The sequence below is a fragment of the Pseudoalteromonas sp. MMG024 genome (assembly GCF_021654175.1).
In the GTDB taxonomy this organism is placed as follows: Bacteria; Pseudomonadota; Gammaproteobacteria; order Enterobacterales; family Alteromonadaceae; genus Pseudoalteromonas.
In genome coordinates this window covers 1-57,671 of record NZ_JAKFZO010000014.1, presented here as the reverse complement: position 1 = coordinate 57,671, position 57,671 = coordinate 1, and the positions used below count along the sequence as shown (strand labels likewise).

At 41.2% G+C, this 57,671-nt stretch carries 46 protein-coding genes (1 of these 46 running past the window's edge); 35 read left to right on the top strand and 11 right to left on the bottom strand.

Annotated features, from left to right (window positions below; genetic code table 11):
* The 10 genes from L1068_RS14335 to L1068_RS14290 all read left to right on the top strand — a co-directional run.
* Positions 1-4,598, top strand: partial view of an NAD-glutamate dehydrogenase gene (locus tag L1068_RS14335; RefSeq protein WP_237130811.1) — the 3' portion only. The gene continues 241 nt to the left of window position 1, outside the view; only the last 4,598 of its 4,839 coding nucleotides appear in the window; its start codon lies beyond the left edge, outside the window; its stop codon occupies positions 4,596-4,598.
* Between the two features lie 66 nt (positions 4,599-4,664).
* Positions 4,665-5,675: a quinone-dependent dihydroorotate dehydrogenase gene (gene pyrD, locus L1068_RS14330; RefSeq protein WP_237130810.1), complete on the top strand. Its 1,011-nt coding sequence runs from the start codon at positions 4,665-4,667 to the stop codon at positions 5,673-5,675.
* Between the two features lie 114 nt (positions 5,676-5,789).
* Entirely contained in the window at positions 5,790-6,323 is a 534-nt protein-coding gene (locus L1068_RS14325; RefSeq protein WP_040641629.1) for a cell division protein ZapC domain-containing protein, read from the top strand.
* 66 nt (positions 6,324-6,389) lie between these two features.
* Entirely contained in the window at positions 6,390-8,522 is a 2,133-nt protein-coding gene (gene rlmKL / locus L1068_RS14320) for a bifunctional 23S rRNA (guanine(2069)-N(7))-methyltransferase RlmK/23S rRNA (guanine(2445)-N(2))-methyltransferase RlmL (RefSeq protein ID WP_237130809.1), read from the top strand.
* Positions 8,515-8,739, top strand: coding sequence for a glutaredoxin family protein (locus L1068_RS14315; protein ID WP_237130808.1), 225 nt, complete (start codon positions 8,515-8,517; stop codon positions 8,737-8,739). The genes rlmKL and L1068_RS14315 overlap by 8 nt, the downstream gene beginning before the upstream one ends.
* 2 nt (positions 8,740-8,741) lie before the next feature.
* Positions 8,742-10,652 carry an ABC transporter ATP-binding protein gene (locus L1068_RS14310; RefSeq protein WP_237130807.1) on the top strand — a complete coding sequence of 637 codons (1,911 nt, stop codon included), beginning with the start codon at positions 8,742-8,744 and terminating at the stop codon, positions 10,650-10,652.
* An 11-nt stretch (positions 10,653-10,663) separates the two neighbouring features.
* Entirely contained in the window at positions 10,664-12,433 is a 1,770-nt protein-coding gene (locus tag L1068_RS14305) for a DUF3466 family protein (RefSeq protein WP_237130806.1), read from the top strand.
* A 176-nt stretch (positions 12,434-12,609) separates the two neighbouring features.
* A complete protein-coding gene (imuA, locus tag L1068_RS14300) occupies positions 12,610-13,296 on the top strand; it encodes a translesion DNA synthesis-associated protein ImuA (protein WP_237130805.1) in 687 nt (228 codons plus the stop codon).
* Positions 13,296-14,690 carry a DNA polymerase Y family protein gene (locus L1068_RS14295; RefSeq protein WP_237130804.1) on the top strand — a complete coding sequence of 465 codons (1,395 nt, stop codon included), beginning with the start codon at positions 13,296-13,298 and terminating at the stop codon, positions 14,688-14,690. The genes imuA and L1068_RS14295 overlap by 1 nt, the downstream gene beginning before the upstream one ends.
* Positions 14,690-17,773: an error-prone DNA polymerase gene (locus L1068_RS14290; RefSeq protein ID WP_237130803.1), complete on the top strand. Its 3,084-nt coding sequence runs from the start codon at positions 14,690-14,692 to the stop codon at positions 17,771-17,773. The genes L1068_RS14295 and L1068_RS14290 overlap by 1 nt, the downstream gene beginning before the upstream one ends.
* A gap of 53 nt (positions 17,774-17,826) precedes the next feature.
* Here the strand turns inward: L1068_RS14290 and L1068_RS14285 are convergent, their stop codons facing one another.
* A complete protein-coding gene (locus tag L1068_RS14285) occupies positions 17,827-18,339 on the bottom strand; it encodes a DUF2062 domain-containing protein (RefSeq protein WP_237130802.1) in 513 nt (170 codons plus the stop codon).
* On the opposite strand from L1068_RS14285, the gene L1068_RS14280 reads away from it, so the two are divergent.
* The 7 genes from L1068_RS14280 (at position 18,319) to tcdA (ending at position 25,757) form a co-directional block, all read left to right on the top strand.
* A complete protein-coding gene (locus L1068_RS14280; protein ID WP_275419492.1) occupies positions 18,319-20,562 on the top strand; it encodes a DNA internalization-related competence protein ComEC/Rec2 in 2,244 nt (747 codons plus the stop codon). The genes L1068_RS14285 and L1068_RS14280 overlap by 21 nt on opposite strands.
* A 69-nt stretch (positions 20,563-20,631) precedes the next feature.
* Positions 20,632-22,365 carry a lipid A export permease/ATP-binding protein MsbA gene (msbA, locus tag L1068_RS14275; protein WP_237130801.1) on the top strand — a complete coding sequence of 578 codons (1,734 nt, stop codon included), beginning with the start codon at positions 20,632-20,634 and terminating at the stop codon, positions 22,363-22,365.
* Entirely contained in the window at positions 22,365-23,336 is a 972-nt protein-coding gene (gene lpxK, locus L1068_RS14270) for a tetraacyldisaccharide 4'-kinase (RefSeq protein WP_237130800.1), read from the top strand. The genes msbA and lpxK overlap by 1 nt, the downstream gene beginning before the upstream one ends.
* Positions 23,326-23,523 carry a Trm112 family protein gene (locus tag L1068_RS14265; protein ID WP_237130799.1) on the top strand — a complete coding sequence of 66 codons (198 nt, stop codon included), beginning with the start codon at positions 23,326-23,328 and terminating at the stop codon, positions 23,521-23,523. The genes lpxK and L1068_RS14265 overlap by 11 nt, the downstream gene beginning before the upstream one ends.
* Positions 23,511-24,266, top strand: a complete 756-nt coding sequence (kdsB, locus tag L1068_RS14260) for a 3-deoxy-manno-octulosonate cytidylyltransferase (protein ID WP_237130798.1) — start codon at positions 23,511-23,513, stop codon at positions 24,264-24,266. Before L1068_RS14265 ends, kdsB begins: the two co-directional genes overlap by 13 nt.
* 4 nt (positions 24,267-24,270) lie before the next feature.
* Positions 24,271-24,939 carry a pseudouridine synthase gene (locus L1068_RS14255; protein ID WP_237130797.1) on the top strand — a complete coding sequence of 223 codons (669 nt, stop codon included), beginning with the start codon at positions 24,271-24,273 and terminating at the stop codon, positions 24,937-24,939.
* 14 nt (positions 24,940-24,953) lie between these two features.
* A complete protein-coding gene (tcdA, locus tag L1068_RS14250; protein WP_237130796.1) occupies positions 24,954-25,757 on the top strand; it encodes a tRNA cyclic N6-threonylcarbamoyladenosine(37) synthase TcdA in 804 nt (267 codons plus the stop codon).
* A 328-nt stretch (positions 25,758-26,085) separates the two neighbouring features.
* Here the strand turns inward: tcdA and L1068_RS14245 are convergent, their stop codons facing one another.
* The 3 genes from L1068_RS14245 to L1068_RS14235 form a co-directional block, all read right to left on the bottom strand.
* Positions 26,086-26,502 (bottom strand): SufE family protein, encoded by a 417-nt coding sequence (locus tag L1068_RS14245; RefSeq protein WP_237130795.1) that lies wholly within the window; start codon positions 26,500-26,502, stop codon positions 26,086-26,088.
* A gap of 2 nt (positions 26,503-26,504) precedes the next feature.
* Complete coding sequence (locus tag L1068_RS14240) at positions 26,505-27,707, bottom strand: cysteine desulfurase (RefSeq protein ID WP_237130794.1); 1,203 nt, start codon at positions 27,705-27,707, stop codon at positions 26,505-26,507.
* Positions 27,708-27,825: 118 nt separating this feature from the next.
* Positions 27,826-29,112 carry a citrate synthase gene (locus tag L1068_RS14235; protein ID WP_010560040.1) on the bottom strand — a complete coding sequence of 429 codons (1,287 nt, stop codon included), beginning with the start codon at positions 29,110-29,112 and terminating at the stop codon, positions 27,826-27,828.
* A gap of 389 nt (positions 29,113-29,501) precedes the next feature.
* Between L1068_RS14235 and sdhC the strand changes: the two genes are divergently transcribed.
* The 8 genes from sdhC (at position 29,502) to sucD (ending at position 39,317) form a co-directional block, all read left to right on the top strand.
* Complete coding sequence (gene sdhC, locus L1068_RS14230) at positions 29,502-29,876, top strand: succinate dehydrogenase, cytochrome b556 subunit (protein WP_152960794.1); 375 nt, start codon at positions 29,502-29,504, stop codon at positions 29,874-29,876.
* Entirely contained in the window at positions 29,870-30,217 is a 348-nt protein-coding gene (gene sdhD / locus L1068_RS14225; protein WP_010560042.1) for a succinate dehydrogenase, hydrophobic membrane anchor protein, read from the top strand. The genes sdhC and sdhD overlap by 7 nt, the downstream gene beginning before the upstream one ends.
* Positions 30,218-31,990 (top strand): succinate dehydrogenase flavoprotein subunit, encoded by a 1,773-nt coding sequence (gene sdhA / locus L1068_RS14220; RefSeq protein ID WP_054980798.1) that lies wholly within the window; start codon positions 30,218-30,220, stop codon positions 31,988-31,990.
* An 11-nt stretch (positions 31,991-32,001) separates the two neighbouring features.
* Positions 32,002-32,712 (top strand): succinate dehydrogenase iron-sulfur subunit, encoded by a 711-nt coding sequence (locus tag L1068_RS14215; protein WP_010560044.1) that lies wholly within the window; start codon positions 32,002-32,004, stop codon positions 32,710-32,712.
* 91 nt (positions 32,713-32,803) lie between these two features.
* Positions 32,804-35,617: a 2-oxoglutarate dehydrogenase E1 component gene (locus L1068_RS14210; RefSeq protein ID WP_237130793.1), complete on the top strand. Its 2,814-nt coding sequence runs from the start codon at positions 32,804-32,806 to the stop codon at positions 35,615-35,617.
* Between the two features lie 10 nt (positions 35,618-35,627).
* Positions 35,628-37,112 (top strand): 2-oxoglutarate dehydrogenase complex dihydrolipoyllysine-residue succinyltransferase, encoded by a 1,485-nt coding sequence (gene odhB, locus L1068_RS14205; RefSeq protein WP_237130792.1) that lies wholly within the window; start codon positions 35,628-35,630, stop codon positions 37,110-37,112.
* Positions 37,113-37,278: 166 nt separating this feature from the next.
* Positions 37,279-38,445, top strand: a complete 1,167-nt coding sequence (gene sucC / locus L1068_RS14200) for an ADP-forming succinate--CoA ligase subunit beta (protein ID WP_010560047.1) — start codon at positions 37,279-37,281, stop codon at positions 38,443-38,445.
* On the top strand, positions 38,445-39,317 hold the full coding sequence (gene sucD / locus L1068_RS14195; RefSeq protein ID WP_237130791.1) for a succinate--CoA ligase subunit alpha: 873 nt from the start codon (positions 38,445-38,447) through the stop codon (positions 39,315-39,317). The genes sucC and sucD overlap by 1 nt, the downstream gene beginning before the upstream one ends.
* Before the next feature lie 64 nt (positions 39,318-39,381).
* Here sucD and L1068_RS14190 read toward each other — a convergent pair whose 3' ends face one another.
* Positions 39,382-40,104, bottom strand: coding sequence for a transporter substrate-binding domain-containing protein (locus L1068_RS14190; RefSeq protein WP_237130790.1), 723 nt, complete (start codon positions 40,102-40,104; stop codon positions 39,382-39,384).
* Positions 40,105-40,247: 143 nt separating this feature from the next.
* Here L1068_RS14190 and glnS point away from each other — a divergent pair, with 143 nt between their 5' ends.
* Positions 40,248-41,915 (top strand): glutamine--tRNA ligase, encoded by a 1,668-nt coding sequence (glnS, locus tag L1068_RS14185; protein ID WP_237130789.1) that lies wholly within the window; start codon positions 40,248-40,250, stop codon positions 41,913-41,915.
* 90 nt (positions 41,916-42,005) lie between these two features.
* Here the strand turns inward: glnS and L1068_RS14180 are convergent, their stop codons facing one another.
* From L1068_RS14180 to L1068_RS14165, 4 genes are all read right to left on the bottom strand, one after another.
* Positions 42,006-43,730 carry a proline--tRNA ligase gene (locus tag L1068_RS14180; protein ID WP_237130788.1) on the bottom strand — a complete coding sequence of 575 codons (1,725 nt, stop codon included), beginning with the start codon at positions 43,728-43,730 and terminating at the stop codon, positions 42,006-42,008.
* 80 nt (positions 43,731-43,810) lie between these two features.
* Positions 43,811-44,533, bottom strand: coding sequence for a tRNA (N6-threonylcarbamoyladenosine(37)-N6)-methyltransferase TrmO (tsaA, locus tag L1068_RS14175; RefSeq protein WP_237130787.1), 723 nt, complete (start codon positions 44,531-44,533; stop codon positions 43,811-43,813).
* Positions 44,534-44,599: 66 nt separating this feature from the next.
* Entirely contained in the window at positions 44,600-45,076 is a 477-nt protein-coding gene (locus L1068_RS14170) for an acyl-CoA thioesterase (RefSeq protein WP_010560053.1), read from the bottom strand.
* A 118-nt stretch (positions 45,077-45,194) separates the two neighbouring features.
* Complete coding sequence (locus L1068_RS14165; protein ID WP_237130786.1) at positions 45,195-46,841, bottom strand: electron transfer flavoprotein-ubiquinone oxidoreductase; 1,647 nt, start codon at positions 46,839-46,841, stop codon at positions 45,195-45,197.
* 169 nt (positions 46,842-47,010) lie between these two features.
* Between L1068_RS14165 and L1068_RS14160 the strand changes: the two genes are divergently transcribed.
* Together L1068_RS14160 and L1068_RS14155 are read left to right on the top strand one after the other, a co-directional pair.
* On the top strand, positions 47,011-47,760 hold the full coding sequence (locus tag L1068_RS14160) for an electron transfer flavoprotein subunit beta/FixA family protein (protein WP_237130785.1): 750 nt from the start codon (positions 47,011-47,013) through the stop codon (positions 47,758-47,760).
* Positions 47,760-48,686, top strand: coding sequence for an FAD-binding protein (locus L1068_RS14155; RefSeq protein WP_237130784.1), 927 nt, complete (start codon positions 47,760-47,762; stop codon positions 48,684-48,686). Before L1068_RS14160 ends, L1068_RS14155 begins: the two co-directional genes overlap by 1 nt.
* 514 nt (positions 48,687-49,200) lie before the next feature.
* On the opposite strand, the gene asnS is transcribed toward L1068_RS14155, so the two are convergent.
* Positions 49,201-50,598: an asparagine--tRNA ligase gene (asnS, locus tag L1068_RS14150; protein ID WP_237130783.1), complete on the bottom strand. Its 1,398-nt coding sequence runs from the start codon at positions 50,596-50,598 to the stop codon at positions 49,201-49,203.
* A gap of 199 nt (positions 50,599-50,797) precedes the next feature.
* Here asnS and L1068_RS14145 point away from each other — a divergent pair, with 199 nt between their 5' ends.
* Positions 50,798-51,115, top strand: a complete 318-nt coding sequence (locus tag L1068_RS14145; protein ID WP_054980701.1) for a hypothetical protein — start codon at positions 50,798-50,800, stop codon at positions 51,113-51,115.
* Positions 51,112-51,543 (top strand): ATP-binding protein, encoded by a 432-nt coding sequence (locus L1068_RS14140; protein WP_054980702.1) that lies wholly within the window; start codon positions 51,112-51,114, stop codon positions 51,541-51,543. The genes L1068_RS14145 and L1068_RS14140 overlap by 4 nt, the downstream gene beginning before the upstream one ends.
* A gap of 18 nt (positions 51,544-51,561) precedes the next feature.
* Here L1068_RS14140 and bioA read toward each other — a convergent pair whose 3' ends face one another.
* Positions 51,562-52,839 carry an adenosylmethionine--8-amino-7-oxononanoate transaminase gene (bioA, locus tag L1068_RS14135; protein WP_237130782.1) on the bottom strand — a complete coding sequence of 426 codons (1,278 nt, stop codon included), beginning with the start codon at positions 52,837-52,839 and terminating at the stop codon, positions 51,562-51,564.
* 96 nt (positions 52,840-52,935) lie between these two features.
* On the opposite strand from bioA, the gene bioB reads away from it, so the two are divergent.
* From bioB to htpX, 5 genes are all read left to right on the top strand, one after another.
* Positions 52,936-53,976 carry a biotin synthase BioB gene (gene bioB, locus L1068_RS14130; RefSeq protein WP_105171355.1) on the top strand — a complete coding sequence of 347 codons (1,041 nt, stop codon included), beginning with the start codon at positions 52,936-52,938 and terminating at the stop codon, positions 53,974-53,976.
* On the top strand, positions 53,977-55,107 hold the full coding sequence (locus tag L1068_RS14125; protein WP_237130781.1) for an 8-amino-7-oxononanoate synthase: 1,131 nt from the start codon (positions 53,977-53,979) through the stop codon (positions 55,105-55,107).
* Positions 55,104-55,862 (top strand): malonyl-ACP O-methyltransferase BioC, encoded by a 759-nt coding sequence (gene bioC / locus L1068_RS14120; protein ID WP_237130780.1) that lies wholly within the window; start codon positions 55,104-55,106, stop codon positions 55,860-55,862. Before L1068_RS14125 ends, bioC begins: the two co-directional genes overlap by 4 nt.
* The gene (bioD, locus tag L1068_RS14115; RefSeq protein ID WP_237130779.1) at positions 55,859-56,545 is read left to right on the top strand and encodes a dethiobiotin synthase; all 687 of its coding nucleotides are present in this window, start codon (positions 55,859-55,861) and stop codon (positions 56,543-56,545) included. The genes bioC and bioD overlap by 4 nt, the downstream gene beginning before the upstream one ends.
* A 229-nt stretch (positions 56,546-56,774) precedes the next feature.
* Positions 56,775-57,635: a protease HtpX gene (gene htpX / locus L1068_RS14110; protein ID WP_237130778.1), complete on the top strand. Its 861-nt coding sequence runs from the start codon at positions 56,775-56,777 to the stop codon at positions 57,633-57,635.
* Positions 57,636-57,671 lie beyond the last annotated feature (36 nt).

Sequence of the window (57,671 nt, the reverse complement as noted above, 5' to 3'; positions counted from 1 at the left end):
CAGAACTCGCTAATAATGGTTGGCAATCCTCTCACACAATCGTAGAAATAATCGCAAAAGACATGCCGTTTTTAGTGGACTCTGTTCGCATGGCTTTGGCACGTGAAAACATTGTTTCACACTTATTACTTCACTCTCCGTTAAAAATTAAGCGCGACAAAGATGGTTTAATCTCTGCATTGTCTGGTATGAAGACAGAGCAAGAGTCTGACTCAAACAAAACCGTGTTCTTTATTGAAATCGACCGTCAGTCTGATAAGTCGGTTATTGCATCTATTAAAAAAGAGTTAGAGTCAGTGTTGGCAGATGTGTCGGTAGCCGTTGAAGACTGGTTAGCGATTAAAGACAAACTTGTGTCTATCAGCAAAGCGCTGCCAAAACGTAAAGGCATTAAAAATAAAACTGAAGTTAAAGAAACAGTTGAGTTCTTAGATTGGTTAGCAAAAGATAACTTCACCCTAATGGGTTATCGCCAATACGACTTATCACCGATCAAAGGTGACTATCAGTTAACAGGTGTGGCTGATACAAGCTTAGGTATGATGAAGTTATCAGATGAGACTAAATCTCGTCGCCTTTCTGATTTACCAGAAGTTGCACGTAAAGAAGCACACAGTGATAACTTGCTTATCCTTACCAAAACAAACTCACTTTCACGCGTTCATCGTCCAGCTTATATTGATTACATCGGCATTAAACGTTTCGATGACGAAGGCAATGTAATTGGTGAAGATCGCTTTATTGGTTTGTTCTCTTCAAGCTTCTATAACAACAGTGCAGCAGACGTACCGGTACTAAAAAGTAAGATCAAGCGCGTACTTGATATGACAGACTTTGCGCCGGGCACGCATGCATACAAAGCGGTACTTAATATTTTAGAAACGTACCCACGTGATGAGTTATTACAAGCACGCGAAAAAGAATTATTAGAAGTTGCTCTTGGCGTTCACCATATGCAAGAACGTGATATGTCACGTGTATTTGTGCGCCAAGATACTTATGGTCGTTTCTTCTCGTGCATGGTTTATGTACCAAGAGAGCGCTATAACACGGCATTACGTCGTGAAACGCAAAACATTCTTGCGAATGCGTTTGGCTCAAACGAAAAAGTTGAGTTTACCACCTTCTTCTCAGAATCAATGCTAGCACGTACGCATTATACGGTACGTGGTTGCGACCAAAATGTTGAATATACAGTGAAACAAATCGAAAGAAATCTAATTGAAGCGGCCCGTACATGGGAAGATAAACTTCACAGTGCATTATTAGAGCGTGCAGGCGAATCGCGCGGCAATGAACTTGCACGTAAGTATTCTAAAGCCTTTGCTAGTGCATACCGTGAACAAGTACTGCCAAGTGCTGCTGTTGTTGATATTGAAAAGCTAGAAAGCTTGTCAGACGAAAACAAGCTTGCAATGCTGTTTTACCGTCCACAAGAAAGTGCCAATACAAATCAGGTACGTTTAAGTCTATATCACAAAAACGAACCAATTCACTTATCAGATGTAATGCCAATTATTGAGAACTTTGGTCTTCGTGTTATTGGTGAAACACCGTATTCAGTGAAGACCGAAGATGGTCAAGTAAACTGGATTATGGATTTCAGCATGCTAATGAGCAACGATGACCTTGATGATTTCTCGAAGGTGTCGGAGCGCTTCCAACTTGCATTGCTTAATGTATGGAACAACAAGCTTGAAGATGATGGTTTCAATAAACTCGTTCTTGCGGCAAGTTTAAAAGGACGCGAAGCGTCGATCATTCGTGCCTACGCAAAATACATGCGTCAAATTGGTGTGACGTTCTCACAAAGCTACATCGAAAGCACGTTTGAGAACTACCCACATATTGCACAGTTACTTGTAAAACTATTTGATAAGAAGTTCTCACCTAAGTCTAAGTTTACTGAAAAAGGCTATGAGAAAATCGTTAACGATATTATTGCTGAGCTTGATAACGTTGCGAACTTAGACGATGACCGAATTATTCGACTTTACGTTGATATGATTGGTGCAACACTGCGTACTAACTTCTATCAAAAAGATAAAGACGGTATCAACAAGTCTTACATTTCTTTTAAGGTTCAACCAAGCCTAATTCCTGAAATGCCATTACCACTTCCTGCGTTTGAAATTTTTGTTTACTCGCCGCGTGTTGAAGGTGTTCACTTACGTGGTGGCAAGGTTGCTCGTGGTGGTTTACGTTGGTCAGACCGCCGTGAAGATTTCCGTACAGAAGTACTAGGTCTTGTTAAAGCGCAGCAAGTGAAAAACACCGTAATTGTACCTGTAGGTTCAAAAGGTGGCTTTGTTTGTAAACAGCTGCCAACTGATCGCGAAGCTTTCTTTAAAGAAGGTCAAGAGTGTTACAAACTATTCATCCGTGGTCTATTAGATATCACAGATAACATTCACCACGGTGAAATTGTACCGCCAGTGGATGTTGTACGTCATGACGAAGACGACCCATACCTAGTAGTTGCAGCCGATAAAGGCACCGCGACTTTCTCAGATATTGCAAATGGCATTTCTGAAGAATACGGTTTCTGGTTAGGTGATGCATTCGCATCAGGTGGTTCAATTGGTTACGACCACAAAGCCATGGGTATTACTGCTAAAGGTGCGTGGGAATCAGTTAAACGTCACTTCCGTGAAATCGGCATTGATTGTCAGACGACTGACTTTACCTGTGTTGCCATCGGTGACATGGCAGGTGACGTATTCGGTAACGGTATGCTGTTATCTAAGCATATTCGTCTGCAAGCTGCATTTAATCACATGCATATCTTCATCGACCCTAATCCAGATGCAGCGTCTTCATACCTAGAACGCCAGCGTATGTTTGAACTACCACGTTCATCGTGGGAAGACTACAACAAAGACTTAATTTCTCAAGGCGGTGGTATTTTCTCACGTAGTGCGAAATCAATTACACTGACTCCTGAAATTAAGAAAATGCTAGGTACTAAGAAAGCAACAATGACACCAAATGAGTTGTTACGTGCAATCTTAATGATGCAGGTAGACCTAATTTGGAACGGTGGTATTGGTACTTACATTAAGGCGAAATCTGAAACGCATGCTGATGTTGGCGACCGTGCAAACGACGCGCTACGTGTTAATGGTGAAGAGCTTAACGCGAAGATCTTCGGTGAAGGCGGTAACTTAGGTGCAACGCAATTAGGTCGTATCGAATTCACTGCTAACGGTGGTCGCATGAACACAGACTTCATCGATAACGTGGGTGGTGTTGCGTGTTCAGATAACGAAGTAAATATTAAGATTTTACTAAATGGTCTGGTTTCTGAAGGTGATTTAACTAAGAAACAGCGTGACGAGTTACTTTATTCAATGACGGATGAAGTATCAGAGATGGTATTAAAAGATTGTTACCGTCAAACGCACACAATTTCTGTAACACAGTTAAAAGGCCCACAAACGCTAAAAGAGCAAATTCGCTTTATTCATGCGCTTGAAAAAGATGGCAAGCTTAACCGTGATATCGAATTCTTACCATCAGATGAAGAGTTAGCAGAACGTCAAGCTGCAGGTAAAGGTTTAACTCGTCCAGAACTTTCTGTACTTGTTTCATACGCTAAAATGGTGCTTAAAGAGCAGCTTGTAATCGAAGAAATCACTGATAATCCGTATTACAGAAGCTTGTTAGTTGATGCATTCCCAGCACCGCTGCGCGAACGTTTCAACAATGCGATGGATAACCACCCACTGCGTGGTGAAATCATTGCAACTAAACTAGCGAACCAAATCGTTAATGATATGGGTCTGAACTTTATCGTTCGTATGAGTGAAGAGACAGGTGCGCCAGTAAGTGAAATTGTACTTTGTTACTCAATGGCTAAAGCAGTATTTGAACTGGGTAATGCATGGCAAGATATCTCTGCACTTGATAACCAGATCCCGTCAATTGTACAAACAGAAATGTTGTATCAATTACGCCGTACTGTTCGTCGTGCGACACGTTGGTTCTTACGTCACCGCAACAAAGCACTCAACATTGAACAAACAATCGAGTTCTTTGCACCAGCGTTTAATGACTTAAGTGAAAACATCACGTCGTATATGGTTAATGAAGAAGCTGAAAAACTGAATACAGAAATTAACTTATTGGCTAAAGAAGGTGTACCAAGTGCACTTGCTAAGCGCATTGCACAACTTTCAAGCTTGTTCTCAGTGATGGACTTAGCGCAAGTAGCAGATGCATCAAGTAAACCAATCTCACAAGTTTCTGAAACTTACTTCAAGCTTGGTGCGGGCATGGGTCTACACTGGTTCTTAGATCAAATTACCAAGCAACCGGTTGCCAACCACTGGCAAGCACTTGCACGTGCATCGTACCGTGAAGAGCTTGATTGGCAGCAGCGTTCTCTTTCACAAGTTGTGCTTAATAACTGTGAAACAGCAGGTTGTGATGTTGATACCATCATTGAAAGCTGGATGAACGAGCACCAAGTACTGCTTGAGCGTTGGCAGCATATGTTGGCTGAGTTTAAAACGTCGCAAACGCACGACTTTGCAAAATTCTCGGTGGCATTACGCGAATTAATGCTACTAAGCCACAATTGCGATACTGCGCAATAACAAAAATTTAGATACAATACCCCGGAATTTTCCGGGGTATTTTTTTATTAAGAGGTCAACACAATTATGTTTTATGATTTAGCGCGTCGTTTTATGTTTAGTAAAGATGCTGAATGGTCGCATGACTTTGCTTTATCAAACCTAAAGCGATTTGCCAATACACCGTTATCGATGTGCTGGTCTCAATCGGTTGCCAGTAAACCAACCACGTTTTTAGGTTTAGAATTGCCAAACCCTGTTGGTCTTGCTGCGGGTCTTGATAAAAATGCCGAATGTATCGATGCCTTTTCACAAATGGGCTTTGGCTTTATTGAAGTAGGTACGGTGACACCGCGCCCACAGGCAGGTAATGACAAACCGCGTATTTTCCGTTTACCTCAGGCTAATGCGGTGATTAACCGTATGGGCTTTAATAATAAAGGTGTTGATTACTTACTAGCGAATGTAAAAAATGCGCAATACAAAGGCATTTTAGGCATTAACATTGGTAAGAACAAAGACACTCCTAATGAGCAAGGTAAAGACGACTACATTCACTGTATGCGTAAAGTATTTACCAGTGCATCTTATATTACGGTGAATATTTCATCACCCAACACCCCAGGACTACGTGACTTACAATATGGTGAGGCGCTAGATGATTTACTTGGTTCACTTAAGAATGAGCAGCTTGATTTAGCAGCAAAACACGGTAAACAAGTACCTATGCTGGTTAAAATTGCGCCGGATCTTGATCAAATTCAAGTTCAGCAAGTATCCGAATCATTTATCAATAATAAAATTGACGGCGTGATTGCAACTAACACGACGCTTGATCGCAGCGCAGTAGAAGGCATGCAACATGCGAATGAAGCAGGGGGCTTATCGGGTCATCCAGTTCGTCATAAATCTACGGAATTAGTTAAAGAAATTAAACGCTTAACTAACGGTGAGTTGCCAATTATCGGTGTCGGTGGTATTGATTCAGCCGAATCAGCGAAAGAAAAATTCGCCGCTGGCGCTGATTTAGTGCAAGTCTACACCGGTTTTATTTACCAAGGACCACCTATGATCAAAAAGATCATAAACTCCTTATAAGGATCGGTTATTTAACATTATGATCCTATTGAAAATATTCTAAAAAATAGTTTATTTTTAGTACCATAGCTCTATAATCCTCAAGATGTCATGTTTTGGGGATTTTTTGATATTATGTTGCAAGCAGGGAAAGATTGGCGTTGGCTAACGTGTAAAGAGCGAAACCGTTTAGTGTTGTATGTAGAATCAACACGCGAAGAGCTTGTTATGCCATATAAAACGCGTCAACTTACGCAAGCAGCAATCGAGGGCAGTTGCTTTAGCCTCGAAGATGCCGCCCTGTATGAGCAGATCTGTCATTATCTCTCAGCTTTTAGCATTTGGAGCGAAGGCGAAATAGCTGTCATTGCACTCCATGCGACTGCAGCCAAATTACACCTTAAGCCAGTACTGGCTAAAAGTTGGTTTTTCAAACCTTATCAAGGTCACACCCCAAGTACCGAAGCGATTATTACCTTGAATTCGCAAAAGCAAAGCGGTCAGTTTTTGATCATTGAATGCGGTAATGATGCCAGTGTGTGCATGTGTTTAGAGCACCAAATGCAACTAGACGATAATTTTGCATTAAGTCGTTTTGAAACCATTAAAGTGCTTAACGATCGCGTAAATCCTATCTTAATCAACCAATCACAGCTAAAACGCGCCTAGGCTTTATCGCTACTCGAATTTAAAACTGTTATACTTCAGCCAGATTTTTTAACTGGGTTTTTTGCTTTGAGCAATTCGCTTTCTTTTATTGCACTAACGTCGATTGGTGTTGAAAATTTACTCGCTACTGAAATTCAAGCGACTGGTGCTGAAATTACTAAACAGAGTATTGGTTCTATTCGTTTTAACGCATCCAATAAGCAAGCACAAACACTGTGTTTAGCGAGTCGCTATGCGACACGGGTGATGATGTTGTTGACCGAATCGGATACCGTTAATACCAAAGATGATTTATACGCGCTTGCCAAAGGGTTTGATTGGCAAGAGTACTTTGGACCAACACAAACGTTTGCAATTGATTTTAGCGGTACTAATCGTGAACTGAAGAATACTCAGTTTTCAACACTGGTAGTAAAAGATGCAATTGTCGATTCTTTCTTTGCAAGTCATCAACAACGTCCTAGTATCTCTAAAACGTCACCTAATGTGCGTATTGTTGGTCGTTTAAACAAAGAAAAGTGTGCTTTATATATCGACTTTTCAGGCCCAGGCCTTTCGAAGCGTGGTTATCGTCCTCATCAAGGTGATGCACCGATAAAAGAACACTTAGCGGCGGCGTTAGTGAGTCGTTCAGGTTGGCTAAATGATACCTCACGCCCGTTGTTTGATCCGTGTTGTGGTTCAGCAACGCTATTAATTGAAGCGGCGATGATGGCGTGGAATATTGCACCGGGTTTATATCGTAAACATTTTGCGTTCGAATCACTTCCGGGGTTTCGCGCGGCAAAATTCAAAGAACTAAAGCAAGAACTTAAAGACCAACAAACTGATCAAAAGCTGTATTTAATCGGTAATGATATTGATGAACGCGTATTACAAAAAGCGCAAAATAATATTGAAAATTTACCTTTTGCAAAGTTTATTCAGTTAAAAAAAGCAGATGCCAATAAACTCACTGCCGTAGCAAAACAGCCTGGAGTGGTGCTATCTAACTTACCGTATGGTGAGCGTTTGGGTGAAAAAGCAGAGCTAGTTAATTTATATCGTCATTTAGGTGATGCGTTTAAAAAGCATTTTAAATTTTGGCATTTGGCGCTATTTGCAACCGATGTTAGTTTATTAGCCCTCTTAAAACTTGCCAAGAAAAAGCAGTACAAACTGAAAAATGGCCCGTTAGATTGTGTGCTTAACCTTTATGATTTAGACGAAAAAAACACTGAGCAATCAAGCCAAACTAAACTTAACTACGATGGCTCAATGGCGTTTGCTAATCGCCTTAAGAAAAACCGTCAAGGCCTAAAATCATGGCTTAAAAAAGAACGCGTTAGTTGTTACCGTTTATACGATGCGGATATTCCAGAGTACAACGTTGCCGTTGATGTTTATAACGAGTACTTGGTGATTTATGAATATGCGCCACCAAAAACCATTGATGAAGCCACCGCAGAAAAGCGCTTACAAGATATTATTTATTTATCTGCGCAAACCCTTGATATTGCACCAAGCAACATTGTTGTAAAACAGCGTAAGCAGCAAAAGGGCACATCTCAGTATCAAAAAGCACAGCGAACCGACAAGTCAAAAAATAACATGACTGTAGAAGAGTACGGTGTGAAATTTAAAGTTAATCTACACGACTATTTAGACACAGGACTATTTTTAGATCACCGTTTAGCACGTCGTTATATGCAGCAAAACTGCAAAGATTTACGTGTACTTAATTTGTTTGCGTATACCTGTAGCGCATCAACGCACGCAGCGGTAGGTGGTGCAAAATCGGTCACCAGTGTTGATATGAGTAATACCTACTTAAAATGGGGCCGTGAAAACTTTGCGTTAAATAACCTTAACAGCCCACGTTATCATTTTGAACAAGCGGATTGCCTTGCATGGTTAGAACAAGCAAAAGGTCAGTTTGATTTTATCTTTTTAGACCCGCCGACATTTTCAAACTCAAAGCGCATGAAAAAAGAGTTTGATGTTCAGCGTGATCACATTAAGTTGTTTACCTGGGTAAAACGTATTTTGGCACCAAACGGTACCTTGTTGTTTTCAAATAACAAGCGCGGTTTTACGATGAACGAAGAAGGCTTACTTGACCTTGGCTTGATAGCAGAAAATATCAGCGATAAAACACTTTCGCCTGATTTTAAACGCAACAAGCAAATTCACAACGCGTGGCTTATCCGCAATGCCTAAGATAACGCTGTATCACACAGAGGGTTGTCACTTATGTGAGCAAGCGCATGCATTATTTGTGCAAGCCGGCTTAGCTACACAGCTTGATTTAGTCGACATTGTTGACGATGAAACGTTAATGGCCGAGTACCAGACGACGATTCCGGTAGCTGAGTTTAGCACTGGCACAAAATTATTTTGGCCATTTGATCTTGAAGACATTTTAAAAAATAAATAATCATGGATTTAATTAGAATTACAGGAGCGCAGTTAGCGTTCGGCACACACCCATTGCTTGATAATGCAGAAATGCTGATTGAAAATGGCGAGCGGGTGTGTATTGTTGGTCGTAACGGCGCTGGTAAATCAAGCTTGCTTAAAGTGCTTGATAGTCAAATTCAACTGGATGATGGTGAAATTAACCGTCTGAGTGGATTAAAAGTCGCGCGCCTTGAGCAAGACCCACCAAAAGGGGCAAATGGCACTGTATTTGACTATGTTGCCAATGGCTTACCGCACATTGCGACACTGTTGATCGAATATCACGAAGTGAGCGCGAGATTAAGTCAAGATAACAGTGAAAAAACACTTAAACAGTTCGAGCGCTTATCGTCTCAGTTAGAGGCAAACGACGGTTGGCGTTTCGAAACGCAAATAAACCAAGTGTTAAGTCAGTTAGAACTCGATCCAAACAGTGATTTAACCTCACTTTCGGGCGGTTGGCTTAGAAAAGTAGCGCTTGCGAAAGCATTGGTAGGTGAGCCAGATCTGTTATTACTGGATGAACCAACTAACCACTTGGACGTTGCCAGCATTGAGTGGTTGGAAAAATTCTTAAAAGAATTTAATGGTGCGATCGTATTTATTTCTCACGACCGTGCATTTATTCGTTCAATGGCAACACGTATTCTTGATTTAGACCGAGGTAAGCTGGTCTCTTACCCTGGTAATTATGAGAAATATCTAGAGCAAAAAGAGCACGCATTAAAAGTTGAAGAAAGCCAAAATGCCTTGTTTGATAAAAAACTCGCGGAAGAAGAAGCATGGATCCGTCAGGGTATTAAAGCGCGCCGTACGCGCAACGAGGGTCGTGTTCGCGCACTTAAACAACTGCGTGTAGAACGAAAAGCCCGTGTTGAAAAACAAGGCAAGGCCGATTTCAACATAGAAAGTGCCCAGCGTTCTGGCAAGTTAGTATTTGAAGCAGAGGCTATTTCACAAGGCTTTACAAATAAGCCAATAGTGAAAGACTTCTCTACCTTAGTTATGCGTGGTGATCGTATTGGGTTAGTTGGGCCAAATGGTGTTGGTAAGACAACATTACTGAAAATTTTATTTGGCGAATTAGCGCTGGAATCAGGCAAACTAAAGCAAGGTGTTAATTTAGAAGTTGCTTATTTTGATCAGTATCGCTCGATACTCGACGAAGAAGCCAGCGTGCAAGATAATGTTGCTGACGGTAAACAAGAGGTCAACATCGGTGGCCGCAGTCGCCATGTGCTTGGTTATTTACAAGACTTTTTATTCCCACCAGCACGAGCGCGTTCACCGGTTAAGTCGTTATCTGGTGGAGAGAAAAACCGTTTATTACTGGCAAAATTATTTGTTAAACCAAGCAATGTATTGGTACTCGATGAGCCGACCAATGATCTAGATGTTGAAACACTTGAATTACTTGAAGAAATTCTCGCTAATTATCAAGGTACTGTGTTGGTTGTAAGTCACGACCGTGAATTTATCGACAATACCTGTAGTACGGTATGGGGCTTTTTAGGTGATGGCAAAGTAGTGGAAGTGGTTGGTGGATACCAAGATTTCCAAAATTATGCGCAGTCACTTGCTGAAAAAACAGTAATTGAACAAAAACAAAAAGACACAGAAAAGGACAAAAAAGTCGCAGATAAGCCTTTAGCTAAAAAAGCAGGCAAGTTATCATACAAATTAAAACGAGAACTCGAAGAGCTACCCGCTTTATTAGAATCGCTTGAACAAGAAGTTGAAGAACTTCAAGAAGTTGTTAACTCCCCCGATTTTTTCAAGCAAGATAGCGAGCAAACTCAGAAAACCTTGAACCAATTACAGCAAGCAGAGTCGAAGCTTGAAACCGCTTTTATGCGCTGGGAAGAATTGGAACAATTACAGGATCAGTAGTAGGAATAAAAATGAAATATAAATTACTTGCAGCGGCAGTTTTTGCTGCAATCACGCCACAGGTTCAAGGCGCTACTCCATATGTTTTAGAAGAGCTTGGCAATCTAGATTACGCTAAACACGCGTATGTAACTGATGCAAACGAAGCGGGTCAAGCCGTTGGTATGGCGCAAGGCGTATTCAATATTGTTATTGATATTGCGGAATTAGATTTTGAAGACACACGTTTGACAAATGCGTATAAAGATCGTGAGCGTGTTTTTGAAAATCGTGATGAAGAAATTACCTTCACATTAGACGATATCGAAAATGGCAATATTAATGGCGATGCGCAACGATTTCTACAAGACTTTTTATTGTCATCTTATGCTGATAGTCGCTATCAGAAAATTTCTTCAAATAGCGGCTCCGAATTTAATGTTGCCATTGAATATAATAACCCAACGCAAGAGCGTGTTATTTATGATGTAGAGCATCCTGATTATGACGGTGGTTTAACACGCTCAGTTGAGAACATTTTAACATCAATTGCAGAAGATGGTGTTAAAGCTGGCTGGGGTTCAGCACCTTATACCAAGATTCAATTTACTGAAGACGGCGAAACTGAATCGGAAACACATTATATTCGTGATTTTACCCGCCGTGGTTTTGTAATGACCAACACCGGCGAACGAGTTGATTTAATGCCAACAGAAGTTACTTATGGTGGTATTTCTGGTGCGTATAATATCGTTCAGGTAAGTGATGGTTACTTGGTAGTGGGTGAAACATCAGTCAGTATTGCTTCTGATTCACAAGAGTCATTGGACGAAAGTTGTGACGGCGATAAACTTCCAGTAGAGGTATGCCATGAGTCGTATGTAAATTCTTCAAGTCGTGCTCTTTATAACCGTAATGCGACAATGTGGCGTTTAGATAACGCATTAAACGTGACTGATACCGTTGATCTTGGGTTAGGTATTGTACCTGATGAAGATGAGCAAAAGAGAGCGTGGCGCAGTACCGCATTAGCGGTTAATGACAACGAAATTGCGGTAGGTTATTCTGTTGTTAGGTATCGTGATGGCGACGGTATTACGCAATATCCGGTGTACTACAAAGATGGTAATGTTGTAGAGTTTATTGACGAATACGATTACCGACCAGGTGGTCGAGCAGTTGCTATTAATGATAATAATATTATTACAGGCTATGCAATTAAGCGTATTGAAAACACTGAGCGCAGTAAGTTCTTTTATCATAATGTTGCAACCGGCGAGACAGTTTTTCCAACAGACTTTTTTAAAAGTAGCTCTGCGGTTGCGACAGACATAAATGATAATGGCCTGATTATTGGTCAAGGCGAAGTTGAAACAAGCTCCTCAGCAAGTCGTCGCAAAGAAGCGTTTATCTACGATATTAATAAAGACACCTTCACTAATCTAAATGACTTATTACCATGTTTTGCAAATGATGGCGAATCATCATTCCCATATGTGGTTGCGGAAGCAATCAGCATTTCAAATGATGGTACTGTATATGGCACAGCGACAAAAACTGTAGATAAGCGTGATGCTCAAGGTAATGTTGTGGTTGATGCTAACGGCAAAGTAGAGCAAGAAAGTGTGGTTGTTTCAGTGAAGCTGAAATATAACGCTGAGGGTGTTGTTGAGAAGTGTCCTGAGAAAGCACAAGAAACATATGAACGCCAAGGTGCATCGTTTGGTGCATTAGGTTTGTTATTATTGCCACTTGTAGCAATTAGACGACGTTTTTTAAATAGTAAGTGTTTTATACAGTAATGTTTTGTGCGTTTATTAAAAGTTAAGCTATAAACTCATATTCATAACATTTTGATAAAAATTATGATTTAAGGCCAACTGCAGAAACAGTTGGCTTTTTTTATTGCGGATCCATTGATCCTCAACACCAAAGGATTATACTGTATATAAACACAGTACAATCCTTTGGTGTATTCATGAATTCACTGATCAAGCAATTACATCATCGCAATCTGCTTTGGTATGCATCCAATCGTATTCAAACGCAGCAGATAGAAAAGCATCAAACGGGCTTTACAGTTTTAGATGAAAAGCTCGCTGGCGGTATGCCCACTAATGGCGTGATAGAACTATTGAGTAGTCCCGGCATTGGTGAACTTCGATTGATTGCACCCAGTTTTAAAATGCGGCAAAGCCGTTTTATTGTGTTTATTTCACCGCCCGCGTTAGTTAACAGTGCTGCTTTGCATCATTTAGGTGTCGATGTTAGTCAAGTGTTAGTACTGTATCCTGAGCAACATAAAGATGCGCTTTGGGCAGTAGAACAATGTTTACAAAGTGGCAGTTGCAGCGATGTTATTTATTGGCCGCAGCAAGATTTAACGATTTCCCATATCCAGCGCTTTCAGCAAGCAAGTAAATCGGGTAAAAACCGTTTGTTTTACTTAAATAGCTATAAAACCAGTCAAGCGAGTTTGCCTGTTACTTTAAGCTTAACATTACAAGCACATCCACAAGGGCTGAAAGTAAAGATAAACCGCCTAAAAGGTGGTTGGCCAAGTGATTATTTTATTGTTGATATGCAAACGACATGGCCTTATTGCACCATTGCATCTTCGCCTATCAGCAATGTCATTGCATTTCCGGTTGATAAGGCTGGTTAATGTTAAATTGGCTTTACCTTTACTTTCCACAGTTACAACTCGATACGCAATTTGAAATGTCGAGCACCGAGGTAATTGCCTTGGCCAATCACCAAGGTAATTTAGTACAACTTTCAACGGCGGCTAAAAAAAAAGGATTAACGCAAGGGCAAGGATTAGGGCAAGCTAGCTTATTAGTTTCTGATCTGGCGGTTTATCCTTATCAAGAAGAAGTGGAAGTGGCAGAGCTTAAGCGTATAGCCAGTGTACTTTATAACTACACTGCAGATATTTGTATTATGCCGCCAAAAGGTTTACTGATAGCGTGTGATGGTATGCAGTCCTTATATAACAATAGTGATCAGTATTGGCATGTGCTTGAAACACAGTTAAAAACATTGGGAGTTCAGTATTATTTCGCAAGCGGAACTTCACCATTGTTGGCAAAAGCATTAGCACAAGCCGGTACTAATGTGATTTTTACAAACCAGAAAAATGCGCGTAATCAGCTTGCGTTATTGTCATTACAATTTGCTGATATCACTACAAAAGAAATTGCTTTGCTAGCTCGCGTGGGGATTACGCATTTTAAGCAATTGTTGGGGGTATCGCTTGATGAATTAGCTAAGCGCTACTCTCGTGAATTAGTAATGTATGTAGGTAAATTAACAGGCCAATATCCGCATCGAGTGACGTTTTACATACCTGATACTCATTTTGAAAAACAGCTAACCTTACATTATGAAGTATCGCTCACTAAACATCTTGAAAAACCACTTTTACTTGTATTAAAGCAACAACAAGCCTTTTTACTCTCTACCTGTAAGTTAGCAAAGCAAGTGACCCTTATTTTGCATTTTAGAGAAGTAGCCAATTTGGTATTTGAACTATCATCAGCGCATGCTGAATATCGCGCTGAACACTGGTTAACGCTTTTTTTATTACGTTTAGAAAATACCGAGTTACCAGCGCCAGTTATCGCATTAACTATAAAAAGTGATTACCTTGTATCTAATTTAGGTGTAGAAGGCGATTTGTTTTCACAGCATAAATCAGGCTTTGATACTGCAATTTTAACCGCAATATTACAGGCAAAACTTGGGCAGGAGCAGGTTAAAACCTTAACTGTTTATAATGACCTAAGGCCAGAAATAGCCAGCCAAGAAAATACATTCAACACGTTATCAAATGCGCCACAAATGAATTTAATCCGGCCAAGCTTTATGCTGCGCTCACCTGTAGAACTCACCCAGTCGATCACAATATCGCATGGCCCTGAACGCATCGTGACGGGTTGGTGGGATAATAATAATGTTGCTCGTGATTATTTTATTGCACGAGATGAGAGTGGACGGTGGCTGTGGGTTTTTCGTACGCCAAAAAAACAATGGTTTATTCATGGGTTTTTTAGCTAATGAATTATGCAGAATTAGTTTGCCAATCAAATTTTTCTTTTTTACATGGGGCATCACATCCCGAAGAGCTGGTTGCCACAGCCGATAACCTTGGTTACTCCCATATTTCGATTACAGATGAATGCTCTGTTGCTGGAGTTGTACGTGCACACCGAGAGATTAAAAACCACCAAAGGGCAATTAAGCTAATTGTTGGTAGCTTATTTACGCTTGAAGGTAGTTTAACAGTTGTTTTGTTATGCCCAACAAGAAAAGCTTATGCAGAGTTATGTCGAATAATCACCAATGCACGGCGACGCAGTGAAAAGGGCAACTACCTGTTGACTCGGTGGGATTTAATGTCAATCAAACACTGTCTTTTTATTTGGCTACCAAAGGGCGAAAATATTGATCATCATTGGGCTAATTGGCTTAAAAAGCACCATGAAGATCGTTTATGGCTGGGGTTAACACGCTTTTTATTAGCGCACGAGTCAGAGTATATGGAGCACTGCCAACGCTTGATAACGCAATATGATATAACGCCTGTGGCATGTGGTTATGCGCTGATGCATCAAGCCAATAGGTTGCCGTTACAGCACGTATTAAGTGCCATTAAAGCACGTAAAACAGTCGCTCAATTAGGACAAAAACTACTTTCCAATGAAGAATATGCATTACGTGAAAAACAAAAGTTGTCACGTTTATTCTCACCTGATGCTCTGGCGCAAACGACGGCTATTGCAAACCGGTGCCATTTCAACCTTGATGAATTGAGGTATGAGTATCCAAGTGAATTAGTGCCAAAAGGCGTTAGTGCAATGGCTTATTTAAGGCAATTAGTGAAACAGGGCATCGCGTATCGTTTTCCTGAAGGGATCACTGCGGATATACAGGCGACCATTGATAAAGAACTCGCATTAATTGAAGAGTTGGATTATCCATTTTATTTTTTAACTATTCATGACATTGTTATGTTTGCTAAAAAAAATGGCATTTTATACCAAGGTCGGGGATCTGCTGCTAACTCAGTGGTATGTTATTGCCTTGAAATCACCGCAGTTGATCCGCGACAAATAGCCGTATTGTTTGAGCGTTTTATTAGCAAAGAGCGAAATGAACCGCCTGATATTGATGTCGATTTTGAACATCAAAGACGTGAGGAAGTGATCCAGTATATTTATCAAAAATATGGTAGAGAACGCACCGCATTAGCCGCAACTGTGGTGAGTTTTCGTTTTAAAAGTGCCATTCGAGAGGTTGGTAAAGCGCTGGATATTGAAGGCAGCAAGCTTGAATATTTTATTAAAAATATCAATCGTCGAGATAAAACGACGCACTGGCAAACGCAGTTACAGCAGTTGGGGTTAGATCCGCAATCAAATAAAGCCCAGCATTTTGTATTGCTCACGGAGCAAATTTTAGGATTTCCAAGGCATTTATCGCAACATGTTGGGGGCTTTGTTATTTCATCAGGCCCGTTATATGAACTGGTTGCTGTTGAAAATGCCGCGATGAAAGAACGTACGGTGATCCAATGGGATAAAGATGATTTAGAAACCCTTGGTTTATTAAAAGTTGATATTTTAGCCCTGGGCATGCTCAATGCGATACGCAAATGTTTTCAAGAAATTAAAATGCGTCATCAAAGGCAGTTGTCCATAGCTGATATTACCCGGGTAAGCGATGATGCAGCGGTTTATCAGATGATCCAAAAAGCCGATACGGTTGGGGTATTTCAAATCGAATCGCGAGCGCAAATGAGCATGCTACCGAGGCTAAAACCGACAAGTTATTACGACTTAGTAATCCAAATTGCCATAGTGCGGCCTGGGCCTATTCAAGGTGATATGGTGCATCCATTTTTAAAGCGACGTAATGGCATTGAGGCCATTTCATATCCCTCAAATGAGGTCAAAGAAGTGTTGGCGCGTACGTTAGGCGTGCCTATTTTTCAAGAGCAAGTTATCAAAATAGCCATGGTCGCTGCGGGTTTTACTGGTGGTGAAGCCGATCAGTTACGGCGTGCGATGGCAAGATGGAAAAAGTCAGGGGAATTACAAAAGTTTAAGCAAAAACTGATAAATGGCATGTTGTCTCGAGGTTACCAAATGCAGTTTGCAGAACGCCTTTATCAACAAATATGTGGCTTTGGCGAGTATGGTTTTCCTGAATCGCATTCGGCGTCGTTTGCTGTGCTTGCATATGTATCGGCTTGGCTTAAACATTATTACCCTGTCGAATTCTATACGTCCTTACTAAATAGCATGCCTCTTGGTTTTTATAGTGTGTCGCAGTTACTGCAAGATGCAAAACGACACAATATTGAAATTGCTCCGGTATGTGTTAATCACTCATATTATCAACATACAATTACTAAAAAAGGTGTATTACAAATCGGTTTTTGTATTATTAAAGGTGTTACTGCATCTGATATTGAACAGCTTATCAACCAGCGACCTAAAACAGGCTACGAAAGTATTGAGCAACTTAAACAACTGGGTATTAAAGCTCGATTATTAGCGCAACTTGCTAGTGCCAACGCGTTATCTGTGCTTGCAGGCAACCGCTTTGCAACACGTTGGCAGATCATGAACAGTGAAAGTGATTTACCACTCTTTAACGGCTTTAACACTAATCAGGCAACAGAGCAAAAGCCAGCAGTGCCGTTCCATCAAGCACCCAGTGAATCAGATAATGTCGTTGAAGATTATCAATCAACTGGGTTTTCCCTTGGTTTACACCCAATTGACTTATTAGAAGCTAAGGGAGTATTACCATCGTTTTGTAAGGCAAATGAGTTAACAGGAAAAACACATAAATCATTAGTGACAGTGATTGGCGTTGTGACAGGAAAACAAGCGCCGGGCACTGCAGCTGGCGTGACGTTTATTACGCTTGAAGATGCGACAGGAAACATCAATGTTGTCGTGTGGCAGGGCACATCATATGCACAGAAAAAAGCATTTCTTGGCGCGAAAGTTTTACAAGTTAAAGGAATATTAGAACGAGAAGGCGATGTTATTCATATTATTGCAGGTAAACTTATCGACCTAACTGATAAGTTAGATAAATTAGCCGCGAAATCTCGGGAGTTTCATTAGTGCTGAAATGAGAATATGCAGTTAATGCTTTTCTTATGCCAAGTTAGATGTCTTTAGCTTCTGTTTTTACGTGCTTTCCATTGTTTTAGTACTGAATAGCGCCACAAATAATCAATACCAAAATAACCAATAGCGGAGGCAGCTGCTGCACACACTAAACTGCCTACCATAAACGCAGGACCAATGCTTGATAAGCTGTCAACAAACCACTGCCAGCTTGCTTGGAAGGTAAAATCTTGTTTTTGTTGCCCTAACACTAAATAGCCGACTAAGTAGTTAAAATAAAAAATCGGTGCCATAGTTAAAGGGTTGGTGATCCAAACCAATGCAACAGATAGCGGGAGATTTACGCGAAATGGAATCGCGATTGCTGCGCTTAGCAGCATTTGAAAAGGAACTGGAATAAATGCCCAAAATAACCCAACTGCAAATGCACCACGCGCTGAGCGTCGATTTAAATGCCATAAATTTGCATCGTGTAACATGTCGCCAAAAATACTAAGCGTTTTGTTTTGCTTAATCTTATTATGATCAGGTAACAGCTTTTGGATCGTCTTTTTTGGCATGGCGGTTTACATCTTCCTTTTTGGCAAAGCATAGTGTGCTTTGTAGTTGGCTGCATATTGTCACTATTTTTCTTCAATACGCTAGTTTTTTTTTCGACAATTATACTGGTTGTACTAGTGAACGTCGTTATTGCAACAAAAAACACCGCCAAATTTTACGCGATAATCACGCTACTAGTCGGTGCTAGTTACCCCATTTTATATTATCACTGTGTTTATGGCAGCAACCTAAGCTACGACGAGTTACAACAAAAACAAGTACTGCACGGCATTATAGAACAAATAGATAACTATCAATTTAATGACCGTCTAATTGTTAAAACAACAAAAATTGCCAATACGACTTTAAGGCCTTATGCGTTAATGCGAGCACAAGTTTATATATCTCGTGCAATCAATACTCAGTATAGCCCCAAAGTAGGTGACACCATATCAATACGCGCCAAGTTCAAGCCAATTAAACCAAGGTTAAATGAGGGCTTGTTTGATAGGCGCTTACATAATTTTTATGTGGGATTAAAGTACAAAGGCAGCGTTTCGAAAACTGATGATTTTGCTGTGTTAACACGCGCTACGCCGTCGCACATTACTAATCTGGGGAGTTTATCTCGTTATAGTTGGCTATATCGAGGTGTATTATTTGGTGATACTAGTGCAATGCCTGCAAATATTAAAAGCGCGGTTCGAAACTTAGGAATTGCACATTTATTTGCGGTTTCTGGCCTGCATATGGCGATTGTATTTGGCTTTTCATTTTGGTTAGGGAAACTAGCGCTATTACTTGTGAGCAAGTTTGCATTTCACAATACTCTCAGAATTGCACCTTATTTTATTGCCATCGCGGCGTGCTCAACTTATCTTCACGCTGCTGATTATGCCACCTCAGCAATACGTGCATTTATTATGATTGTATTAGTGTGTTTATGCTTATTAGTAAATCGCAGTTATACCAGTAAACGGGCATTATTGTGCGCGTTATTGCTGGTTATATTAGTTAACCCATTTGTGTTGTTAAGTGCGGGGTTTTATTTTTCATTTATTGCAGTTGCCAGCATTCTGGTTGCCCTTGATTTGGTAAACAAGTGGCGCATCACTCATCCTTTGTATCAACTTGCATTTATACAATTGGTAATTAGCATTACGTTAGCGCCGTTGACTGTGTTGTTTTTTAATGGCACCAGTGTATTGAGTGTTTTTATAAATCTTATAGCGATTCCGCTGTTTTCGTTCTTTGTAATGCCATTAATGCTTTGTGTGGTGTTAGTTGATTATGCGCTTTCTTTTTCAACGCCGTATCGTTGGTTTGATGCGCTATTGAAATTACTTATCAATTATATCGAGCGAATTGGTGAACATATAACATGGCATTATGTGCCTCAAATTAGTTGGCAGTTAATAATGCTAACAATCGCTGCTGTTTTATTGCTGCTTTATTATTATCGAAGCGCGTTGCTAACATTACCTATTCTAGTATTTTATTATGCCCATGCTCTTAATAAAGAGCCGAACCTGACAATACGTATATTGGATGTGGGTCATGGCTTATCGGTGATCATAAGTAAACAAGGTGAAGCGGTGCTCTATGATTTAGGCGCGCGATATCAAGAATTCAGTTATTTTAATCATCTGGTGTTACCCACCTTAGCGATTAACCGTTTGAACTTAATCAAAACAGTGATAAGTCATGATGATAATGATCACAGTGGTGGATTAACCGATTTACGACATGCTGGTTATTTTTCGACGATAAGTGGGTTTGAAAAAGCCTGTAATATAAATGCAAATTGGTTAGAAAATGTAAGGTTTAAGTCATTTTCAGCACCTCATACAGTACACAGTGATAATAACAGTTCCTGTGTTCTGCTTATCACAAGTGGCCAATTTAAACTGTTATTAACAGGTGATATTGAAGTTGAGCGGGAAAACACGTTGTTAGCGGAGCCACGCATTCAGAATATCGATGTGCTTGTTTCGCCTCACCATGGCAGTAATAGTTCATCAACCGAAGGCTTTATTAATAAAACGCAACCTCGTTGGGTAGTTCATTCGGTGAATGCATATAATCGTTGGCGATTACCAAGTTTAGCGGTTGTTACACGTTATGCCGACTATGGCACCAAGCAGCTAGCAACCTCACGTGGCGCAGTCAAAATAGTCGTTACATCAAGCGGATATACTCTCAGTTATGCAAAACAGCAAAATTACTGGTTTCTCGTTGATTAACACTGCGAAATTCTTGGGTTTTGCATCATAGCGCTATACAATAGGCGCAAATAAATTCAAGTTAGCACCATGACAACCTCATCTGATTACTACAAGCGTTTATTAACCTACGTCAAACCGCATAAACTCGCAGCCACATTCGCCATTATTGGTATGTTAGGCTATGCCGCAATGGACGGATTATTTGTTTATTTAATGGACCCGTTTATTGAGCAAGGTTTGACGGCAAAAAATCAAGAGGTTATGAAGTGGGCACCGGTTGTAGTGATTTTATTGGTGCTATTTCGCGGTGTGTTTAACTTCGTTTCAAGTTACTGCTTAGCCAATGTGGGCTCACACGTGGTGATGGCAATTCGCAAAGAATTATTTGCTAAATTACTTCATTTGCCGGTGTCATTTCACGATCAGCATTCAACCGGTGAATTAATTTCAAAAATTACCTTTGATGCAGAACAAGTTCAAACAGCAATAACAAAAGCCTTAATCACCATAGTACGAGAAGGGGCGTTTGTTGTTTTCTTAGTGATCAATATGTTGATTGCCAGTTGGCAATTATCCTTGTTGTTTATTTTAGTTGTCCCCATTGTTGCAGGCATTGTATCAATCGTGTCTAAACGCTTTCGTGTTATTGCAAAACGCATTCAAGATGCCATGGGGGGCGTAACACGCGCGTCTGAACAAATGGTAAAAGGGCATAAAGTCATTCATTCATTTGGTGGTCAAGAAATTGAACAGCAGCGCTTTGCCGATGTGAATAACCGTAATCGCCAACAACGAGTAAAAATGGATGCGACGAAAGCGCTGAGCGTTGCCAGTATTCAAATTATTGCTGCATCTGCCATTGCTATGGTGTTGGCTGCAATTGGCTTTAAACTTGTTGAGCCTATTTCTACAGGCGCGTTCGTGAGCTTATTAACCGCAATGATGATGATGCTACGCCCGTTAAAACAGCTATCAAATGTGAATGTAGAATTGCAGCGCGGTATTGCAGCTGCAAAAAGTATTTTTGATATATTAGATTTGGAAAATGAAAAAGACACTGGCTCAAAAACGCTGGAAAAATGTCAGGGCCATATCACAATTGAAAGTTTGTCATTCGCTTACCCCAATACAGAGCGCAATATTTTAAACGAACTAACCATGGATATTAAACCTGGCCAATCCGTCGCCTTAGTTGGTCGTTCAGGCTCAGGTAAATCGACACTCTCTAACCTGTTGCCACGTTTTTACGATACCTATACCAATGGCGATATCAAACTCGACGGGCTATCGGTTAATAACTTTGATTTAACTTGGTTGCGCGAACAATTTGCCATCGTGTCGCAACAAGTTGTGTTATTCAACGATACTATCGAGAACAATATAACCTACGGTTTTAAAGGTGATATCACCTCTGAAAAGCTGCAAACAATTGTTGAGCAATCGCACGTTTGGGAATTTGTAAAAGATTTACCAGAAGGTTTACAAACCATTGTCGGTGAAGATGGTGTAATGCTTTCTGGTGGACAGCGTCAACGCATTGCTATCGCGCGAGCACTGCTTAAAAACGCGCCAATTTTGATTTTAGATGAAGCTACATCAGCACTCGATACCGAGTCAGAAAAATTAATTCAACATGCGTTAAACGATTTAATGAAAGGGCGCACCTCGATTGTTATTGCGCACCGTTTATCAACGATTGAAAACTCTGATGTCATTTATGTATTGGATAAAGGGCAAATAATCGAGTCGGGTTCGCATGCTGAGCTAATTGAAAAGCAAGGTGCCTATTTAGCACTGCAAAAAATGCAGGCTAATGACTAATGAATGCGATTGAAAAAAGCTGGTATCAAAAATTTGGTATTACTTGGCTTTTATTACCGTTAAGTGCGCTGTTTTACCTAATTACGCTATATCGCTTCTATCGCAAGCGAAGATTACAATTGGCGACTGATAAACCAAAAGTCATTGTTGTGGGTAATATTTCGGTAGGTGGCACAGGCAAAACACCATTTACCTTGTTTCTTGTCGATTATTTGAAGCAAAAAGGTTTATCTGTTGCGGTTATTTCACGAGGCTATGGTGGTCAAACTCAAAGCCAACCTTTATTAGTGACAGATAACATATCGCCAGAGATCTGTGGTGATGAACCTAAGCTGATAGCCGTTCGCACAGGTGCACCTGTTGTAGTGTGCCCAATGCGAAATTTAAGTATCGATTATTTAAAGAAGCACATTAACCCTGATGTGATTATTGCTGATGATGGATTGCAACATTACCAAATGGCGCGTGCTATGGAGCTTTGCATTGTTGATGGGAAACGTCAATTGGGTAATGGCTTTGTTATGCCGGCAGGTCCACTTCGCGAAGCGAAAAGCAGACTAAAACATGTTGATTTAACCATTACTAATGGCACTGCAGAGGATAACGGGTACCAGCTTATGGTAGATGGTATATATCGCATAATTGATGGGCAAAAAGTTTCCAATTTAGACAGCCCAGTTCACTTAGTGAGCGCAATAGGCAATCCCAGCCGCTTTGAGCAAAGTGTAAATGAGCAGAATATTCTGGTGCACGGGCATACTATTTTTAAAGATCATCACACATACAGTGAAAGTGACTTTGCCGCACTAGACGTTTCAATCTTAATGACTGAAAAAGATGCGGTAAAATGCCAGTCATTCGCGAAAGCTAATTGGTATTATTTAAAAGTTACCGCTAAACCGACTAAACAACTGGTCGACAAACTCGACCAGTTATTAATTGAAAAAGGGATCCATAATCATGGCGTTTGACACAAAATTACTCGAAATCATTGCTTGCCCTGTAACAAAAGGTCATCTTAAATTTGACCGTGAAAATTTAGAACTTATTAGCACTCAAGCAAAATTGGCTTACCCAGTAAGAGATGATATCCCGGTATTGCTTGAAGACGAGGCACGCGAACTATCACTTGAAGAGGTTGAAAAGTGGAATTCGTAGTCATCATTCCAGCGCGCTATGCGTCGAGCCGTTTACCGGCTAAACCACTGGCAGATATACAAGGCAAGCCAATGGTGCAGCACGTATATGAAAAAGCGCTGGCATCAGGTGCAAAACGCGTAATTGTCGCTACGGATCATATTGAGATAGAAGCGGCAGTTAAACGCTTTAATGGTGAAGTTCTCATGACTCGTGAAGATCATGAGTCGGGCACAGAACGCCTTGCTGAAGTGGTGACAAAACTTAACTTACTAGATGACACAATCGTAGTGAATGTACAAGGTGATGAACCGTTAATTCCACCGCAAAACATCGCGCAAGTAGCAAGTTTGTTAGCATCCGATTCGGCGCCTATGGCAACGTTAAGCGTGGCAATCGACGATATTGAAGAAGCCCTTAACCCTAACGCGGTAAAAGTTGTGGCTGATAATCACAATAATGCGTTGTATTTTTCACGCGCAACGATTCCTTATGATCGAAACCGCTTTTTAGGAAAAGATGAAATTTCTGAAATTGGCGACTTCTATCAACGCCATATTGGTATTTATGCGTATCGTGCGGGTTTTATAAAAGAATATATTACCCTTGACGTATCACCGCTTGAGCAAATCGAATCATTAGAGCAGCTACGTGTGTTGTATCATGGCAAAAAGATAAAAGTCCAAACGGCAATCGAAGCGCCGCAGCCCGGTGTTGATACGCCTGAAGATCTCGCTAAGGTGAATGCTTTTTTAAGCAAGTAAGTTGATGAGTTATCCAATAGTATTTGCGTGCGATGAATTTTATGTGGTGAATAAACCCCATGATGTAAGCTTCCATAGCGAAGGCGGCGAGGGCTTTTTTGTACTGCTTGAAAAGCAGGTCAATGAAAAGCTTTATCCAGTACATCGCTTAGATAAAATGACATCGGGCTTAGTTATTGTTGCGAGAACCAAACAAGCTGCTGCGGAATTTGGTGATTTGTTTAGTCAAAAGCACAAAAATGCACTTGAAAAATACTATTTAGCAGTTGCTCAAGGTAAACCAACAAAAAAGCAGGGTTGGGTAAAAGGGGACTTGGTTAAGGCGCGTCGTGGGTGCTATAAACTACAAAAAACCATGGAAAACCCTTCTGTAACGCGGTTTCAATCGCAGTTAATTGAACCCAGTTTACGTCTTTATTTGCTGCAACCAATTACAGGTAAAACGCATCAACTGCGTGTTGTGCTTAAGAGTCTATCGGTGCCTATTTTAGGCGATGAACGCTATGGCGGTGAGCACAGCGAACGTGGTCATTTGCATGCATATGCGATTAAATTCACGTTTGGTAACACACCATATCATTTTAGTGTTAAGCCATGCGGCGGCGTATTTGAGCACTGTGAAACAAAAAAGCTTATCGAACAATGGCACACGCCTTGGCACGAGTTTAATTAAGGTTAAAAATTTACATGACAGAGTCTTATCAAAATCGTTTTGGCGGCATTGCGCGTATTTACGGAATTGAACAGCAAAAACTGCTTAATAATGCCCATTTTTGTGTTGTTGGTATTGGCGGTGTGGGTAGTTGGGTCGCTGAAAGTCTAGCGCGTACGGGCCTTGGTAACATTACCTTAATTGATTTAGATGATATTTGCGTCACTAACGTTAACCGTCAAATCCACGCGTTGACATCGACTATTGGCGAGGCGAAAGTTGATGCCATGGCAAGTCGAATTAACGAGATCAATCCTGATTGTAATGTGTCAGTTATCGATGATTTTTTAACGCTTGAGAATATCAGAGAACATATTGAACAATTTGATTATGTTATTGATTGTATTGATCAAGTAAAAGTGAAAGCGGCACTTATTGCCCATTGTAAGCGCAACAAATTACCGATTATCACAATAGGCGGCGCAGGCGGACAAATCGATCCAAGCCAAATCAGAATAGGGGATGTGGCTAAAACCAAACAAGACCCGTTACTTGCGAAAGTACGCTATTTGCTGCGTAAGCAATACAACTTTTCAAGTAATCCAAAACGTAAATTTGGTGTGGACTGTATTTATTCAGAAGAGCAATTGGTTTACCCATCAAGTGACGGCAGTGTGTGTCATGCGAAAGCCGGTGCTGATGGCAATATGAATATGGACTGTCAAACAGGCTTCGGCTCGTTAACCATGGTGACTGGCAGTTTTGCATTTTTTGCAGCGGCAAAAAGTGTGAAAAAATACTTAGAAAAATGTGAGCGTAATACCAATCCGCATAAATAATTGGTCATTCAGCGAGAATTAAAAGCGTTTCAGGCAAGGCATTGACTGCAGAGAATGGTGTTTCCCTTGTTAAAGTCAATAACGCAGTATGAAACGCTTTTAAACTCGCCTGTTAGGAGCGCTCCAAAGGCGCGATGATTGCGCCAAATTTTCTCGATTTAGACTCACTAGACCTTCACAAATTTTGCTTACCCTCCCACCTTTGGATAGCTCTGAATTGGCTAATTACTTATGCGGATTGGTATAACAATCAAAGTTAGTTGCTTTGATTGTTACCTATAAAAGTTTGTTATAATAACTGCATACAATATAATCTTTAAAATTGATTTTACTCATCTGTTTGTATTGCAAATTGTGTAATGGCATCTGAAATTGCTAAAATACCATTACCACGACTTGGACTCAGGTGCTGTAAAAGCCCCAATTCATTGAACTCAGTTTGAATATTTATGCGCTTAATTTCATCAACTGTTAAACCATTAACCAATGTAGAAATTATATAAATCAGTCCTTTCACGATGCGTGTATCTGAGTCCGCTGTTACCACGATATGCTTTTCGCTTTCATCAAAATCGACATAAAGCCAAACATTACTTTCGCAGCCGTTCACTTTTGCATGGTCAACTTTGAGTTCAGCTGGCAATTTTGGTAACTGTTTACCTAGTAACATAATTTCACGATACTTATCTTGCCATGATTTTTTGGCAATAAAGTGTTTTTTTAAATTTTGGTATTGTTCGGTCATGGTTAATCTAGTAATTCAATAGCTTGTTTTAATGCGATAATAAAGCGGTCAATATCATCGACGTTGTTATAGCAACTTATACTGATACGAATCGTACCCGCAACACCGAGTAGGTTTATCAGTGGCTGAGTACAGTGATTACCTGAACGTACTATAATGCCGGCTTGGTCGAGTAGGGTCGCGACGTCAAGGTTATGCTCGTCTTTGTAGTTAAAACTAATTGTGCCGATATTATTGTTTAAATCGCCATAAATTTTTATCCCGTCAATCTGTTTAAGTGCGTTTATCGTGTAATGATAGAGCGCCTTTTCAACAGCTAGTTGCGTTGCCATCTCGCTTGAGTCCATAAAATCAAGTGCAGCAGAAAAGCCAATCACACCAGCGATATTTGGCGTACCAGCTTCAAAACGAGCGTTACCGTGGCGAAAGCTTGTTTCATTAAAACTAACGCGTTCTATCATTTCGCCGCCTGTTTGGTAAGTTGACAGTAAAGATAGGCTATGTGGTTTAGCGATTAATGCACCAACGCCGGTTGGTCCAAACATTTTGTGTGCAGAAAGCACATAAAAATCACAATTAAGTTCACTGATATTTGGCTTTAAATGTTGCATCGCTTGTGCACCATCAACCAAAGTGATGGCGTTGATGGTATGTGCGGCGTCAAGTAAGGTTTGTATTGGTAAAATATTACCTAAAGTATTTGATGCGTGACTAATCGCCATCAGTTTCGGTTTTAGCGTATTAATCATGGTTAAACTAACATCTAAATTTAGTACACCATTTGCATCGACAGGCAGAATGTGAAGCGTTGCACCTGTGCGTTTACACAGCGTTTGCCAAGGCACAATATTGGCATGGTGTTCAAGCGCTGAGATAATAATAACGTCACCTTGCTCGATATGCGCATCAATCGAGCTGGCAACCAGGTTAATCGCTTCGGTAGCGCCTTTTGTCCAAACAATTTGTTCCGCTGTCACCTGGCAATAGTGTGCTAATTTTGTGCGTGTTTGTTCGTATAAGGCGGTGGTGTTTGATGCAAATTCACTGACACCACGATGTACATTGGCATTGTGGCACGTATAAAACTCGGTAATTGCATCAATCACGTTCTGAGGTTTTTGCGTGGTTGCACCATTATCTAAATAAACAGACTCAGTGTGTTTAAAAAATGGAAAATGAGAACGAATTTTTTGATTATCTAACATAGTGCCACCTGAGAATGCGAGCGGCGATTTTAATGAAATACACTAATTTTCGCAATTATTGACGGGGTTTAGACATTAAAAAAGCCGCAAATAGCGGCTTTTTTAAACTCAAAGAGGATTAACGAGACGTTACGTCTTTATAATCACGCTTTGTTTCACCAGTGTATAACTGACGAGGACGACCGATCTTCTGACCAGGTTGAGATAGCATCTCATCCCAGTGTGAGATCCAACCAACGGTACGTGACATTGCAAAAATTACAGTGAACATGCTTGTTGGAATACCAATCGCTTTAAGAATGATACCTGAGTAGAAATCTACGTTAGGGTAAAGTTTCTTCTCGATGAAGTATGGGTCTTCTAGTGCGATTTGCTCTAAACGCATTGCTACGTCTAGTAGTGGATCTTCAATGTTTAATTCTTTAAGTACTTCGTGGCACGTTTCACGCATTACTGTTGCACGTGGGTCGAAGTTCTTGTAAACACGGTGACCAAAGCCCATTAGACGGAACGGGTCGTTCTTATCTTTCGCTTTTGCAACGTACTCATCGATACGGTCTACTGAACCGATTTCTTCTAACATTGTTAGACATGCTTCATTAGCACCACCGTGCGCAGGGCCCCAAAGTGATGCAATACCAGCTGAGATACATGCATACGGGTTAGCGCCTGATGAACCAGCTAAACGTACAGTCGATGTAGACGCGTTTTGTTCGTGATCTGCGTGAAGCATGAAGATGCGGTCCATTGCTTTTGCAAGAACAGGGCTTACTTCATATTTTTCAGCGGGTACAGAGAACATCATGTGTAAGAAGTTTTCTGCATAGCTTAAATCGTTGCGTGGGTATACGAACGGTTGACCGATGTTGTACTTGTAACACATCGCCGCAATTGTTGGTAACTTAGCAATTAGACGAACAGCGCTACGGTGACGTTGTGCTGGATCTGTGATGTCTAAATCTTTGTGGTAGAAAGAAGAAAGTGCACCAACAACACCACATAGCATTGCCATTGGGTGTGAATCTACACGGAAACCTTGGAAGAAAGCACCAATTTTTTCGTGAAGCATAGTGTTAGTTGTGATTTCGTTTTCAAAACCAGCTAACTGCTCGGCATTTGGTAACTCACCATTTAATAGTAAGTAACATAGTTCGATATAGTTTGATTGTTCAGCTAAATCGTCGATTGCGTAGCCGCGGTGTAGTAAAACACCTTTAGCACCATCAATGTACGTGATAGCTGATTCACATGAACCAGTAGACATGAAACCCGGGTCGAACGTGAAGTAACCATGGCTGCCTAGGGTGCGAACGTCGATAACGTCCTGACCAGCTGTGCCAGAGTAAATAGGAAGTTCGATAGGATCTAGCCCATCAATATGGACCGTGGCTTTTTTGTCTGCCATCTAATTATCTCCTTTAAATATAACAAACCAGTTTGTTATTTTTGATACGGATGTTAAGCAAATTCTATCTATTCTAACTTATAAATAGGGAAGAAAGTCAATTTAAATGCATCAATTGATGATAACTATTCTTCAAACGGATAAATATTATACCAATGGCTACTTCGCAAGCACCTCTTATTAAACAAGAATTGTAATAGGCCATATGGTCTTATATACTGTGGTAGGCATTCTAAAAGGTGAATGCCTTTCGTCTGGAGCGAATGCTGTTTTTTCATACCGCGACTCGTCATCGCTGTGTGGCAAATTTCGCTTTGATGGTTCCATCAATATTTTGGTGGGTTATAACAACAATAGTTGGACTCCTTAGAGTCAATGGGCAAGTAACAGTGAAAAAGCAAAGACCTGTAAATCTAGATTTATCTACTATCTCGATGCCAGCAACTGCTAAAGCTTCAATTCTGCACCGTATCTCAGGTGTGGCGTTGTTCTTCGCTTTATCTTTTGTAATTTGGGCATGGTCTGAATCACTTTCTTCTCCTCAAGGTTTTGAATTCGTCAAGAGCCTGTTTACCGGGTTCATTGCCAAATTCATTGCATGGGGTGCGGTAATCGCGCTTCTGTATCACTTAATTGCAGGTGTACGTCACCTTCTAATGGATACAGGTCGTTTCGAAGAATTAGGTTCAGGTAACGCAAGTGCTAAGTTTGTAATGGCACTATGGGTTGTATTAGCCGTGTTAGCAGGAGTATGGATATGGTAGTTAATCAAGCATCTCTAAAACGCGACGGTGTACAAGATTTTGTATCATTACGTGCAACAGCACTTGTATTAGCGTCATATGCTCTGTTTATCTTAGGGTATTTTCTTACTACTCCAACTGTAACGTTTGAAGCGTGGCAGGGATTATTTTCTAACTTAGCAGTAAAAGTGTATACCTTAGCTGCGCTAGTTTGCATGATGGTTCATACCCGTATTGGTTTGTGGCAAGTTCTAACTGACTATGTTAAGAACGCTAAATTGCGCGCAATCCTAGGCTTTTTCCTAAACCTGATGGCTTTTGCATATGTAGCTGTTGGTTTCTTTGTTCTTTGGAGTGTGTAAGTGGCTATTTCAACAAGAGAATTTGACGCTGTAGTAATTGGTGCCGGTGGTGCGGGTATGCGTGCTGCATTGGCTATCAGTGAATCAGGTAAAACTTGTGCACTTATTTCTAAAGTATTCCCAACTCGTTCTCATACGGTGTCTGCACAAGGTGGTATCACAGTTGCTTTAGGTAATTCCCACGAAGATAACTGGGAATGGCACATGTACGATACGGTAAAAGGTTCTGATTACATCGGTGACCAAGACGCGATTGAATACATGACCAAAACAGGTCCTGAAGCAATTACAGAATTAGAAAACATGGGTCTACCGTTTTCACGTTTTGAAAATGGCCGTGTTTACCAACGTCCTTTCGGTGGTCAATCGAAAAACTTTGGTGGTGAACAAGCTGCACGTACCGCAGCAGCAGCTGACCGTACTGGTCACGCGCTTCTTCACTGTCTATACCAACAAAACGTTAAAAATAAAACAAATGTGTTCTCTGAATGGTACGCATTAGACCTTGTTAAAAACGACAAGGGTGACGTTGTTGGTTGTACTGCTATCGATATCGAAAGCGGCGAAGTAGTTTACTTCAAATCTAAAGCGGTTGTTTTAGCAACTGGTGGTGCAGGTCGTATCTTCGCATCAACAACAAACGCGCACATTAACACGGGTGACGGTGTTGGTATGGCAACACGTGCTGGCATTTCAATGCAAGACATGGAAATGTGGCAGTTCCACCCAACGGGTATTGCAGGTGCAGGTACACTCGTTACTGAAGGTTGTCGTGGTGAAGGTGGTTACCTTCTAAATAAAGACGGCGAACGCTTCATGGAACGTTACGCGCCAAACGCAAAAGACTTAGCGGGTCGTGACGTTGTTGCTCGTGCAATGATGACAGAAATCCGTGAAGGACGCGGTTGTGAAGGCCCTTGGGGTACGCATATCAAACTTAAGTTAGACCATTTAGGTGCTGAGATGCTAAACCTACGTCTTCCAGGTGTTTGTGATCTTTCTAAGACATTCGCACACGTAGATCCTGCAAAAGAACCAATCCCAGTAATTCCAACATGTCACTACATGATGGGTGGTGTACCAACTAACGTTAATGGTCAAGTTATTAATGTAGATGGTGCTGGCAACGAGAAATTAGTTGAAGGTTTATTCGCAGTAGGTGAAATTGCATGTGTATCTGTACACGGTGCAAACCGCTTAGGTGGTAATTCACTACTTGACCTTGTTGTATTCGGTCGTGCAGCGGGTAACTTCTTAGGTACTTACCTGAAAGATGCAGAAATTTCGAAAGAAGCATCAGAATCTGATCTAGAAGCAGCGATGGCTCGTTTCAATCGTTGGGAAACTTCTAAACCAGGCCAAGGTGAAGACCCAGTACAGATCAAAAAAGACCTACAAAAATGCATGCAGCTTAACTTTTCGGTATTCCGTGAAGGTGACTCTATGGCAACAGGTCTTACTGAGCTTAAAGAAATTCGTGAACGTTTACAGCATGCACGTCTTGATGACAAGTCATCTGAGTTCAACACGCAACGCATTGAGTGTTTAGAACTTGATAACTTAATGGAAACTGCGTTCTCAACAGCTGTTGCTGCGAATTTCCGTACAGAAAGCCGTGGTGCACATTCGCGCTTCGATTTCCCAGAGCGTGACGATGAAAACTGGTTATGTCACTCAGTTTATAGCCCAGTGACGGAAGAAATGTCTAAGCGTGAGGTGAACTTCTCACCTAAAACACGTGAAGCCTTCCCACCTAAAGCACGTACTTACTAGGAGCGAAGTCAATGGCACAATTACAATTTTCTGTCTATCGTTACAATCCAGATGTAGACAACGCACCGCGCATGCAAGACTATACCCTTGAGGTAGAAGAAGGTCGCGATATGATGGTATTGGATGCACTTTTACAACTAAAAGAGCAAGATCCAACACTTTCTTTCCGTCGTTCATGCCGTGAAGGTGTATGTGGTTCTGACGGTGTAAATATGAATGGTAAAAACGGTTTAGCGTGTATTACTCCATTATCTGCACTAGGTAAGGGTAAAATCGTTATTCGTCCATTACCAGGCTTACCAGTTGTTCGTGATTTAGTAATTGATATGTCTCAATTCTATTCACAATATGAAAAAGTTAAGCCATTCTTAATCAACGATAAGCCAACAGGCGGTGAAGAGCGTCTTCAATCTATTGAAGAACGTGACAAGCTTGATGGTTTATATGAGTGTATCTTATGTGCATGTTGTTCAACTTCATGCCCATCATTCTGGTGGAATCCTGACAAGTTCATTGGTCCTGCTGGTTTGCTACACGCTTACCGTTTCTTAGCTGATAGCCGCGATACGGCGACAGAAGAACGTTTAGCAGATTTAGACGATGCATTCAGCGTTTTCCGTTGTCACGGTATTATGAACTGTGTCAACGTGTGTCCTAAGGGCCTTAATCCAACTAAGGCAATTGGTCACATTAAGTCTATGTTACTAAACCGTTCGGTATAAAACGGCAGTAACACAAAACACCGCGGCGATAACTTTGTTATCGCCGTTTAACTAAAACTTAGTATTCTGCGCTAGTAAAAAGGGCTTATAAATGCACGAAGGTGTAATGAAGGCATGGCTAGAGTCTTCTCACTTTAACGGTGGTAATGTCGCATACGTAGAAGAACTGTATGAAGCGTACTTAGATGACGCGAGTTCAGTTTCTGACGAATGGCGTGAAGTGTTTGATGCACTACCGAAAGTAGAAGGTGTAGATGTCGATGTAAAACATTCAGACATAAGAGCACAATTTGCCGAGCTTGCGAAAAACAAGCATAAAGAAGTAGTCGTTGCAGCAGGTGGCGCATCTGATGCAAAACAGGTTAGGGTTCTGCAATTAATTAATGCATACCGTTTCCGTGGTCACCAAAATGCGAACCTTGACCCATTAGGTTTGTGGCAGCGTGAAAAAGTACGTGATTTAACACTTGAACACCACGATTTAACGGATTCTGACCTAGATAAAGAATTCAACGTAGGGTCATTTGCTTCAGGCAGTGACACTATGAAACTAAAAGACTTATATGCAGCACTTAAGAAAACCTACTGTGGTTCGATTGGCGCTGAATATATGCATATCACGTCTACAGAAGAAAAGCGTTGGTTACAACAGCGTTTAGAATCTAACTTTGCCCAGCCTCAATTTAGCAACGAAACTAAGTTACGCATCTTAAAAGGTCTTACGGCTGCTGATGGTCTTGAAAAATACCTAGGTGCTAAATTCCCAGGTGCAAAACGTTTCTCACTAGAAGGTGGTGATACGCTAGTACCTATGCTTAAAGAACTTATTCACAGAGCAGGGGAAAGTGGTCAGGAAGAAGCCGTTATTGGTATGGCGCACCGTGGTCGTTTAAACGTTTTAGTTAACGTACTTGGTAAAAATCCACAGGTTCTGTTCGATGAATTCGCTGGTAAATACGGTGAATTAGCAGGTTCTGGTGACGTTAAATACCACATGGGTTACTCATCTGATTTCGCAACTACGGGCGGCAACGTGCACATGGCACTTGCGTTTAACCCGTCGCATTTAGAAATCGTTAATCCAGTGGTTATGGGTTCAGTACGTGCACGTTTAGACCGTTTAGGTTGTACGAATGGCTCAAAAGCACTACCTATCACTATTCACGGTGACTCGGCAATTGCTGGCCAAGGTGTGGTTCAAGAAACATTCAACCTATCACAAACACGTGCATTTAGTGTTGGCGGTTCGATTCGTATCGTTGTAAACAACCAAGTTGGTTTTACAACGTCTAAGCAAGAAGACGTTCGCTCAACTGAATACTGTACTGATATCGCGAAAATGGTGCAGGCACCAATTTTCCACGTAAATTCAGACGATCCAGAAGCAGTCGCTTTCGTAACGCAACTTGCGCTTGATTTCCGTAACAAGTTTAAGCGTGACGTAGTAATTGACTTAGTATGTTACCGTCGTCATGGTCACAACGAAGCGGATGAGCCAAATGCGACTCAGCCGTTAATGTATCAGAAAATCAAAAAGCACCCTGTGCCGCGTCAGATTTACGCTGATGCACTTGTGTCTCAAGGCGTATTAAGTGCTGATGACGCAAAAGCGCTTGCTGATAACTATCGTAACGGTTTAGACAACGGTGTGTGTGTTGTTGATGAAATTCAACCAGACACAAAACACTCATCAGATTGGTCTAAGTTTGTTGGTCACGATTGGGACGTTGCATACGATCCTGCACTGCCGCTTGATAAGCTGAAAGCATTGGGTGAATCAGTTTCTAATTACCCTGAAAACCACAAAGCACAGTCTCGCGTTAAGAAAATTTACGATGATCGTAAAGCGATGGCAGCGGGCGAAAAGCCGTTAGACTGGGGTATGGCTGAGACACTTGCTTACGCATCATTAGTAGACGAAGGTACTGATATTCGTATTACCGGTCAGGATTCTGGTCGTGGTACGTTCTTCCACCGTCATGCAGTAGTACACAACCAAGCAGATGCATCAACCTATTTACCGCTACAAAATATTCGCCCTGAACAAGGTGCGTTTGAAGTATACGATTCGGTATTATCTGAAGAAGCGGTACTTGCATTTGAATACGGTTATGCAACTGCAGAACCAACATCGCTTGTCTGTTGGGAAGCGCAGTTCGGTGACTTTGCCAACGGTGCACAGGTTGTATTTGATCAATTCTTAAGTTCTGGTGAGCAAAAATGGGGCCGTTTATGTGGCTTAACTATATTGCTACCGCATGGTTATGAAGGCCAAGGTCCAGAGCACAGCTCTGCACGTTTAGAGCGCTTTTTACAGCTATGTGCTGACCACAATATGCAAGTATGTGTGCCGTCAACGCCAGCTCAAGTTTACGCAATGATCCGTCGTCAATCAGTACGCCCTCTGCGTCGTCCATTGATTGTTATGACACCAAAATCATTGCTGCGTCACCCACTTGCTGTTTCAAGCCTTGAAGAGCTATCAACGGGTGTATTCAACAATATGATTGATGAAATCGATGATATTGATGCAAGTAAAGTTGAGCGTGTTGTGTTCTGTAGCGGTAAGGTATACTACGAGCTACTGCAACAGCGTCGTGAACAAGAGCTAAACAATGTTGCTATTGTACGTGTTGAGCAATTGTACCCATTCCCACATGCGGAAATGGAAACAATTATGCAGCGTTACCAACATGTTAAAGATTTCGTATGGTGTCAAGAAGAGCCACAAAACCAAGGTGCTTGGTATTGCTCGCAACACCATTTCTGGGAAGCAATTCCACAAGGTGCTAACTTAAGCTATGCAGGCCGTAAGGCATCAGCATCGCCAGCATGTGGTTATATGTCTACCCATACTAAAGAACAAACTGCGTTGATCGCCGACGCTCTAACAATTAAAAAATAAGGAATAAGAGATGACAACCGAAATTAAGGTTCCTGTTCTTCCTGAATCTGTTGCTGATGCAACAGTTGCAACTTGGCACGTGAACGTTGGTGATACAGTTAGCCGCGATCAAAACCTTGTTGATATTGAAACAGATAAAGTAGTGTTAGAAGTAGTTGCTCCAGAAGATGGTGTAATTACGGAAATTTCTCAAACGGAAAGTGCAACGGTACTTGGTGAACAAGTGATTGCACTATTAGGTGCGGCAGACGCAGCAGCTGCGCCAGCAGAAACAACAGCAGCGCCAGCAGCGGCGCCAGCAGCAGAAGGTAAAGAAGTGGATATTAAAGTTCCTGTACTTCCAGAATCAGTAGCAGACGCTACGATTGCAACATGGCATGTTCAACCAGGTGAAGCGGTAAGCCGTGACCAAAACCTAGTAGACATCGAAACTGACAAAGTTGTTCTTGAAGTTGTTGCGCCTGAAGATGGTGTAATGGGTGATCACATTCACGCAGAAGGTGACACAGTACTTGGCGAACAAATCATTGGTAAATTAGTTGCAGGAGCAGCTCCTGCGGCGGCAGCGCCAGCAGCAACAGCTGAAGCGCCAGCAGCATCTGACGAAAACTCAGACGTGTTAACGCCTTCTGTTCGTCGTCTAATTGCAGAAAAAGGCCTTGATGCTTCACAAATCAAAGGTTCAGGCAAAGGCGGTCGTATCACAAAAGAAGACGTAGACGCATTCTTAAAAGCACCAGCAGCTAAACCTGCTTCAGCTCCTGCGGCGGCAGCGCCTGCAGTTGCACTTGGTGAGCGTACGCAAAAACGTGTTCCTATGACACGTCTTCGTAAGACAATTGCTAATCGTCTTCTAGAGGCTAAGAATTCAACTGCAATGCTTACAACGTTTAACGAAGTAAACATGAAACCAATCATGGATCTTCGTAAGCAATACAAAGATGTATTTGAAGAGCGTCACGGCATCCGTTTAGGTTTTATGTCTTTCTACGTTAAAGCAGTTACTGAAGCACTTAAGCGCTTCCCTGAAGTAAACGCGTCTATCGACGGTGATGACATTGTTTATCACAACTATTTCGATATCAGCATTGCAGTTTCTACCCCTCGCGGTCTAGTAACACCAGTACTTCGTGACTGTGACAAGCTATCAGTTGCTGAGATTGAAAAAGGTATCCGTGAACTAGCACTTAAAGGTCGTGACGGTAAACTTACTGTTGATGACATGACAGGTGGTAACTTCACTATCACAAACGGTGGTGTATTTGGTTCACTACTTTCTACACCAATCATCAACTTACCGCAATCATCTATTCTTGGTATGCACAAAATCCAAGATCGTCCAATGGCGGTAAATGGTAAAGTTGAAATTTTACCTATGATGTACCTAGCACTATCGTATGACCACCGTCAAATCGATGGTAAAGAATCAGTTGGTTTCTTGGTTACAATTAAGGAACTACTAGAAGATCCAACGCGTTTATTATTAGACGTATAATAGATCTGGATTAAAAAATAAGCTGTGGAGTGATTCGCAGCTTTTTTTTTGCGCCTTTGGTCGTACTGGGGTTTTCATACCTGATTGGTGCGACTATACTAGGTGCGCAATTTGGGATGGTTGAACAACGGTTCAACCCTTTACGTAATACAATTGGAAAAGCATCATGAATTTGCATGAGTATCAGGCAAAGAAATTATTTGCCGACTATGGTTTACCAGTTTCTGAGGGTTATGCATGTGACACTCCTCAGGAAGCTGCAGAAGCTGCTGATAAAATTGGCGGTGACAAGTGGGTTGTTAAATGTCAGGTTCACGCAGGTGGACGTGGTAAAGCGGGCGGTGTAAAGCTTGCTGACAGCAAAGAAGAAATCAAAGAATTTGCACAAAACTGGTTAGGTAAAAACTTAGTTACTTACCAAACTGACGAAAATGGTCAGCCAGTAGCTAAAATCCTTGTTGAAAGCTGCACAGATATCGCTAACGAATTATACCTTGGCGCTGTAGTAGACCGTGCTTCTCGTAAAGTTGTTTTCATGGCATCTACTGAAGGTGGCGTTGAAATCGAACAAGTTGCTGAAGAAACACCAGAACTAATTCATAAAGCTGAGATCGATCCACTAGTAGGTCCTCAAGCTTACCAGGCACGTGAACTAGGCTTCAAACTAGGTTTAAACCCTACGCAAATGAAGCAGTTTGTTAAGATCTTCATGGGTCTTGCTAACATGTTCAATGACCACGATTTCGCACTATTAGAAATCAACCCATTAGTAATCACTGATGAAGGTAACCTTCACTGCTTAGACGGTAAAATCGGTGTAGATGGTAACGCTTTATACCGTCAGCCTAAAATCCGCGAAATGCACGATCCGTCACAAGAAGACGAGCGTGAAGCACACGCAGCTCAGTGGGAACTGAACTACGTAGCACTAGACGGTAACGTTGGTTGTATGGTTAACGGTGCAGGCCTTGCAATGGGTACGATGGACATCGTAAACCTACACGGTGGCAAGCCAGCTAACTTCCTAGACGTAGGTGGCGGCGCGACTAAAGAACGTGTAGCTGAAGCATTCAAGATCATCTTATCTGATGACAATGTTAAAGCAGTACTAGTTAACATCTTCGGTGGTATTGTACGTTGTGACATGATCGCAGAAGGTATCATTGGTGCAGTTAAAGAAGTTGGTGTAAATGTACCTGTAGTTGTACGTTTAGAAGGTACTAACGCTGATCTTGGTCGTGACGTTCTTGCTAACTCTGGTCTAGACATCATCGCAGCTGAGTCACTAACTGACGCTGCTGAGAAAGTTGTTGCTGCTGCGGAGGGCAAATAATGTCTGTATTAATTAACAAAGATACTAAAGTAATCTGTCAGGGTTTCACTGGCGGCCAAGGTACTTTCCACTCAGAGCAAGCGCTTGAGTACGGTACACAAATGGTTGGTGGTGTTTCTCCAGGTAAAGGTGGTCAAACTCACCTAGGTCTTCCTGTATTTAACACAGTACGTGACGCAGTAGAAGCAACAGGTGCAACTGCATCTGTAATCTACGTACCAGCTCCTTTCTGTAAAGATGCAATCCTTGAAGCTATCGATGCTGGCATCGAGCTAATCGTTTGTATCACTGAAGGTATTCCAACGTTAGACATGGTTGACGTTAAAGTTAAACTTGACGAAACTGGCGTTCGCATGATTGGTCCAAACTGCCCAGGTGTTATCACTCCGGGTGAAACTAAAATTGGTATCATGCCTGGTCATATCCACAAACCAGGTAAAGTAGGTATCGTATCACGTTCTGGTACACTTACTTACGAAGCTGTTAAACAAACAACTGATGCTGGTTTCGGTCAATCAACATGTGTTGGTATCGGCGGTGATCCAATCCCAGGTACTAACTTCATCGACGTTCTTGAAATGTTCGAAAAAGATCCACAAACTGAAGCGATCGTAATGATCGGTGAGATCGGTGGTACAGCTGAAGAAGAAGCTGCTGAATACATTAAAGCTAATGTAACTAAGCCGGTAGTTTCTTACATCGCTGGTGTTACTGCTCCTCCAGGTAAGCGTATGGGTCACGCTGGTGCGATTATCGCTGGCGGTAAAGGTACAGCTGACGAGAAATTCGCAGCGCTAGAAGCAGCAGGCGTTAAGACTGTTCGTTCACTAGCTGATATTGGTAAAGCACTAGCAGAAAAAACTGGCTGGTAATTTATCTATCGCTAAAAAAGGCTGCATCTGCAGCCTTTTTTATTGGATAATTTTCTTAGTTCTTTTAAAAAGTGACTAATTGATATTCTTCGACACCGTGTTTTTGCATTATTTTTTTATAAGAGCCTGACTTAAAGGCATTTCCAATCGCTTTATTCACAATGGAAAGGATTACAACTCTTTTTGGGTTGTTTTTGCCTACCGCAATATGCGCCGTATAAGTTTCTATCTTCTCTTCGTTAAACACTATTCGTTTATTTAATGTGTGTAATTCATTATGTAATAAGTAGTCGCCATAACTACGTGACATGACAAATCCTTGTAATTTTTGATTACTCAATAACAGCAAGCCTTCTTGTGCTGTAGTAACTTTAATTTGTTTATTTTGGTCGAGAAAAGTTAATTGACTATAGTTACTTAGTAGTCGCACTGAGCCAAAGGGGGCAAGTGGATCAGAGCGATGATTTTGAAATATGCCAAACTGATCTTGGCCAATAGCAATGCTTAATAAAGCCCAACTTTCTCTACCTTTGAAATTTGCTGCCAAAAATAATCCGTCACTTTTTCCTTTTTTTACTGATTCTTTGGCTCTTGCCCAAGGGGAAACATTGGTTTTAACTTCATAACCCATATTATTAAGTTCAACATTTAGTATTTTCCAAGACGCTGCGTAAAAAGGGTAATCTTTTATCATTTTTAGATGGTCATGACCAACCGCAAAGGTAATAGAATTTGAAGCTTTGACTGAACAGCTCACAATAAACAACAATGCAAATAATATTTTCACAAATTAAACAACTTTTATGATATCTAATTCTTAATGTAGCGTTATTTTTTTAACCTTGCAAAGTGATTGGAGCTAGTCGCTGAGCCTTTTATTTGTAATAATTAGACCGTTAAATTATTTAATGAATATAGGAAAATTTCGCAATGGCGGAAGCAGAAAATCGAGCAACAAACTTTATCACTAATTTAATTGATAAAGATTTAGCATCAGGAAAACATGCAGCAACACATACACGTTTTCCACCAGAGCCGAATGGTTTTTTACATATTGGTCACGCCAAGTCTATCTGCCTAAACTTTGGTATTGCACAAGACTACAACGGCCTATGTAACTTACGTTTTGATGATACAAACCCAGAAAAAGAAGACATCGATTACGTAAACTCAATTCAACAAGATGTTAAATGGCTTGGTTTTAACTGGGATGGCGATATTTGTTATTCGTCAAACTACTTTGACGAGCTATACGGCTACGCGGTAGAGCTAATTGAAAAAGGCCTAGCGTACGTATGTTTCTTATCACCAGATGAAGCACGTGAATACCGCGGTACGTTAACAGAAGCAGGTAAAAACAGCCCTTACCGTGATACCAGTGTTGAAGAAAACTTAGCGCTTTTCGAAAAAATGAAAAATGGTGAGTTTAAAGAAGGCGAATGTGTTCTACGTGCGAAAATTGATATGGCGAGCTCATTTATGGTGCTACGCGATCCAATTATTTATCGTATTCGTTTTGCACATCACCACCAAACAGGTGATAAGTGGTGCATCTACCCAATGTACGATTTCACACACTGTATTTCAGATGCGCTAGAAGGTATTACGCACTCGCTTTGTACTCTTGAGTTCCAAGATAACCGACGTCTATACGATTGGGTGTTAGATAACATTTCACTTGAATGTCATCCACAACAAATTGAGTTTTCTCGTTTAAATCTTGAATACACACTAATGAGTAAGCGTAAGTTAAATGCATTAGTTGAAGAAAAGCACGTAGAAGGTTGGGATGACCCGCGTATGCCAACGATCGCGGGTTTAAAGCGTCGTGGTTATACACCAGCTTCGGTACGTGAATTCTGTAAGCGCATTGGCGTTACAAAGCAAGATAACATGGTAGAAATGGGCATGTTAGAAGCATGTATCCGTGATGACCTAAACGAAAATGCGCCGCGTGCAATGGCAGTACTTGATCCGATTAAAGTAGTAATCGAAAATTTCCCAGAAGATAAAGTGGAAGAACTAAACGTTCAAAATCATCCAAATATCGAAGAAATGGGCACGCGTATCGTTCCTTTCACGCGTGAAGTATTTATTGAGCGTGAAGACTTCCGTCTTGAAGCGAACAAAAAATATAAACGTTTAGTGCTGGGTAAAGAAGTACGTTTACGTGGTGCTTATGTCATTAAAGCGGAACGTGTTGACCAAGACGATGCAGGTAACATTACTACTATTTACTGTACTTACGACAATGAAACACTGGGTAAAAATCCAAGTGATGGCCGTAAAGTAAAAGGCGTTATTCACTGGGTAAGTGCAAGCCACGGTGTTCCTGCCGAAGTACGTTTATACGACCGTTTATTTACTGTGCCTAACCCGGCAGCAGAAGAAGACTTTACAACTGTATTGAACCCAGAGTCTTTAGTAAGTTTAACCTCTGCGGTTGTTGAGCCAGCACTTGCCGATGTAGAAGCTGAAGTAGGTTACCAGTTTGAACGTACAGGCTATTTCTGTCGAGATAGTAAAGCAGAAGGGTTAGTATTTAACCGTACTGTTGGCTTACGTGATTCTTGGGCGAAAGAAGAAAACAAAGCCTAATTTCAAAAAAGGATAGGGGCTATGCCTATCCTTTTTAAAAGACACAAAAAAAGCGCTGTGATAACACAGCGCTTTTTTATTATCTTACAATTATGATTTAACTAGGTTAATAATTGCTTCAATCGCGTTATCTAGGTCAATAAGTTCTTTTTCACCTGTAATACGATTTTTATATTCGATTTGATTGTTGTCTAGATTACGCTCACCGATCACTAACGTATGCGGTACGCCAACTAGTTCCATATCGTTAAACATTACGCCTGGGCGCTCTTTACGATCATCAAATAATACATCAATACCAGCAGCTTGAAGATCTGCGTATAACTTGTCAGCAATTTCTGGAATACGATGCGACTTGTGCATATTCATTGGTACAATTGCCAGCTCAAACGGAGCAAGGGCAGTCGGCCATTTAATACCGTATTGGTCGTGGTTTTGTTCAATTGCAGCAGCAACTATGCGCGACACACCGATACCATAACAACCCATAGTCATAATTTGGTTTTTACCGCTTTCAGCAAGTACGCCTGCTTTCATTGCCTCAGAGTACTTTGTGCCAAGCTGGAAAATATGACCAACTTCAATACCACGTTTGATATTTAATACGCCTTTACCACATGGGCTAGGATCGCCTTCCACAACATTACGAATATCTTCAACTGTGTAGTCCGTAACGTCACGGTCGAAGTTAATGCCACTGTAGTGAACACCATCTTCGTTCGCACCAGCAACAAAATCCGCCATTAAAGCCGCGGAACGGTCAACAATAATTGGCATATTTAGACCAACAGGGCCAAGAGAACCTGGCTTTGCACCCGTTGCTTTAACAATGTCTTCTTCCGTTGCAAACTCAAGTGGTGAATCAACGAGCGTTAGCTTTTCAGCTTTAAGCTCATTCAGTTCATGATCGCCACGGACAACGAGTGCAACTAAACCGCGTTCTTCGTTCTCATTTGGCGCGCCGTAGGCAATTAATGTCTTAACGCCGCGGTGTGGTTTAACACCATGCTGCTGTTTTAGATCTTCAATTGTTTTTGCATTTGGCGTATCGAAACGGTTTAGCTCTTTTGCTGGTGCAGGGCGTTCGATACTTGGTGCTACCGCTTCAGCTTTTTCAATATTCGCTGCATAGTCTGACTCTGAGCTAAATGCGATGGCATCTTCACCAGATTCTGCAAGTACGTGGAATTCATGAGAAACAGAGCCACCGATTGAACCAGTATCTGCAATAACAGGGCGGTAATCTAACCCTAAACGCTCAAAAACATTACAGTATGCTTGGTGCATTCTCTTATACGTTTCATTTAAGCACTCTTCACTTAAATGGAAAGAATAAGCATCTTTCATGGTGAATTCGCGCGCACGCATCACACCAAAGCGTGGGCGAACTTCGTCACGTACTTTAGTCTGGATTTGATAAAGATTTACTGGCAGTTGTTTGTAACTGCTAATTTCCTTACGAACAAATTCAGTAATAACTTCTTCGTGCGTAGGACCTAACGCAAAAGGACGGTTGTGACGGTCATTAATACGCAGTAATTCTGGGCCAAATTGCTCCCAACGACCAGACTCTTGCCAAAGGTCGGCTGGCTGGATAATGGGCATTAACATTTCAATCGCACCGGCTTTGTTCATTTCTTCACGAACAATGTTTTCTACTTTACGTAGCACTTTTAAACCACTTGGTAACCAAGTGTATAAACCCGATGCTAGTTTGCGGATCATTCCCGCGCGTAACATAAGCTGATGGCTGATAATTTCTGCATCAGATGGCGTTTCTTTTAACGTCGCTAAAATATATTGACTAGTACGCATTTGCTTTCCGAAATGTTAAATCTATTTTTATAAGGTAAGGCGCTAAGTTTATCAGTGTATGTAAAAATTCAAAAGCCTTACTATGCTGGCTTTTCGCTATTTTTACTAATTTCTAATACGGTAACGTCGCTTTCAATCACTTGCCATTTAATATTTAAATCAAACAAGCTCATGCCGTATTCTTGTAGCCCGACTTTCGTTTTTTTATAGGCCGGTCGCGGGTCTTGTTTTAATACTTTTTCAATAAAGCTTTGTAGCTCAGGATAAAGTGCCGAGTTATTCTCACAAAACGTAATAGCTTTATCTGCAAACTCAACAACTAATGGCGTTTCTGGGCGCGTATCTGCAAACCCTGCAGTCGCATTTGGTAGGCTGTCGGAATAGGGTAAATAGGGTTTGATATCAAGAATTGGCGTACCATCAAGTAAGTCTATACCTGACAGCTCAAGCCAAAGTTGACCATTTTCATAGTGCACACCTTCGAGCTTAACTGCACTCATACCAATGCCATTTGGTCTAAAGGTGGCGCGGGTTGCAAACACACCTTTTTTATCGTTACCGCCTAAACGAGGTGGGCGAACCAATGGCGACCAGCCTTTATCGGCCGTTTCATGAAAACGAAAAATAAGCCAAACATGGCTAAAGTCTTCAATGCCACGAACAAACTCTTCACGGTTAAACTCACCAACAAATTTACACTTGGCTTTTGCTTCTGGAATAAGGCGAGGCTGGCGAGGTATCGCAAATTTTTGTTTATAGGGAGATTCGATAAAGGCAATTGGACTTACTTGGTAGTCATTCATAACACTAACAAACTTAAATAGGCACTGTAAAAGCGCCTATTTTGCCATAAAACGTGTTGAATAAAATTATTCTTCTTTCATTTCTTGTTCGAACACTTTTTCCGCTTGCAGTGACATGTCTTTCATCTTCTGCGCGTATTTTTGAATACGTTTTTCATTTGCGGTTTTTGCTTCAAAGGCAGGAACCGGTACAGGGTAACCCGCTTGATCCGTAGCAACAAAATTGATGATGCAATTATTCGATTCTACCATCTGCCCAGATTTCGGATCGCCACAGCGAACAGCGATAAATATTTGCATACTGGTTTTACCGGTATTAGCTATTTTGGCTTCAACTTCAACAAGTTGCCCAACAAGAATAGGGCGATGGAATTTTATTGCCGCAACTGATACGGTAACACAGTAATGACCACTCCACAGCGCTGCACAAGCATAACCCGCTTGGTCAATCCACTTCATAACAATACCACCGTGTACTTTACCGCCAAAGTTAACGTCGGTAGGTTCTGCCAAAAATCTAAATGTAACGCTGTCTTTATCCATAATTACTTGATAATCAGTGTGTTGTTTATTGAGTATTAGCGATAACTAAGGTTTTAACAAGTAATAAAAAAGGCATGCTCTCGTGGGAGAGCATGCCTTTGATAAATACAATTGGAAATTACATATTCGGATAATTTGGTCCACCAGCACCTTCAGGTGTGACCCAAGTAATGTTCTGGCTCGGATCTTTAATATCGCAGGTTTTGCAGTGGATGCAGTTTTGCGAATTAATAACGAACGTCGGTTGACCTTCAACTTCGTTAATTTCATACACGCCTGCTGGGCAATAGCGCTGTGCAGGCTCATTGTATTCAGATAAGTTATTACCAAGCGGTATTGTATTATCTGCCAGTTTCAAGTGACATGGCTGATCTTCTTCATGGTTAGTGCTTGATAAAAAAACCGAACTCAGTTTATCAAAACTGAGCGTGCCATCAGGTTTTGCATAGTTAATTTCTGAATGGCGACTAGCTGGTTCAAGGCATGCATGATCAGGTGTGTCATCTTTAAAGTTAAACGGTAAACCGCCATTAAATAAGTTTTGGTCAATGGTGTTATACATACCGCCAAAAAATTTACCTAGCTTATGCATTGCTGGGCCAAAGTTTTTGCTGCTGTTTAATTCTTGATAAAGCCATGAATTCTCAAAACGCGATGCAAAGTCATCGAGCTCTGTATTAGCTTTATTTTCCTGTATCGCAGTGAAGATACTTTCCGCGGCCAGCATGCCTGACTTCATTGCGGTGTGATTACCTTTAATCTTGGCAAAATTAAGAGTACCAGCATTACAGCCAACTAACACACCACCTGGAAACGTCATTTTAGGTAATGAGTTCAAACCACCTTTTGCGATGGCCCGTGCGCCATAAGCTATGCGTTTACCGTGTTTCAGTGTATCTGCAAACACCGGATGGTGTTTCATGCGCTGAAATTCATCAAACGGTGACAGGTGCGGATTGCTGTAGTTTAAATCAATGATTAAACCAACAACCACTTGATTGTCATCGCCATGATACATATAAGAGCCGCCGCCGGTATCTTTATCAAGTGGCCAGCCTGCAACATGTACAACAAGCCCGGGTTTATGGTGTTCGCTCGGAATTTCCCAGATTTCTTTAAACCCTAAACCATAATGTTGTGGTGACTTACCTTCATCTAGTTTAAATGTACTGTTCAGCTCTTTGCCTAAATGGCCGCGGCAACCTTCAGCAAAAATAGTGTATTTAGCGCGAAGTTCCATACCTGGCATAAAGCCATCTTTTTCTTCACCAGATTCGCTTACGCCCATATCACCTGTGATTATGCCTTTTACCGCATCATCTTCAATAATCAGTGAATGTGCACTAAACCCTGGAAAAATTTCTACCCCCAGGTTTTCTGCTTGTTGTGCTAAAAAACGACATACATTACCCATGGAAACGATGTAGTTGTCGTCATTATGGAACGTTTTTGGCGTGGCGAAAGCAGGTAGCTTTTTCGCACTACGTTCATCATTGAACCAATAAATGTCATCTTGACTCACTTTAGTATTAAGTGGGGCGCCAAGTTCTTGCCAATTTGGTAGTAATTCATTAAGTGCACGGGGTTCAAATACCGCGCCTGATAAGATATGAGCTCCGACCTCTGAACCTTTTTCAACAACACAAATCATTAATTCTTGTTCATTTTCTTGTGCTAGTTGTGCCAGTTTTATAGCGCTTGATAAGCCTGCAGGCCCAGCGCCTACAATAACTACATCAAACTCCATGGTTTCACGTTGTACCATGATATTGCCCCTGTTGAATTAAGCTGGTCTTTGTTAACCAAATAACCTGTTATTGGCTTTAGCATATTTTAGGTTGACGTTTACGTCAACAGGAAGTAGCCTTAAAACCAAATAACGGTTAAATAAGTTTACCTAGGTTTACGTACGCGTAAACATTAAAGGAGAGGTTATGAAAATCCTAGTTCCGGTCAAACGAGTGATCGACTATAACGTAAAAGCGCGCGTAAAAGCCGACAATAGTGATGTTGATCTTAATAATGTAAAAATGGCCCTTAACCCATTTTGTGAAATCGCGGTGGAAGAAGCTATCCGCATTAAAGAAGCAGGCAACGCAACCGAAGTTGTCGTTGTATCAATTGGTGATAAGGCTTGCCAAGAACAGCTTCGTACAGCACTTGCACTCGGTGCAGACAAAGCAATCCAAATTGACACCAGCGAACGTTTGGAGTCGCTGCATGTAGCTAAGCTACTTGCCAAAGTTGTAGAGCAAGAAAACCCAGAGTTAGTCATTTTAGGCAAACAAGCGATTGATTCTGATAACAACCAAACAGGTCAGATGCTTGCCGCGTTAACAAACCGTGCACAAGCAACATTTGCCTCAGAAGTTGTAGTTGATGGCGATAAACTTAATGTGACACGTGAAGTTGATGGTGGTTTACAAACAATTTCGGTTAATTTACCAGCGGTTGTGACTACGGATCTTCGCCTGAATGAACCTCGTTATGCAACGCTCCCTAATATTATGAAGGCTAAGCGCAAGCCGCTTGATGTATTAACCGCAGAGGATCTTGGTGTTGATGTTACGCCGCGTATTACAACCTTAAAGGTAGAAGAGCCAAGCAAGCGTGAAGCAGGCGAAATTGTCGCAGACGTTGCAACGCTAGTTGAAAAACTAAAAAATGAAGCGAAGGTGATCTAATGTCAGTACTTATTATTGCAGAGCACGAACATGGCGTGCTTAAAAACGACACAGCTAAAGTAGTTTCAGCCACGCAAAAGCTTGGTAAGTCGATCACGGTTTTAGTTGCAGGTTTTAACGTAGCCGCAGTAGCAGAAGCTGCAAGCAAAATAGACGGTATTTCAAATGTGATTGTCGCCGATAATGCAGCATTAGAGCATCAACTTGCAGAAAATATGGCAGATCTTGTTGTCGATTTATCAGGTGATTATTCACATATTTTCGCAGCTGCAACCACAACAGGCAAAAACTTTATGCCGCGAGTGGCTGCACTGTTAGACAAAGTGCAAATTTCTGACATTATCGAAGTGATTGACGAAAATACATTTAAGCGTCCAATTTATGCTGGTAATGCAATTGCTACGGTACAAAGTAGTGAAGATAAACACATTGTTACGGTACGTTCGAGTGCGTTTGATGTAGCAGGTGAGCAAGCGCCAGTAGCTGTTTCATCGTTTGATGCAGTTAAAGAGAACGCCCTAAGCAGTTTTGTTTCACAACAAGAAACAGAAAGTGAACGCCCAGAACTTACCGCAGCAGATGTGATCATCTCAGGTGGTCGTGGTATGCAAAATGGCGAAAACTTTGCATTGTTAAATGGTATCGCAGACAAACTTAGTGCAGCGATTGGTGCATCGCGTGCTGCTGTTGATGCCGGCTTTGTGCCAAACGACATGCAAGTAGGGCAGACAGGTAAAATTGTTGCGCCGCAGCTTTATATCGCGGTAGGTATTAGCGGTGCAATTCAGCATCTTGCAGGTATGAAAGACTCTAAAGTGATTGTTGCAATCAACAAAGATCCCGACGCGCCAATCTTCCAAGTTGCCGATTATGGTCTAGTTGCTGATTTATTTGATGTACTTCCAGAATTAGAAGCATCTTTGTAACAACACAACCTTATTCCAATTGTAAAAGCCTTGCTTCTTTAGCAAGGCTTTTTTTATGGTTCTTTTTATAAACCTAGGTTGATTCGCCACAAAACACTATACGTGTAAAAAGTTGCGTGAGCAGATTATTGATTATCATGTGCTTTATAAGCCTGTTGATGTAGCAGATTACTAGGGTCTGTTGACCTTTCAAGTTCGTTTTTGCAGCAGTTTGATTGGGTTTTATACAAGGCGGAGGCTGCGTGGCATAGTTATTCTATGTGAGCTAGCCGATAACACAGTAGAAAAGCCAATCAAGCGCTGCCGAACGGTTCTTTTGAGCGCACTTTTCTCATTGTTGCTCGATATTCGCTTAGATTACTAGGCCACACATCGAGCGCCGCGATAAAAGCACGCTCAAACAGAACAAAAATAGAACAGCAAAGATCAACAGACCCTAGGCTAAAATAACAAAAACAAAAAAACCGGCATTTGCCGGTTTTTCATTAAGTGTACTTAATTAAACGATAAGCGTTTAGTAAGTAGCTGAACCTTTTGTACGCGGGAAGGCGATAACGTCACGTACGTTACCCATACCCGTTACGTATGCTACAAGGCGTTCAAAACCTAGGCCGAAACCTGAGTGAGGAACAGTACCGTACTTACGTAAATCGCGATACCAAGAGTAATCTTCTTTGTCTAAGCCCATTTCTTCTAAACGTGCATCAAGTACGTCTAAACGTTCTTCACGTTGTGAGCCGCCAATGATTTCACCGATACCAGGTGCAACAACGTCCATTGCTGCAACTGTTTTGCCGTCTTCGTTTTGACGCATGTAGAAAGCTTTAATGTCTTTCGGGTAGTTTTTAATAACTACTGGTGCATTAAAGTGCTCTTCTGCAAGATAGCGCTCGTGCTCTGATTGTAAATCTACACCCCATTCAACTGGGAATTCGAACTTTTTGCCACAGCCTTTAAGAATTTCAACAGCGTCTGTGTAGTCAACTTGTGCGAAATCTTTTTCAACAAAGTCTTCTAAACGTGAAATAGCGGTTTTCTCAACACGTTGTGCAAAGAATTCCATGTCATCACGGCGCTCTTCAAGTACTGCTTTAAATACGTATTTCAGCATATCTTCTGCAAGCGCTGCAATATCGTTAAGATCTGCAAATGCAACTTCAGGCTCAACCATCCAGAATTCAGCTAAGTGACGAGAGGTATTTGAGTTTTCAGCACGGAATGTTGGGCCAAAAGTGTAGATTTTTGACATTGCTGAACAGTAAGTTTCGCCGTTTAGCTGGCCAGATACTGTTAAGAATGCTTCTTTACCAAAGAAGTCTTCGCTGTAATCTATATCACCTTTATCAGTGCGCGGTAAGTTTTGCATATCGAGAGTTGATACACGGAACATTTCACCCGCACCTTCACAGTCACTAGCTGTGATAATAGGTGTAGAAATCCAAACGTAACCACGCTCGTGGTAAAAACGGTGAATTGCTTGTGATAAGCAGTTACGAACACGCGTTACTGCACCGATAATATTAGTGCGAGGACGTAAATGTGCGTGTTCACGTAAATATTCAATACTGTGACGCTTTGCAGCCATAGGGTACGTATCTGGGTTTTCTACCCAACCTACAACTTCTACCGATTCCGCTTGAATCTCAAACGATTGGCCTTGGCCTTGTGATTCTACGATTGTACCAACAACCGTTACTGAACAGCCTGCAGTAAGCTTGGTCACTTCTTCATAATTATTGAGTGAATTCGGTACCACAGCTTGAATAGGATCGAAACAACTACCGTCATGAACGGCTAAAAAAGAGATTCCTGCTTTTGAATCGCGACGTGTGCGGATCCAACCTTTAATAGTAACGGTTGCACCTACTTCTACACGGCCTTTCAAAAGGTCTGTGATAGCTATATGGCTCATTTTCACTCCAATGATTAAAATGCCTAAATAAATTCTTGTTGTTCTTACTTAGCATGCGCTAAGAAAGTTTGTTATCTTACCTGTGAAAGAAAAATAAAAAAACAGCAAATTTCCCGATAATGTGTAATATGCTTAAAAATAGTGAAATTTCATTGAATAACTGACGCGTATGATAAAAGAAAGGCGCAGCAAATCACCTATGAGGCAAAACGTATTACATGCGTTATCAATTATCGCGTGGTTTTTCTTTTTACTCGCGCTGATTATGTTTCACTACGCAAGGCCAGAGCTTGAATATGGCATTATCCGGTATTTTGGTTTATCGCATCGTGATCATTGGTTGATGACGCCACGTAACTTGCTGATTCTTTTTTTAATCTTAACTGGTATTATATCGAGCATTTCAATCATCATGCGTCAGCGTTATAACCGCCGCAGTGGTGATAGTATCGCGGTTAATCAGATCAGTTTATTAGTTATTTGTATTATTTGTTTATTGGTAATTTTGTTTAGATGAAACAAGTGTTTATTTTAAGGGGTCTGCCAGGCTCAGGGAAAAGTCATTACGCTCAGAGTTTGTGTGATGAAATGGTAAATGGCGATGAAGGGCAATTTGTAATTTGTTCAACCGACGATTTTTTTATCAGCGATGGTCAATATCGTTTTGATAAAGCCAAGCTAAGTGAATATCATAATCTTAATTTAGCGCGTTTTATTCGTGCGTTGAGCCAGGAAATTCCATTGGTGATTTTGGATAACACCAACATTAAAAAGTGGGAATTTATTGCGTATGCTGAAGCAGCGCACGCGCTTGGTTATCAAGTAAAAGAAGTGGTGGTAGGTGAAATTAAAGATAAGGCAATGCAGCATCTTTATTATCAGCGCAACATTCATAAAGTACCGCTAAAAACCATCAACAAAATGGCTTACCTATTTGAATGGTAAGCCATTAGGCCCTAAATCCTACAAAATCGATTTAATTGCATTACACATTTTGATGATTGACGCATCTTGCATGATATAAGGCGGCATCATATAAATCAGTTTGCCAAACGGCCTTAACCACACGCCATGTTCAATTAGTTGTTTTTGCACTTTGGCAACGTCAACCGCTTGCGTCATTTCAACAACACCAATTGCCCCGAGAATACGAACATTTGCCACAGAATCTACATTTTCAAGCGTTTGTAAGTGTGTTTTAAAACAATGTTCAATGCGCGTAATATTACTTTGCCAGTCAGTTTTAAGCAGTAATTCAATGCTTTTATTGGCAACGGCACAGGCAAGGGGGTTTGCCATAAACGTTGGGCCATGCATCATTACACCTGCATCGCCTTCACTAATGCCAATTGCAACTTTATCCGTTGTTAAGGTTGCCGATAGCGTCATATAACCACCGGTCATTGCTTTACCAATACACATAATATCAGGCTCAACATTGGCATGTTCAACGGCAAACATTTTTCCTGTACGACCAAAGCCCGTAGCGATTTCATCACAAATTAGCAGTATGTCGTACTCATCACATAATTCGCGAACCGCTTTTAAGTAGTCGCTGTGATAAAAATTCATACCGCCAGCATTTTGTACAATCGGCTCTAAAATAAAGGCTGCGATATCCGTGTGATGCTTGTCAAAGTATTGTGCTAATACATCGCGCTCTGAACGGTCGAATGCTTCATCAAACTTACTTTTTGGTGCGGGAACAAAATAGTGCTCTGGTAAAAAACCTTTGTATAACGAATGCATGCTGTTAACTGGATCGCATACACTCATCGCTGCAAATGTATCACCGTGATAACCTTTACTTAGCGCCATAAGTTTGTTTTTACGCGTATTACCTTTACTGCGCCAATATTGCATTGCCATTTTAATGGCAACTTCTACAGCAACGGAGCCAGAATCGGCTAAAAAGATACGCGTAAGCGAGTGTGGTGTAATGTCGAGTAGTTTTTTGCCAAGGTCAACGGCAGGTTGGTGGGTTAAACCGCCAAACATCACATGACTCATTTTATCAACTTGTTGCTTTATTGCGTTGTTAAGTTCAACGTTATTGTAGCCATGCAAAACGCTCCACCATGAGGCCATTCCATCAATTAATTTTTCACCCGTTTCCAAATGAATATGCACGCCATCAGCATGTGTAACTGGGTACACCGGCAGGGGATTTATCATTGACGTGTAGGGGTGCCATAAATGATTTTTATCAAAATCCAAATCAATTGTTTCTTTAGTATTCAAATGTAAACCCTTAAAGCTTGCGTTTGGTTGACAATGAGGTGTTGCTGCGTAGACTAGCGAAATTAAGTTCGAGAAACAAATAAAAACGAGAATTCCATGGAACAAGCTCAGGTGCGTAATAACTGGACACTCAGTGAAGTAAAAGCATTATTTAATATGCCGTTTAACGATTTACTGTTTCAAGCTGCCAGTGTTCATCGTCAACACTTTAATCCAAACAAAGTACAAATTTCTACGCTGTTATCTATTAAAACGGGCGCATGTCCTGAAGATTGTAAGTACTGCCCTCAATCAGGCCATTATAAAACGGATTTAGAACGCGAGCGTTTGATGGAAGTTGAGAAAGTAGTCGAACAAGCGCGTATTGCTAAAAATAAGGGTGCTACACGTTTTTGTATGGGGGCTGCTTGGTCTGATCCGAAAGATCGCGATATGCCGTACATTGCAAAAATGGTGAAAGAGGTTAAAGAACTGGGTCTTGAAACCTGTATGACGCTGGGCATGCTTGATAACGACAAAGCTCATGCACTGCGTGATGCGGGACTGGACTATTACAACCATAACTTAGATACCTCACCTGAATATTACCAACAAATCATCACAACACGAACCTACCAAGATAGACTTGATACCCTTGATCACGTGCGTGACGCGGGTATGAAAGTATGCTCGGGTGGCATTGTTGGCATGGGCGAACAAGCGAAGGACCGTTACGGTTTATTAATGCAGCTTGCAAATTTACCAAAGCAACCAGAAAGTGTGCCAATTAACATGCTAGTAAAAGTAAAAGGCACGCCACTTGAAGATGTGGACGATTTAGATCATTTTGAGTTTATTCGTACGATTGCGGTTGCACGCATTATGATGCCAAAAAGTTACGTTCGCTTAAGTGCAGGGCGTACGGCGATGAATGAACAGATGCAGTCAATGTGTTTCTTTGCTGGCGCTAATTCAATTTTTTATGGTGATAAATTACTTACTACGGATAATCCAGAAGCAGACAGCGATATGATGCTAATTAAAAAGCTAGGTATGTCACCTGAAAGTGCTGAAGATTATTCCGATGAGGCATATCAAGCGTCGTTAGAATCAGCAATCGCTGATAAAGAAACATCAGAACTATTTTATCCAGCATAAATGGCGTTTGAATATTTAAGTAAGACGCTTGCCGCTAGGCAGCAAGCGTCTTTATACCGTCAGCGCATTGCCTTTGAACGTGTTGGCCCGCGTTTTTTGCTTAGAAATAATACACAGTATTTAAATTTCGCATCAAACGACTACCTTGGTTTAGGTGAGGAGCCAATTACGGGTTTAGAAAACACCTTAGGTGCAAGTAGTTCATCGTTAGTTACTGGCTATCAAAGCGCGCATATCGCACTTGAAAATCACCTTAAGTCTAAGCTCAATTATCAAGCGTGTTTATTGTTTAATTCAGGCTTTAGCGCTAACGCTAGTGTGCTTAAAAGTTTGATGAATGAAGCCAATAGTGAAATCTTTCAAGATAAACTAAATCATGCCAGCTTAATTGACGGCGGCCTCGCAGCAAACGCGACGAATACTCGCTTTAATCATAACGATTTAAAACATTTAACGCGTCGTTTAGAAAAATCAAAAGCGCAGCATAAGTTGATTGTGAGTGAAGGGGTGTTTTCAATGGATGGTGATAGCGCACCGGTAGCTGAACTTGCGCACATCGCAAAACAACATAATGCTTGGTTAATGATTGATGATGCACATGGTTTTGGTGTAATGGGTAATCATGGTTTAGGCAGCTGTGATGATCTTAAACCACAAATACTAATTATCACTTTTGGCAAAGCTTGCGCAAGCAGCGGCGCAGCTGTGTTATGTAGCCAAAATGTGGCCGACTATTTATTGCAATTTAACCGCGATTATACTTATTCAACAGCAATGTCGCCTTGGCTTGCATCGGCCACGCTTTCGCGATTAAAACGGCTTTACAGTGCCGATGAAAAACGGGCACGCCTTAAAGACAATATTGCGTATTTTAAAACCCTTGCAAGCAATCATAACCTCGCTCTCATGCCGTCAAATAGCGCCATACAACCGCTGGTGCTCGGCGATAGTGAAAGCTGTTTAGCGCTGAGTGAGCATTTAAAATCAAATGGTATTTGGCTTACGGCAATTAGACCACCAACGGTCCCTCATAATACAGCACGGCTAAGAATAACGCTTACCGCTGCACACCAAGCAGCAGATATTGAACAGTTGATAAATCATCTTGTTGAAGGGTTAAAGTTGTTATGATGTTGTCTGCGTTAACCAATAAGCAAGCCACTGCATCTCATTTTTCTAGAGCGGCAGAGCGCTATCAAAGTCATGCCCATGTGCAAAAGCAAGCAGCCGACATACTGTTAAAATCATTGGGTGCAAGGTATAAGGTCGCGCTAGATTTAGGCTGTGGCCCCTTTGTTAATTCGTTTGAACTGAAAAAACGCTGCGATTATCTTGTAAGCATGGATTTAAGTGAAAGCATGTTGCAACAAACTGTTACACCTAGCATCTGCGCTGATATGGATACCTTGCCGTTTCAGGCCGACTGTTTTGACCTGATATTTAGTAATTTTGCAATGCAATGGAGTAGTGATTTAGCGGCACTTTTAACCCACTTTTACCGTGTTTTAAAACCAGGTGGTCGCGCACACTTTAGCATTGTAGCCGATGGCACGTTACAGGAAATTAAACATGCTTTCTCAGTGCTCGACAATGAGCCTCACATAAATCGCTTTGTAACACAAAACGATATCGCCAATGCAGTAGCGCATACGCGGTTTAAATTAATCAGTAGTAGCTTTTGTCATCATAAAATATTTTACGATAGCCCTAAGCTTGCCTTACAATCTATTAAAGAAATTGGTGCAAATCATAAAGTTAATAGTAGCGAGCAGCGCAGTGGATTGATGGGTAAACGTAAATACCGTGCATTGTTAGCTAATTATCCAAAAGAGCAGGGGCAATTTCCGGTAAGTTACCAAGTTGCTTATATAGTGATAGAGAAATGAATCAAGTTTTTATAACTGGCACAGATACAGAAGTAGGTAAAACCTATGTATCGAGCCTTTTAATTAAATATGTTAAACAACATAAACGAGCCGTTACTGGTTTTAAGCCGATTGCCGCAGGGGCTGAGCAGGCGTTTGGTGAGCTCGTCAATGAAGACGCGTTAACACTGCTGGAGTCTGGCAATGTAGCCCTGCCGTACAAATTGATTAATCCGTTTTGCTTCGAACCACCCATTGCGCCACATATTGCAGCAAAAAAAGCCGGTGTAGAGATAAGTAAAACTGCACTATCAGACCATTTAGATGTGTTTAAGCACCACGAGCTTGATCATTTAATAATAGAAGGTGCAGGCGGTTGGGCATTGCCAATTAATGATAGTGACTTATTGTCAGATTGGGTTGCCGAACAAAATTTACCGGTGATTTTAGTCGTTGGTCTAAAATTAGGCTGTTTAAATCATGCATTATTGACTTTAAGTCATATAAAACAAAGCGGCGTGAAATGTGTTGGTTGGATTGCCAATTATGTTGACGATGGCATGTTAGAACAAGACGAAAATCTGCAAACCCTAAAAGCACGTTTAGATTGCCCATTATTGGCCATTGCGCCTAACTGTAAAAACGACAAACCCAAGCTTCAAGTGTATCAAGCTCTTAACACTGCACTTAATTTAGTTAATTGAAACGAGAGCGTGTTGTCGCTTTTTAACTTAGCCCACTAGATCTACAAAGCGACGCCGCGATTAACATAGTTTGGATTTGACCAAAAAGATCAACACGCGCTAAATAACTTTATGTAAATTTCATGGTGTGTTTAGTTTTAAATAATATGTGTGTCATTTTGTAAATTTATCTTGAAACGTAATCAAAAGACACTATATAAAACGGTAGAAAACACATTTTGAGGTAACAATGAAAAGAGTTGTATTGTTTTTAATTACAAACCTAGCGGTGATGCTGGTGTTAGGTATTGTGCTGTCGGTCATTATGTCAGTACTAGGCATAGAACACCGAAGCTTAGGTGGCATTTTATTAATTGCCACGTTGTTTGGTTTTGGTGGCTCGTTTATTTCGCTGTTTATGTCGAAATGGATGGCGAAAAAATCAACCGGTGCCCATGTTATCGAGCAACCGCGTTCTGACGTAGAAAAGTGGTTAGTTGAGCGTGTTGCAGAGCAAGCTAAAAAAGCGAATATTGCAATGCCAGAGGTAGCTATTTACGACAGTCCTGAAATGAATGCGTTTGCAACAGGTCCAAGTAAAAATAATTCACTGGTTGCAGTAAGTACTGGTTTGTTACACAACATGAGTCAAGACGAAGCAGAAGCCGTTCTCGCCCATGAAGTATCACATATTGCCAATGGCGACATGGTTACACTTACGCTTATTCAAGGCGTTGTAAACACGTTTGTAATTGCCATCTCAAAGGTACTTGCAGGTATTGTCGACAACTTCTTAAATAGCGATGAAGAAGAGTCGGGTGGTTCTTGGACATACTTTATCTTTGATATGATCTTCCAAGTATTATTCGGTATTTTAGCAAGCTTTGTAGTGGCGTATTTTAGCCGTCAACGAGAGTTTGCTGCTGACAAAGGCGCTGCAGACCTTGTTGGTGCAACCAAAATGCGTGCGGCACTTGAGCGCCTTAAAGTTAATCATCCGTCACAACTTGAAGGGTCGATGATGGCATTTGGTATTGCATCTGGTAAAGGTTTAATGGACTTAATGAGTTCACACCCTCCGCTTGATGCGCGTATTAATGCATTAAAATAAGCACTGATTTAATACCTACGAAAAAGGCGCCATTAG

What these genes read in the sequence shown, in the direction of transcription:
- pyrD (WP_237130810.1), top strand. Translation starts at nt 4,665, where the DNA reads ATGTTTTATGATTTAGCGCGTCGTTTTATGTTTAGTAAAGATGCTGAA.
- L1068_RS14325 (WP_040641629.1), top strand. Translation starts at nt 5,790, where the DNA reads ATGTTGCAAGCAGGGAAAGATTGGCGTTGGCTAACGTGTAAAGAGCGA.
- L1068_RS14315 (WP_237130808.1), top strand. Translation starts at nt 8,515, where the DNA reads ATGCCTAAGATAACGCTGTATCACACAGAGGGTTGTCACTTATGTGAG.
- L1068_RS14310 (WP_237130807.1), top strand. Translation starts at nt 8,742, where the DNA reads ATGGATTTAATTAGAATTACAGGAGCGCAGTTAGCGTTCGGCACACAC.
- L1068_RS14305 (WP_237130806.1), top strand. Translation starts at nt 10,664, where the DNA reads ATGAAATATAAATTACTTGCAGCGGCAGTTTTTGCTGCAATCACGCCA.
- imuA (WP_237130805.1), top strand. Translation starts at nt 12,610, where the DNA reads ATGAATTCACTGATCAAGCAATTACATCATCGCAATCTGCTTTGGTAT.
- L1068_RS14295 (WP_237130804.1), top strand. Translation starts at nt 13,296, where the DNA reads ATGTTAAATTGGCTTTACCTTTACTTTCCACAGTTACAACTCGATACG.
- L1068_RS14290 (WP_237130803.1), top strand. Translation starts at nt 14,690, where the DNA reads ATGAATTATGCAGAATTAGTTTGCCAATCAAATTTTTCTTTTTTACAT.
- L1068_RS14285 (WP_237130802.1), bottom strand. Translation starts at nt 18,339, where the DNA reads ATGCCAAAAAAGACGATCCAAAAGCTGTTACCTGATCATAATAAGATT.
- msbA (WP_237130801.1), top strand. Translation starts at nt 20,632, where the DNA reads ATGACAACCTCATCTGATTACTACAAGCGTTTATTAACCTACGTCAAA.
- lpxK (WP_237130800.1), top strand. Translation starts at nt 22,365, where the DNA reads ATGAATGCGATTGAAAAAAGCTGGTATCAAAAATTTGGTATTACTTGG.
- L1068_RS14265 (WP_237130799.1), top strand. Translation starts at nt 23,326, where the DNA reads ATGGCGTTTGACACAAAATTACTCGAAATCATTGCTTGCCCTGTAACA.
- L1068_RS14255 (WP_237130797.1), top strand. Translation starts at nt 24,271, where the DNA reads ATGAGTTATCCAATAGTATTTGCGTGCGATGAATTTTATGTGGTGAAT.
- tcdA (WP_237130796.1), top strand. Translation starts at nt 24,954, where the DNA reads ATGACAGAGTCTTATCAAAATCGTTTTGGCGGCATTGCGCGTATTTAC.
- L1068_RS14245 (WP_237130795.1), bottom strand. Translation starts at nt 26,502, where the DNA reads ATGACCGAACAATACCAAAATTTAAAAAAACACTTTATTGCCAAAAAA.
- L1068_RS14240 (WP_237130794.1), bottom strand. Translation starts at nt 27,707, where the DNA reads ATGTTAGATAATCAAAAAATTCGTTCTCATTTTCCATTTTTTAAACAC.
- L1068_RS14235 (WP_010560040.1), bottom strand. Translation starts at nt 29,112, where the DNA reads ATGGCAGACAAAAAAGCCACGGTCCATATTGATGGGCTAGATCCTATC.
- sdhD (WP_010560042.1), top strand. Translation starts at nt 29,870, where the DNA reads ATGGTAGTTAATCAAGCATCTCTAAAACGCGACGGTGTACAAGATTTT.
- L1068_RS14215 (WP_010560044.1), top strand. Translation starts at nt 32,002, where the DNA reads ATGGCACAATTACAATTTTCTGTCTATCGTTACAATCCAGATGTAGAC.
- L1068_RS14210 (WP_237130793.1), top strand. Translation starts at nt 32,804, where the DNA reads ATGCACGAAGGTGTAATGAAGGCATGGCTAGAGTCTTCTCACTTTAAC.
- odhB (WP_237130792.1), top strand. Translation starts at nt 35,628, where the DNA reads ATGACAACCGAAATTAAGGTTCCTGTTCTTCCTGAATCTGTTGCTGAT.
- sucC (WP_010560047.1), top strand. Translation starts at nt 37,279, where the DNA reads ATGAATTTGCATGAGTATCAGGCAAAGAAATTATTTGCCGACTATGGT.
- sucD (WP_237130791.1), top strand. Translation starts at nt 38,445, where the DNA reads ATGTCTGTATTAATTAACAAAGATACTAAAGTAATCTGTCAGGGTTTC.
- glnS (WP_237130789.1), top strand. Translation starts at nt 40,248, where the DNA reads ATGGCGGAAGCAGAAAATCGAGCAACAAACTTTATCACTAATTTAATT.
- L1068_RS14180 (WP_237130788.1), bottom strand. Translation starts at nt 43,730, where the DNA reads ATGCGTACTAGTCAATATATTTTAGCGACGTTAAAAGAAACGCCATCT.
- tsaA (WP_237130787.1), bottom strand. Translation starts at nt 44,533, where the DNA reads ATGAATGACTACCAAGTAAGTCCAATTGCCTTTATCGAATCTCCCTAT.
- L1068_RS14170 (WP_010560053.1), bottom strand. Translation starts at nt 45,076, where the DNA reads ATGGATAAAGACAGCGTTACATTTAGATTTTTGGCAGAACCTACCGAC.
- L1068_RS14165 (WP_237130786.1), bottom strand. Translation starts at nt 46,841, where the DNA reads ATGGTACAACGTGAAACCATGGAGTTTGATGTAGTTATTGTAGGCGCT.
- L1068_RS14160 (WP_237130785.1), top strand. Translation starts at nt 47,011, where the DNA reads ATGAAAATCCTAGTTCCGGTCAAACGAGTGATCGACTATAACGTAAAA.
- L1068_RS14155 (WP_237130784.1), top strand. Translation starts at nt 47,760, where the DNA reads ATGTCAGTACTTATTATTGCAGAGCACGAACATGGCGTGCTTAAAAAC.
- asnS (WP_237130783.1), bottom strand. Translation starts at nt 50,598, where the DNA reads ATGAGCCATATAGCTATCACAGACCTTTTGAAAGGCCGTGTAGAAGTA.
- L1068_RS14145 (WP_054980701.1), top strand. Translation starts at nt 50,798, where the DNA reads ATGAGGCAAAACGTATTACATGCGTTATCAATTATCGCGTGGTTTTTC.
- L1068_RS14140 (WP_054980702.1), top strand. Translation starts at nt 51,112, where the DNA reads ATGAAACAAGTGTTTATTTTAAGGGGTCTGCCAGGCTCAGGGAAAAGT.
- bioB (WP_105171355.1), top strand. Translation starts at nt 52,936, where the DNA reads ATGGAACAAGCTCAGGTGCGTAATAACTGGACACTCAGTGAAGTAAAA.
- L1068_RS14125 (WP_237130781.1), top strand. Translation starts at nt 53,977, where the DNA reads ATGGCGTTTGAATATTTAAGTAAGACGCTTGCCGCTAGGCAGCAAGCG.
- bioC (WP_237130780.1), top strand. Translation starts at nt 55,104, where the DNA reads ATGATGTTGTCTGCGTTAACCAATAAGCAAGCCACTGCATCTCATTTT.
- bioD (WP_237130779.1), top strand. Translation starts at nt 55,859, where the DNA reads ATGAATCAAGTTTTTATAACTGGCACAGATACAGAAGTAGGTAAAACC.
- htpX (WP_237130778.1), top strand. Translation starts at nt 56,775, where the DNA reads ATGAAAAGAGTTGTATTGTTTTTAATTACAAACCTAGCGGTGATGCTG.